Genomic DNA, 57,671 nt, shown 5'->3' with positions numbered 1-57,671 from the left:
ATGGCAACGTTGTTTTGTTCATTAGCACGACGCTGCTCTAATAAATCGTAGTAAACCTTACCTGAGCACATCACAACACGTTTCACATCAGCTGGTTTTAAATCATCAATTTCACCAATGACCGGTAAGAATTTACCATTGGCTAATTCATCTAACGCAGAAACCGCTAATGGATGACGTAACAGTGATTTTGGTGACATTACGATAAGTGGGCGACGCATGCCACGTAACGCTTGACGGCGTAACATATGATAAACCTGGGCCGGAGTTGACGGCACACAAACCTGCATATTTTGTTCTGCACACAGTTGCAGATAACGTTCTAAACGTGCAGAAGAGTGCTCTGGGCCTTGGCCTTCATAACCGTGTGGCAACAACATGACTAAACCACACATACGACCCCATTTTTGCTCACCTGAGCTAATGAATTGGTCGATAACCACTTGAGCAACGTTTGCGAAGTCACCAAATTGTGCTTCCCAAATCGTTAAACCACGAGGTTCTGTTGTGGCATAACCATATTCAAATGCAAGTACTGCTTCTTCTGTTAATACAGAGTCCCAGACATTAAATTGTCCTTGAGCATTATGAACATTAGCTAATGGTACATAAACAGAGCCATTTGTTTGGTTATGAATAACGGCATGGCGATGGAAGAATGTGCCGCGTCCCGCATCTTCACCAGAAAGTCGAATGGTGATACCTTGATCAACTAAAGTTGCATACGCTAATGTTTCTGCTGCCCCCCAGTCGAGTAGTTTCTCTCCTTCAGCCATAGCAGCACGGTCAGCATAAATTTTCTCAACCCGAGACTGCATCACGATTTCTGAAGGAACGGTACTCACACGACGCGCTAAATCTTGTAAACGCGTTTTCTCTACTTTATGTGGATACTCTTCATTCCATTCGTGATTTAAATACGGTTCCCATGTGTAAGAATGCAGCCCCATTGGGCGATATTCTTCAACAACACAATCACCCCGATCCAACGCATCGCGATAGAGATTAACCATCTCTGTCACATCATTGGCATCAAGCAATGATTGAGCAACCAGTTTATCCGCATAAATTTTACGTGGTGTTGGGTGTTTTTTGATTTTTTGATACATCAGAGGCTGAGTCGCATTTGGCTCATCCGCTTCGTTGTGACCATGACGACGGTAACAAACGAGATCAATCATAACATCACGTTTAAAGGTATTACGGAAATCTAATGCTAGGCGAGTGACAAAAGCAACCGCTTCAGGATCATCTGCATTAACGTGGAAAATTGGTGCCTGAACCATTTTCACAATATCAGTACAGTATTGTGTTGAACGGGCATCTTTTGGATTTGAAGTCGTAAAACCAACTTGGTTATTGATAACAATACGAACTGTACCGCCGACTTCATAGCCACGCGCTTGAGACATATTCAGGGTTTCTTGCACAACACCTTGACCTGTCACAGCCGCATCACCATGAATAGTGATAGGAAGAACCATATTGCTACGCGCTTCATCTAAGCGATCTCGACGAGCACGAACAGAACCAATGACAACTGGGCTAACAATCTCTAGGTGAGATGGGTTAAAAGCTAATGCGAGATGAACTTGAGCGCCTTCAGTCGCAAAATCAGATGAGAAACCTTGGTGATATTTAACGTCACCTGTTCCCAAATGTTCTTTATGAATACCCGCAAATTCATCAAATAAATCAGCCGGTTTTTTACCTAAGATATTAACCAGCACGTTTAAACGTCCGCGGTGCGCCATACCAAGAACCACTTCACGAGTGTCTTGTTTACCAGCATGGCGGATTAAATCTTTTAACATCGGAACTAATGCATCACCACCTTCTAAAGAGAAGCGTTTTGCACCTGGGAATTTCGCGCCTAAATAGCGCTCTAAACCTTCAGCTGCGGTTAGCTCTGTCAGGAAGCGTAACTTTTCTTCTTTCGTGAATTGGTCTGCTACATTCACTGATTCTAAACGTTGTTGTATCCAGCGTTTTTCTTCAGTATTAGTGATATGCATATATTCAGCACCGATTGAACCACAGTAAATGCGTTTCAGTGCTTCATATAAATCACCTAACTTCATCGTTTCTTTGCCGATAGCAAAAGAACCGACATTGAAGGTTTCTTCAAAGTCTTCTTTAGTTAGATTATGGAAAGCTGGATCTAAATCTGGCACAGATTCTTGTTTCCATAAACCAAGCGGATCGAGATTAGCGTTTTGGTGACCACGAAAACGGAAGGCATTAATGAGCTGCAAAACTTTCACTTGTTTTGAGTCCATTGCCGGATCGCTTACCGAGGTATGATATCGAGTGGATTCTTTTGCGAGGCGTCTGAAATAGTCGCGGGTTTGAGAATGCGACTGTTCTATGCCTTGACTTGCGGGCAGTTGTTGAAAAATCTCTCTCCAACTTTCGTCAACAGAGTTTGGGTCAGTTAGGTAGTCTTCATAGATATCTTCTATGTAAGACTGATTCTCTCCTGCTAGAAAGGTTGATTCTAGCCAGTCCTTCATTGCGCCGTTCTGCATTATGATCCCTTAAGCTATACAGCTTTAGTTCGCCGTGGATAACTAATACCGTGATTAAACGGTGTCGATTGCAAGGTTCTCTTATGACCCGCTATCTCGCAGGTTCTTTAAATATGGAGCTTTAGCTCTCAAGGAACCTTTAAGCACTGTCTAACAGTGTTTAAAGGTGCCTTACTATTTACCGCAAACGTCTAACTTAGTTTTTCCATTAACCGCCCTAACTATTTTAGGGCGGTTATTATTTTATGCACTACGTTTTAACAACATCGACTTAATATGGCCAATCGCTTTTGTTGGATTGAGTCCTTTAGGACATACGCTGACACAGTTCATGATGCCATGACAACGAAACACACTGAACGCATCGTTAAGATCATCAAGGCGAGATTCTGTTTCTGTATCGCGACTATCAATTAAGAAACGATATGCAGCTAACAATCCAGCAGGTCCGATAAACTTATCTGGATTCCACCAGAATGACGGACAAGAGGTTGAACAACAAGCACAAAGGATACAATCGTAAAGCCCATCAAGCTTTTCACGCTGTTCTGGTGACTGTAAGTTCTCACGAGCAGGAGGATTCTTGCCATTATTAATTAAATACGGACGAATTTTCTCGTACTGTGTATAGAACTGAGTCATATCCACTATTAAATCACGAATTACTGGTAAACCAGGTAACGGTCTGATCACAATTTTCTTACTTCCTTTCTGTAAAGATGAAATAGGTGTGATACAAGCCAAACCATTTTTACCATTCATGTTCACACCATCAGAGCCGCAAACACCTTCACGACAAGAACGACGGAACGATAAGGTAGGATCTTTTTCCTTTAATTGAATTAATGCATCCAACAGCATCATGTCACGCCCTTCAGGAACTTCTAGGGTGTAATCTTGCATATGCGGCGCATTATCAACGTCGGGATTGTAACGATAAATCGAAAATTCAAGTTTCATATTTAAAAGTCTCCGCAACTTCAATAACACCGCTAATTAATATGTACGCACTTTTGGTGGAAAAGCTTCACGCAGTTTCGGCTGCATATTGACTTCACGTCGTGTCATTGTTTCGGTTTGCGGTTGATATAATGTATGGCATAACCAATTAGCATCATCACGTTCTGGGAAATCGAAACGGCTATGAGCTCCACGGCTTTCTGTACGGAAGTTTGCAGATACCGCGGTGGCATAAGCTGTTTCCATCAAGTTATCTAATTCTAAGCATTCAATACGCTGTGTATTGAATTCACTTGAATTATCATCCAGTCGTGCATTTTGTAAGCGCTCACGAATCACTTTCAGTTCTTCTAAGCCTTTTGCCATTGCATCACCTTCACGGAATACCGAGAAGTTATGCTGCATACAAGATTGCAGTGCTTTACGGATTTCAACTGGATCTTCACCAGAACGGTTATTTTCCCAGCGATTTAAGCGAGTTAATGCAGCTTCAATATCAGAATCGCTCGCATCACGCATTGTGCCTTGTTCCATCAGTGATTCTTTTAAGTGCACCCCTGCTGAACGGCCAAATACAACGAGGTCTAACAACGAGTTACCACCTAAGCGGTTTGCACCATGAACAGATACACAAGCAATTTCACCAACTGCGAACAGTCCAGGAATAACCACGTCCTCGCCTTTCTCGTTCACACGAATAGCTTGACCCGTTACTTTTGTTGGAATACCCCCCATCATATAGTGACAAGTAGGTATAACAGGGATTGGCTCTTTAACTGGGTCAACGTGTGCGAAAGTACGAGAAAGATCAAGAATACCCGGTAAACGAGACTCAAGAACTTCTTTACCGAGGTGATCAAGTTTCAATTTCGCATGAGGTCCCCAAGGACCATCACAACCACGACCTTCACGAATTTCGATCATAATAGAACGAGCAACCACATCGCGGCCGGCAAGATCTTTGGCGTTTGGTGCATAACGTTCCATAAAGCGTTCACCGTCTTTATTTAACAGATATCCGCCTTCACCACGACAACCTTCGGTCACCAATACGCCCGCACCCGCAATACCGGTTGGGTGGAATTGCCACATTTCCATATCTTGCAGAGGAACACCTGCGCGAACCGCCATACCTACACCATCACCTGTGTTGATATGCGCATTTGTAGTTGACTGGTAAATACGACCCGCACCGCCAGTCGCTAAAATTGTGGCATTTGCTTTGAAATAAACAACTTCACCCGTTTCGATACAAATTGCAGTACATCCAACAATATCGCCATCTTGGTTTTTCACTAGATCCAGTGAATACCACTCTGAAAAGATGGTTGTGTGATTTTTTAAATTTTGCTGATAAAGGGTATGCAATAATGCGTGTCCAGTACGGTCAGCAGCCGCCGCTGTACGCGCAGCTTGTTCACCACCAAAGTTTTTTGACTGACCACCAAATGGACGCTGATAAATACGACCATCATCTAGTCGAGAAAATGGGAGCCCCATATGTTCCAACTCTAAAATTGCTTCAGGGCCGGTTTTACACATATATTCGATAGCATCTTGGTCACCAATATAATCGGAACCTTTTACCGTATCGTACATGTGCCATTCCCAGTTATCCTCATGAGTATTACCTAGCGCAACAGTAATACCACCTTGAGCGGAAACAGTATGAGAACGAGTGGGAAAAACTTTAGAAATCAGTGCACAAGACAGACCCATTTGAGAAATCTGTAAAGCGGCACGCATACCGGCACCACCCGCACCAATAACAACAGCATCAAACTCTCTTACTGGCAGATTCATTACACACCCCACACCACAATTGTTCCATAAATAAGATAAACCAACAGCGCAACAACAATAATCAGTTGTAAAGTCAGGCGTAATGCCAGCGGTTTAATATAGTCCGTTAACACTTGCCACATTCCTATCCACGCGTGAATAAGAATAGAAAGCAACGTCAAGATGGTGAACACTTTGGTTAAGGATGAGCTAAAAAACCCACGCCATACCTCATAGGTTATTTCTGTTGTAGCAATAAATCCCACAAGATAAAGAACATATAAAACGATAATAATGGCTGAAGCACGAAGGAATAACCAATCCTGTATGCCAGTACGGCCTAAAGTAGAAGAATTACTTACCATACTAATACCCCCGCCAATATTGATAAAATAACAGTAATAACCATTGATGCAGCCGCTGAGTTGCGACCGACAATCAAGGTTTCATCAATAAAGCCGAAGTCCATCAACATATGACGAATACCACCACAAATATGGTATGCCAATGCCGTTAGGATGCCCCACAAAATAAATTTTGCGAAGAAACCAGTCATTATTTCAGCCGCTTGCTGAAAACCTTCAGGAGAAGAGAGAGAGGTGCCAAGTAACCACAGTAAGATGCCAACTGCGACTAACATAATAACACCAGAGACACGATGCAAGATCGATGCGATAGCAGGGAGTGGAAACTGTATCGTCTGTAAATCCAGATTGACAGGTCTTTGTTTTTTCACAATTTATGCCCACACAGCTTTTATAATTTTTCCTTCCTCCGGACCTGGATGGAAATCAAACAGCGAATGGGGTACAAAGGCACATTTTAAGTAAAATGTTAAATCCGTCTATTTTACAAAAATTGTGGATTCGTTACGCTGGTTCTCCATACAACAACGGTTCCGGAGACCTGCGCGCAGTATAAGTGCTTCACAAACTTATTACAATTACCACACAACTTGTGTGCCCGACATTTGCCTCGAACAGTGAGAAGGATCACTATTTAATACATCCGATGCAAAAATGATTATCATTTTTGACACATGCACAACATTTTCATTACATTTACTGCATAATTTTAATGTTTATGTTTTTTTTGTGCGCAAACACGCTTCCAGAAACCTCAAACTTATGTAAAAGTGTTGTCAGTACTAATTCTAAGTGCATTGCATAAAAAAGCACCTAAAAAAACATAACATCAAAAGCTCCTTAACATAAGTGACACACTATAGACCTAGATATGACGGGCATTAAGTAAAACTCGGCTGGGTACCTTACATCAACTATAGTTTCACTATCGAAGTGCATCTTTATGAAGATACCCTCGACTTTGTTAGGAGACATATAAGCGCTAAGGAGATTATAAATGGCTGATAACAAAGCTAAGCTAACGATTGCTGAAACATCTGTAGACTTGGACGTTCTATCCCCTACACTCGGTTCCAAAGTTATTGATATTCGTACTCTCGGCTCCAAAGGTTATTACACCTATGATCCTGGCTTTACCTCAACCGCCTCTTGTGAGTCAAAAATCACTTTTATTGATGGTGATAACGGTATCTTACTTCACCGTGGTTTCCCTATCGGGCAATTAGCGACTGAATCAACATACTTGGAAGTCTGTTATATCCTGCTGTACGGTGAAGCACCGACACAGGAGCAATACGATAAATTTAAAACCACAGTGACGCGTCACACCATGATCCATGAACAAATTACCCGACTGTTCAATGGGTTCCGTCGTGATTCACACCCAATGGCCGTGCTGTGTGGTGTTACAGGTGCTTTAGCTGCGTTCTATCACGATGCATTGGATGTCAGTAATCCGGTTCACCGTGATATTACGGCTTACCGCCTGCTCTCTAAAATGCCAACAGTGGCAGCGATGTGTTACAAATATTCGATTGGTCAACCTTTCGTTTATCCAAGAAATGACCTCTCCTATGCAGGTAACTTCTTGCATATGATGTTTGCAACACCATGCGAAGAGTATATTGTTAACCCAGTACTTGAACGCGCAATGGATAGAATTTTCATCCTTCACGCAGATCACGAGCAAAATGCATCAACTTCGACTGTGCGTACAGCTGGTTCTTCTGGTGCAAACCCATTTGCATGTATCGCAGCAGGTATCGCGTCACTTTGGGGACCCGCTCACGGTGGTGCTAACGAAGCTTGTCTACGTATGCTGGAAGAGATCAAAACGGTTGAACACATTCCTGAATTTATTAAACGAGCAAAAGATAAAAATGACTCCTTCCGTTTAATGGGCTTTGGTCACCGTGTTTACAAAAACTACGATCCTCGTGCGACAGTAATGCGTGAGACCTGTCATGAAGTGTTAAAAGAATTAAACCTCAATGACAGCTTGCTTGAAGTGGCGATGGAATTAGAACGTATTGCTCTAAACGATCCGTATTTTATTGAGAAAAAACTGTATCCTAACGTTGATTTCTACTCTGGTATTATCCTGAAAGCGTTAGGTATTCCATCCAATATGTTTACGGTTATTTTTGCGATTGCACGTACAATTGGTTGGATTGCTCACTGGAATGAAATGCACGAAGATGGTCTGAAAATTGCGCGTCCTCGTCAGCTTTATACTGGTTATGATGAGCGCGATTTTAAAAGTGAAATTAAAAAGAAATAATTGATTTTTTTATTAATTATCCTTGTTAAGCCCCGATTAAATCGGGGCTTTATGTTTTAAAGTTATCGATAAAATCGATCAGCTTTTCAAATATTCTTGTGGTGTTTGACCAGTCATTTTCTTAAAAAAGGTAATAAAGGCACTGTCACTGGCAAATCCTAATATCTGGCTAATATCTATATAACGATGATGAGTAGCTAATAATTCAATGGCTTTCATTAATCGCCACTGTTGACGCCATTGCTGGTAACTTAAGCCTGTTTCTTTATAAAATAAGCGTGTGATCGTTTTCTCACTCGCTCCCACATACTTTGCCATTTCTTGTAACGGTGGCGGCAAATCATCAAATGATAAACGTTTTAATCGCCTATCTTTCGGCATAAATAAATGATTAGGTTGTCGTTGAGCCTGCGTGATTTCATCAAAGAAAACCGCCAATAAATTGGCGTAGCGTCCTTCTTCCCATTGTGTATCAAAATCAGCTACAGAAATACGCTCAAGAATTTCTCGTAAAAGAGGAGAAAGCGTAAATATCTCACTCTCACTTGGAAATTTATCATGATATTTATCGGAAATATAAACAGAGCGATATCCCACAGAGGCATACATTTCGACTCGATGTTCCAATTTTGCGGGGATCCACGCAATTCTCATAGGGGGTAAAACAGAAACCCGAGAGGCCAAAGTAATTCGCATACATCCTGACTGCGTAAATAATAATTGTCCTCTATCATGAGAATGAAATCCTGAATCGTGCTTTCCCATTTCTGCTGCAATACCCACAACTGATGCAAGATGCTCTTCTGGCACAAAGTGGTCGTATTGATTAAGCCAAGCCATCACTTGTCCTATTTGAAAAATAATATGTCTTTATGTTTATAAAAAGACATTCATTATCTCTGTATTCTGCTCATCAAGATTTAAGGATGTAGGATAAAAAGATGAACAAAAAACTCTCTTTATGGTTAGCAATTGCGTTAATGATGTTTCCACAAATTGCAGAAACCATTTATAGCCCAGCACTTACTGATATTGCAAACGGCTTTCATGTCAATGCAAACGAGGCTGGACAAACACTTTCGCTCTATTTCTTTGCATTTGCATTGGGGGTCATTATATGGGGTCGGTTATGTGATGTCATTGGTCGTCGTCCGACAATGTTAGCTGGGTTGTTTATTTATGCTATTGCTTGTCTTGGTGTTTTCATGACACAAGATTTTTCAGTCTTACTTGGATTGCGCATGCTTTCCGCTTTTGGTGCTGCGGTAGGCTCAGTAGGCACACAAACCATTATGCGTGATGTCTATAGTGGCGATGAGTTAGCAAAAGTATTCTCAGTTATGGGAGCCGCTATCGCATTAAGCCCGGCAATAGGTATGTTAAGTGGTTCATTATTAGTGAGTTATGCCGGCTACCAAGGCGTATTTAGTGGCCTAGCCCTTCTTGCCTTGATTTTACTGTTATGGAGTGCTTTTGCTTTACCTGAAAGTCGCCCTGAAGCAATAAAAACAGCCCCATTAGGAGAAACGGCAATAAAAATGCTTAAGGATAAGCAAATTGCTAAAACTGTATTATTAATTGCCTTTTTTAATATCAGCCTTTTTGCTTATTATCAGTTAGCACCTTTTATGTTTGATAAACAAGGTTATAGTGCAAGCACCTTTGGATATAGTGGCATTGTGTTAGCAATAGGTGTCGGTATTGGCTCTTATATTAATAAAGCATTATTAAATCATCATTGGTCATGTGGAAAATTAGTTTTACTTGCCAGCTTTATTGCATTAGTGAGTGCTGCGGGTGTTTATTTTTTACGTGATCACATTAGCTTTATTATCCCAATGATGACGAGTGTTATTGCTTATGGCATTGCTATTCCAAATATCTTAGCCACAGCATTAGCACAATATAAAGATCGTTTAGGCACTGCGGGGGCATTATTAGGCTTGTTCTACTATTTGTTAATTGGTGGCGGGCTCGCACTTGCAGGATGGGGACAAGATTTAGCCATCACCTTACTGATTTGTAGCCTCGGCTCCTTGTTGTTGTCTTTCTCTCGCCAAACAACTAAATAATAATTTATCCCGTATCCCTAAAAGGTACGGGATTTTCTCTTACAATTGATCTTATTTTCCGCTGTTATTTTTTTAATCAATTTAGCTAAGTGTTAACGCTTATTTTGTTAAACAGACAATTCTTAAATTTTTCAAATACCACAAAAAATGCCTTTATTATCACTTCTTCATTTTCAGCACTTTTTCCTGATATAACGTTTTATATATTGCAAAATTGAATATTAATAAAGCTAGGTTAGCTTTTTTAGCGTTTACATCTATAAATTTAACAAATGATATACCTTACTTTCGTTTCCAACAATGATAATCAAATTGTTCGTTTCGCTATTTCATGGTAAAAAAAACTGTTTATCCATACATAGCTTAAGGAACTGGCGTGATAAAAAAAATCTTAGACATTTTCCCTATTTTTGGGAAAAAAGACGTCGATATTACTGAGAAATATCTCCAAGAATCTCTTGTACTACTTGCTATATTTGATGAAGGATTACCTAAACGTGCATTAGATTATGTACTTACAGGCAAAAACCCTGAAATTCTTTTTGAGTTAAATAAACTGGATGCAGCAAAAGCAGCCGTTTATTTTCATCGTGCAGGAACATTAGAATGGTGGTATGCCAGTAATATTGATACAGGAAAATATAGTAAAGTTATCACCCAAGGCCTTAATGCCCGCCATAAGCTTTACTCTAAAGTTGGCGAAAGCTTTTCCTTAGAACAAGTCGCTCGTTATGCAAAAGTCATTGCAGCCGCATGTCAAGATATCAATATCAAAGTGACAACAACTGAAGTGCCAACTTGGGTTATTTACCTGTTAGTTGATGCGTTTTACACCACTTATGATAATGCACGTAATCTTAATTTAGAGCATCGTAAACATTGGAGTATGGAATTTATCGCTAATATGGTCGAAGCAGAAGCCAATATTGCAGGCGAAAATGCATTATTCGCACTATTTGATAGAAAAGATATCTCTGAATATTATGCTTCTAATCTTAAGCGTATTTATGAACTTCATGATTTAAAAGATTATCTACTTTCACATCAAGAATTTATTAGAACAGAATTAATTGAAAAACTATCAGCAAATGGTTTAGTTGAGCTCATTAACTATCTAAATAAAAATACGATATTACGCGATACTTTTGCAGATATTATTGTTTTACTTGCCACCAGTAACTTAAAAACCGTTAAGAAAACCGCAGAGCCAATTTTAAATACCTTACCGGCTGAAATTGTAAAAGAAAATTTAACCCATGTTTTAATGAATGGTACACCAAAACAACGTACACAAGCGGCTGATTTATTTGCTCGCCAAGGTGAAAACCGTGATGTACTTGAAGAAGCGTTAAAACATGAAACCTCAAAAGCAGTCATCAAAAGTATTGAAAGTGCCCTACAACGCTTTAGCGTTGCTGATAATGCAAACACTGTTGATGCCATCGAAGCCCCTGATTTTACGCCATTAGAAGATACACCATTACCCGATAGTGCCCGTGATATGATGGTCAATAACTTCAATGAAATGTTAGCTAAAGCGAAAGAAAATGCTGAACGCGAAATTGAAGAAAATAAAACATCGAAGCACTCTTATAATTGGGCACAACGTCATTATAAAGATTTATCTAAGATTGATGAAAAACAATGTCGTGCATTAGTTGATAAACTCAACAGTGGGCAAGGCACTATTCAGTCGAATGAGATCCAAATTATTAAACACAAAAATCGTATTCCTAATTTGCCAGAATACACATTCTTTCATGCTGTGCGTGTGATAACCAACAACCGCCAACATGCCGATCACTTCTCCTCTCACTACTTTAATGGTGATATTCCTGAGCGTTTATTTAGTGATATTGAATTACGACAAGTTGAAAATGTATTAGAAAGATGTGGCTTCAAACGTGCAGCCCGTGTCACAGCGGCACTATGCTTAGAATCCTATCAAGATGGTTTACGCCGTTTTCGTAAACCAGAACAAATTTGGCCTTTCTTCTCTCAACATACTGATTATATTGCAGAAGCCCTAAACTTAATGCCAAACCAAAGTGAACATCGTTATCGTCAATTTGAAACATCACAAGGTATAGAAGTATTAGGTCGTTTCCCAACCATTCCTGCACAATTTGTTCCGCGCATCATGGAATTGGCATTAGGCGAAAATAAAACACACCGCGTTTCTGCACAAAAATTATTAGAAACTCTGCCTAATATTCATTTAAGTGCACAAGAAGGATTAACCTCAAGTAAACAAGAGATCCGTGTTACAGCCATTGAATGGCTAGCTCGCTTAAATAATCCGGATTCCTTACCTGCGCTTAATGCCTTATTGAAAAAAGAGAAACGCGAAGTAGTGCGAGCTTCTTTACTCACTGCATTAGAGCAATTAGGTGAAGACATTTCGAGCTATTTATCACCAAAAACATTATTAGCAGAAGCTGAAAAAGGCCTTAAAGCCAAAGTACCAGCAAGCCTTGCTTGGTTTAATTTTGAGGCAATTCCTGCACTCACATGGGAAAATAAAAAAGCGGTTGATCCCGCGATTATTCGTTGGTGGATTATTCTGGCAGTAAAATTAAAAATGCCAGGAGGCAACGCGCTATTACAACGTTATATCGGCCTGCTTTCTACAGATAGCCAACATAAACTTTCTAGCTTTATTCTGCATACCTTCGTTGCTCAGGATATTAAAGGGCCATCACTGGAAGAAGCAATGGTAGAAGCGCAACGTGAAGCACCGGGACGTTTAAGCAATTATCAAAACTGGGCGAAGCGTTATCCTGAATATTACGCTAAATATGAAAACTACACTTTAGAGCAAGTAATTGAAGAGATTAAAAACGAGGTATTACGTCGTTATTTAGGCTCTGCAATCAGTGATAAAGGTATGTTAGCGCTTATCTGTGGGATTGAAGGTCATGTTGCGGTATCTGTACTACGCAACTATATGCGCGATCATTATCAGCGTCGTGCACAAATTGAAGCGATGATTGATGCGGTTGCTTCAAGCAATGATCCTATTATCATCCAACTTCTTCTTTCGTTATCTCGTCGCTATCGCACTGCATCTGTTCAGGAAAAAGCCCGTTATTTAGTTACGCAAATCGCAGAACGTAATGGCTGGAGTGCAGATGAATTAGCCGATAGAACTATTCCAACCGCAGGTTTTGATGATACCGGAACATTAGTGCTGGAATATGGTGAACGTATTTTCACTGCAAAAATGGATGCAAAACAAAAACTTGTTCTATTTAATCCAGAAGGAAAAGAAGTTAAAGCGTTACCTGCTGCGCGCAAAAATGATGATGCGGAGCTGATTAAGGAAGCGAAAAAACTTTTCACTTCAAGTAAAAAAGAACTTAAACAAGTTATTGAATTACAAAGTGTGCGTTTATATGAAGCCATGTGTGCTCAACGTCAATGGTTAAGTGCAGATTGGCAAGAATATATTTTAGCTCACCCAATTATGCATAAATTAATTGAACAATTAGTTTGGCAGGAAGTTAAAAATGGCGAAGTGATCAATACGTTCCGCCCTTCTGATGACGGCGCATTGCTTAACCTTGAAGATGACGAAGTCACTTTACAAAACGACTCATTTATTCAATTAGCCCACGCGGCATTAGTTAATGAAGATGAACGCAAAGCATGGATTGCTCATTTTAAAGATTACAAAGTGAAGTTCTTATTCTCACAAATGGAACATAAGATCCCAGAGTTAGATCTAACGCAAACAGAAGTTGAAGACCGAAAAGGCTGGATCACAGACACTTTCACTTTACGCGGTATTTTAACCAAAATGGGTTATCAGCGTGGCCCAGCAGAAGATGGGGGTTCGTTCTCCCACTATTACAAATTCTTCTCTAGTTTAAACTACTACGTCAACATCGGTTTCAGTGGTAGCTATGTGCCAGAGGAAAACATTCCTGCTGTCTTATTTGATTTGAGCTTTGAGAAAAATCAGCAAGATTACTGGGATCGCAATAATGTTGAGCTAAAAGAAGTTCCGCCAATTTTATTAGCTGAAAGCTATGCTGATTATCTAAAAATCGCTGAAGCTTGTGCAGGATTTGATCCTGAATGGGAAAAGAAAACACCTTGGTAATAATTAGGGATAACTAGGAAAGAATATGGCTAAAAAAGCACCCGCAGATCAACAAGTAATCAGGGAAAGTGCTGAGGTTCGATTTGCTCAAGAGTTAGAGTGTTTAACAAAAGCAGATGTTAATAATCCTAAACCACAAGGATGGCTTCGCTCTCCTCGTGCTGTACGCCAATTTATTTTAGGTGATGATGCATTAGGCATCACACCTAAATTTTTCGGTGACGATGCCTTGGTTGATCGCGCGATTGTCACATTATTAGGCAAGCAAGGTTTAATGCTAGTGGGTGAACCAGGTACAGCAAAATCAATGCTCTCAGAGCTTTTTGCTGCCGCCATCAGCGGTGATTCAGGATTAACTATTCAAGGCACTGCGGGCACTACAGAAGATCACATCAAGTACTCATGGAACTATGCGTTGTTATTAGCAGAAGGCCCAACAGAGCGCGCTTTAGTGGGATCACCGCTTTATCAAGGTATGTTGCAAGGTAAAATTGTTCGCTTTGAAGAGATAACCCGTTGTCCTCCTGAAATTCAGGACGTACTGGTTTCTTTGATGTCAGAAAAACAGTTAATGATCCCCGAAATGGGTGATGGTGCGCGTATTAGTGCAAAACCTGGGTTTAACCTTATCGGTACCGCAAACTTACGCGATCGTGGTGTTCATGAAATGTCAGCCGCATTAAAGCGCCGTTTTAACTTTGAAACCGTAAAACCTATTCGTGATCCGGCATTTGAAATTAGCTTGATCCAATCACAGCTTGAAAATGAATTAGGCTCTTTAGCTAATGAAGTGACGGTGCCTGCTGACGTAGTTGAATTGCTGGTAACCACATTCCAAGAATTACGTTCAGGTAATACACAAGATGGCGGCAATATCAAAACGCCTGATGCAGTTATGTCAACCGCAGAAGCCGTAAACATTGCTTATGCTTGCGCCTTAGAAGCGCATTATTTAGGTGATGGAGTGATGAATGCTGGTGCAATTGCACGCCAATTAATCGGTGTTGTATTAAAAGACAATGCTGATGATATCAAGCGTATTCGTTATTACATGGACAATGTAGCCAGAGAAAGAGCCAGAAACAGTAAAGAGTGGAAAGCGTTCTTTGATGCATCAAAAGAGTTTTGGCAATAACACGCTGAGATTAATTGCTACACAATAAATACATTATTTATCAATTAAAGGCAGAGTTAACTCACTCTGCCTTTTCACCCAGAAAAGGGATCGACACGGTGATGCTACCTTCAATACCTTTGCCAGAAAGAATTGACCAAGCACGACTGAAATGGACGTCGTTACAGCAACAACATCTCTATTTTGCCCCAGTACGCCATCACAGCCCCGCTTGTGCTTATGCGGTTTTATCACTAATTGATTCGGTAAAGCCTGACTATATATTAATTGAAGGCCCTGATACCTTTAATTCTCTTATTCCAAGCCTGACTGATAAAGACACCCTGCCTCCCGTGGCTATTATGGGGCAAGCAGAATATTTGCATAATGATGGTAACCAAGAAGGGCGTGAGAAATCACTGCACTCTGCCTATTTTCCATTTTGTGAATATTCTCCTGAATGGCAAGCATTGCGAGGTGGTTTACGCATCAATGCAAAAACACGCTTTATCGATTTGCCATGGGCAGCTCAGGTTAATAACGAAGAGTATAGTGATTCACAAAGTCGTAGCTTACAAAAAGAACGTTATTTAGCCCATAGCCAGTTTATTGCACAATTAGCCAAAAAATGTCATTGCCGTGATCATGATGATGTTTGGGAGCATCTTTTTGAGCTACGCAACATTGAAGCTTTAGCTGATTGGCAAACCCTCTTTAATGATACCTTTATTTGGTGTGCACTTGCGCGCCTTGATTATGAGCCAGAAGTACTTGAATCAGAAGGTTCTTCGCAACGTGAAGCTCATATGCTCACTCATATTCAAACCATCAAACAACAAGATCCTAATGCCAAGATTTTAATTGTGACAGGAGGATTTCATACCCTTGCATTAATTGAAGGTCTAGCCAATTCACAATCTCACTCTTTCGCCATTTCTAGCACAGAGCAAAAGCAATTCACTAAAATGCAAAGAATGGCCGAAAAAGAACAAGCTTGGCTTATTCGCTACAGTTTTGACCGATTAGATGCACTTAATGGCTATGCTTCTGGTATGCCATCTCCGGCTTTTTATCAACAAGTTTGGCAAAGTTTAATGCAACAACATCATGATAAATTAGAAAATAATGCTCTTGCTAAACAACCTACCCAAATTTATCGCAATAAAATGGGGATCGCATTTTTAAGCTCAGTGGCTCAATCTATTAGAGAAAAACAATTTGATAATCCACCTAGCTATTTAGCCGTAAAACTGGCTGCCGAGCAAAGTTTACGCCTTGCTTTACTGAGAGATCACGCTGGTATGGGTCGTTATGATTTGCTTGATGGTTTACAAAGTGCCTTTATTAAGGGCAGTTTAGATGATAGCCAAAGCGAGTTATGGACAGAAATTAAAACCTGTTTTTCAGGCTATCTTTTAGGCAAAATTCCATTAGGTACGGCAACGCCTCCTTTAGTCAATGAAACCTATGAGCGTGCTAGAGCGTTTCGCTTCAAACTGGATGATACATTAGCAAAAACCACTAAGTGTGATGTTTACCGCAACCCGCAACATCGCTTAAGAAGTCGTTTTTTACATTTACTGGCTTTCTTAGAAATTCACTTTGCACATCGAATCAATGGCCCTGACTTTCTTTCTGGTCATCAATTGGATTTATTATTTGAAGAGTGGCAGTACGCTTGGACACCTAATGTGGAAGGCGAGCTGATTTCATTATCAGAGAAAGGCTCACAACTTGAAGCTATCGCCTTAACTAAGTTGTTATCGATGGAAAAACAGCTTGAGGAGCAAGGGCAAAGCCGTTCAAGTCAAAGTGCCGTCACGTTATTAACACAAGCGGCATTAATTGGCCTCCACCAGCGCATTCCATCACTCTTTAAACTGTTAGATAGCTATATTCAGCAAGATTTTCGTCTTGAGTCATTAACTCAATGTGGACATAAATTGATCCATTTATGGCGAGGTCGCCAATACCTTGATATTACCGATGAGCTAGCACTGGAAAATCGTCTACATCAAGTTATTCCTCAAGCCTTTTTTTGCTTAGAACAACTCGCTCAAGGTGATGAACAACAACAAGAAAGCAATTTACAAGCTTTGCTCTCTTTACGTGAACTGATTGAATTTATGCCATCACTCAATAATCCACATGATTACAAAAGTGATTTCTATCAGCAACTCAATCGCCTTGATGGTCAACTAGATGCAGTTCCTTTATTAAAAGGTGCTGTTGATGCATTGCGCTATTTAGGCTCATATATTGATGAAACCACGCTGACAAACGCATTAAATGCCACGTTTAGTACAGGAAGTTCGCCTGAACAAGCTATTGGTTATTTTGTCGGGATGATGCGCACAGCACCAGAGCTTGTGATCCGCTTACCTTTATTGGTTGATCACTTAAATACCTTGTTACAACAATGGGATGAAGAACGTTTTATTCAGATCTTGCCTGATCTGCGTTTTGCATTTAGCCAACTTAATCCCAAGCAAAATGCAGAGCTTGCACAATATATTGCCAACGATATTGGTTTAGATACACAAGCGTTATCATTATGGCAGTCAGAATTTAGTGCTAAACAAATGATTGAAGCCACTAAACTCAATCAAAAACTGCAACAGCGTATAACGGAGCAAGGCATGATTTCTTGGTTTGATACTAAGAAAACAGAGAAAGGAGACAATGCCCATGAGTCAGCATAATGACGATATGCCTGAAGATAAAATACAACAAGCAAAACGCTGGCGCCTGATTTTAGGTCAATATGCAGATGATGCTCTTGGGCAAGCGACGTTTAATGCTGATGATTTAAAAGTTGAACGCACACTCGACTTTCTCTATCGCCGAGAATATCAGCGCCGAGGGCTTCGCCAAGAACGAGGACGTCATGGCTCACTCGATGCATCGCAACTTACTGCGGTAAACTGGTTAAATCAAGCACGTAAGCTATTCCCTAATAGCACCTTTGAACGTATGCAATCACAAGCTATTGAACGTTATCAAATCAGTAGCTTTCTTAAAGATCCCAATACGTTAAAAGCAATGGAGCCCACAAAAGTGTTAGCCAAAACACTATTAAGCTTACGTGGACGAATGAGCGAAGAAACACGAGATGCGGTTAAAACTATTATTCGCAAAGTGGTTGAAGATATTTTACGTCAAATTCGTAATAATTTTCGCCAATCGTTAACAGGTCGTCGTAACCGTTTTAGACGCTCTTTAGTCCCCAATAGTCGTAACTTTGATTGGCGTGCAACTATCGCGGCGAATTTAAAACATTACGATACTCAAAATCGCCGTTTAGTGATTGAAACACCTTATTTTAACTCACGGATGCAACAGCATTTTCCGTGGGATGTGATTCTTTGTGTTGACCAAAGTGCGTCAATGTCTAGTTCCATTATGTATGCGGCTGTTTGTGCCAGTATTTTAGCTTCATTGCCTGCCGTTAATGTCTCTTTAGTGGTTTTTGATACTCAAGTTGTCGATTTATCTCATCTAGCAGACGATCCTGTTGAGGTTTTAATGACCGTACAATTAGGAGGCGGTACTGATATTGCTGGTGCAATGCAATACTGTGAAAGTTTAGTCAAAAACCCTAAACGTACCGTTATTTCACTAATCAGTGACTTTGAAGAAGGTGGCTCATTAAACCGCTTATTAGATTGCACACAACGTCTTAATAGCCAACAAGTTAAATTATTAGGGCTTGCTGCACTTGATGATGAAGCTCAACCTGTTTATGACTCTGCGATTGCACAAAAACTCGCGGACAGAGGTATGCAAGTTGCCGCTTTAACACCAGAACATTTCGCGCAATGGCTAGCAGAGGTAATGCAATGAGTTGGCAAACCGTTTACTTTCATTACGATGAAGATGCGCTCACTGTATTTGCTAATGCAGGATTATTAAGACGCGCAAGAAAAGATGTTGATAACGAAAAAGTATCTCTCACTGATGCCAATACAGGGCAATTCAGTAGTGATGGACAAAATGTTGTTTTACACGAAGCGGGTATTCAACAAGCCAGTTGCGATTGTTCTGCATCTGGTTGCTGTAAACATATTTTAGCCGCCATTTTATGGCTCCAAGCTAATAATAGTGCTGATAATTCAAATAACGATAATAGTGGTGAAATATCATTAGAAGTCATTACTGAGCCTGTTGAAATCGCCCCTCTGTTACCCACATTATTTGCTCTTGATCCAGAAGCATTAATCAAAAAAGCGGGTAAACCAGCCTGTCGAGCAGCAATTAAATTAATTGAGCAATGGGAAAATATAACATTCAATCTAGAAGACACAGGAACTCAGTTAAAAATTCAACTTCCTGATGTGAATGAACCTGTTATTTTCTTACAAGCGAGTGGTTACGATGGCATATTATCGCCATTTTCTGACTCACAGAAAAAAGCCTTTCATCTCGCTATCGTGGCTAAATTATTTGAACAACATGCTCAACCATGGACATGGCCTGAAGATTTAATGACGGTGCAATCTTCTAAACGTCCTCTGAATGATGAAGAAATAGCTTTAATTAATACCATTGAACAATTTATTTATGATTTATTACGTCAAGGGCTATCACATATTAGCTTAAGCAGTGCCACACAGTTGCATTTATTAAATATGTCCGCTCGAGCGGAAGGTTTACCTCGTTTAGCGTCTTATTTAAGAACATTAAGCACTCAAGTCAAACTGTTGGCAGAAAGACACTTCACCATGGATGAAAGCAATGTCTTACGTTTATTAGCCCATATTTCTGCCTATTTATTCCAATTATCTAATGCGACACCAGAACAGTTAAAAGTGTTACGAGGGCAACTTCGTCGTCAATATGATGATAAAAAAAATAGCCTTTCTCTTATTCCTGTTGGGGCAAATTGGTGGACAGCACAAAGTGGCGCATTAGGAGCAACGTTTACCTTTTGGGATAGCGAAGAAAAACAGCTATTACAAGCGACACAAGCGCGCCCTAATCAGCTCGATACCTTGTTTAATCGTTATGGTGTTTGGAACAGTTTGTCATTATGGAAACAAACTACGGATAAATTAATGCGTCGTCCTTTTTTATTACAAGATCCTCGTATTTCTGATGAAGGAAAACTCGCCACTATTGGTGATAGCTTTGCTCAAAATCAAGCAGATTTTCTTGATATAACGGACTATAACAATTTACAAACTGAGCTAGGCATCAATAATTGGCAAGATTTACCTGATTACTTTGCCCATCAAACAGAAGGGTTTCTTTCCCCTCTTGTTTTGCATATCAAAAACTATAAACCTTTAATTTGGTATGAGGTTGAGCAATGCGTCATTTGGGAAGTATCAGATAATCATAAAAATTCAGCATTCTTGCGCCTCTATTGGGAAGGAACAACGCAAAATAATCTAGAAGAGTTGCGCTTTCTTACCAAAAAAGAGTTAGAAATTGTCGCCATCACGGTGCAACCCGTTCGGCGTGATCTCAATATAGACTTGTTACCAACGACTATTTGGATCAAAACAGAAAAAGGCATTGAACTGTTTTATCTCGATTTTGACCAATTTCCACGTAAGAAAAAACAATCAGGCTTTATTAGCCGTATTCAAGAATATATGGCTAAACGTAAGCAACAAACAGCAATGCATCACAGTGAACCGACATTAGCACAAAAGTTCTGTCGCCCTATTTTGTCTGTATTAGAAGCCCAAGCATGTACCGGACGGGAATTACTCTCAGAAATGCAAAAAGAGCAATTAGAAATAAGTAAACACACCGCAGACGATTTAGGGATGACATTAATAGCTGATCAATTAGCTTATTATTTGGCATTAACTTCCCGTGACTCACGGGCGTTATTACAGTTAATTTGGCTATGCGATAATCTGCAACAATTGCAGATCCCGTTACCTATTCAACTTAACGAGTAATTGATATTAGCGAAAAAAGCTATCTCTCTTTAATTTGGGAGATAGCTTTTAAGATAAGAATAAATGGGTTTATGCTGGATTATCAATATCAACAAATGTCACGTCGAAGTGATGTGTTTGAGCAAGCCATTCACCTAATGCTTTAATACCATAACGCTCTGTCGCATGGTGCCCAGCGGCAAAGAAATGAACGCCCATTTCTCTTGCAATATGAATAGTCTGTTCTGAAACTTCACCTGTTACAAAGGCATCCACACCTTGCTCTGCGGCATCTTGAATAAAGCCTTGTCCGCCCCCCGTACACCACGCAATACTGCGAATAGCGTCAGGTGCATTATCACCACAATGCAATACATTGCGTTGTAACGCTTTTTCTAAACGTGCTTTTAATTCAAGCGGTGTTAAAGGTAAATCAAACACGCCTTTAGGCACTAACGGTAATATTTCACCTTCAACTTTAACGCCCATTTTTAACGCTAATTGAGCATTGTTCCCTAAGATTGGGTGCGCATCTAACGGCAAGTGATAACCAAAAAGATTAATGTCATTGCAAAGTAATGTCTTTAAGCGATTACGCTTCATTGAACGAATAACAACAGGTTCGTTTTTCCAAAAGTAACCATGGTGTACTAAAATGGCATCAGCGTTTAATCGCACAGCCTCATCAAGTAATGCTTGGCTTGCCGTTACACCCGTTACTATTTTTTGAATATGAGGACGTCCTTCAACTTGAAGTCCATTAGGTGCATAATCTTGAAAGTTCTCAATGCTTAACTTTTCATTAATCACCAATTCCAGATCAGTATTCTTCATTTTATTTATTTCCCTGTTATCACGAATGCCATTATTTATATAACAATAAGATAAATAGCATTAGGTTAATAGCCTTCGTTTAAATGACTTATTACTGCTTATTGTAACGTAAAAATTAAAGATTATTTGAAGATAAGGAAAAACAAGAAGGTCACACTGGAAAGTACTTAAAGCGGGATGAAAATAACGCCCACATTTGCAGGCGTTATTTTTATATTCTGTTATTTGTGGCTGTTTAGCGCCATTTCTGATTTTGCCAACCAAACGGGTTTATCACTTGTTTTAGACCATACACGATGTATATAGCTATAAAATTGTGCACGTTTAGGATGAAAAATCATAACAGGAAATGCCACAACACCTAGCGCAACAGCACCAGAACGACGGGCTAAAACATGTTTTTTTGTATATTCGTTATAAGCTGGCATAGTGCCCTCCTGTATAGAGATTGATTTGATGGTGAAATTTTACCTCATTTGATGAAATTTTACTACTGATCAGACCACTTAATTCGTGCGAAAAATCACCTTTATTTTGCTTGATATGTAATTAAATTTCAGAATGGAAACAAAAAAGAAATATTTAATAAATTTTATTAACAATTGAATAACGATATTTTTACTTATCTTAAAGCGTGATAAGTAACACTAGTCATACGTTACCGAAAAGGTAAAATTTTAAATCAGCGAGGAAATGGGAGGAGATATGGAATATTAAAAAATACAAGTTTACTGCGAAACAAGACAAATTTAGCAGAAAAAGGAAAGGTTAAAGATATTATATACTAGCTAACTCTTTAAATAAATTAGGATTTTTATTAATAGCAATAAGCACTTTTGCTCTAATTTATCATTATAAAATGTACACACATAGCGTTTAAGATTAAATATGAATTCTTGTGCTACGGAGCGTTTTATTAAAAAAATCCCTCTATTTAAAGAGGGAGGTAATTTTGATTAAAATATTTTGCTTTATTTCTTAACCGTTTTACCTTTGCCACGTAGAGTTTCGGTTAAGCCTTTCAGAAAATACCTTACCAGCTGATCACCGCAATTACGGTAGTTTTTATGTCCTGGTTTACGAAATATCGCGCTAAGTTCTGGCTTAGAAACACGGAAGTCTGCAAGCTCATAAATCTTCAGAATATCCACATCTTTTAATTCAAAAGCGACACGCAGTTTTTTTAGGATAATATTATTTGTGATACGCTTTTCAACTTCAGGTGCAGGGAAGTTTTCATCTTTTCCACGACGATAAAAAATTAGGCCATTTAAAAAATGTCCCATCGCATTATCGTCACACTCGACAAATTCAGGTTCATCGTCTTTTTTCAGCCAACTATTGACTAACTCTTTTGTGACGGTGTAATCGGCTAGTTTCATGATTTCTACAACATGTGCATCACTTAGATCCAGCATGTAACGTACACTGCGTAAAACAAAATTATTTTGCATTATATTGATTATCCACTCTATTTTTAATTCTAAATCAACCTCAATGATGGATATCAATGCTGTGATCTAAAAATATTCAATAATTAAAAAATACACTCTACTTTTAGGTAGAGTGTATTCTATATAACTCGTTTATTGCACTAATTTATTTGTTAGCAAAAACATTATTTACTATTTCAATGGCTTCTTTTTCAATTAATTCACGGTGCTCGGGGCCACGGAAGCTTTCACAGTAAATCTTATAGGCTTCTTCAGTACCAGAAGGACGAGCCGCAAACCAACCGTAATCGGTCATCACTTTTAAGCCACCAATTGACGCGCCATTACCTGAAGCATGTGTTAAACGAGCTGTAATTGGGTCGCCAGCTAATGTGCTAGCAGTCACCATTTCAGGGGATAAACGTGACAACAGTGCTTTTTGTTCATGGGTTGCTGATGCTTGAATACGGTTATAGCTTGGTGAACCAAAACGTTGTGCTAATTCATTGTAATGTTCTTGCGGATCTTTACCTGTTACTGCTTTCATTTCGGCAGCCAGCAGGCATAAAATAATACCGTCTTTATCAGTTGACCATGGTTTACCATTAAAGCGTAAGAAAGATGCACCAGCACTCTCTTCACCACCAAAGCCAAACTCACCACTAAATAAGCCTTGAACAAACCATTTAAAACCAACAGGCACTTCAACTAGCTCACGACCTAAATCTGCCACAACACGGTCAATCATTGCACTTGAAACCAGTGTTTTACCCACTTTTACATCTTTAGCCCATTGTGGACGATGACGGAAAAGATAGTTAACCGCAGCCGCTAAATAGTGGTTAGGATTCATTAAACCAGATGGCGTCACAATACCATGACGATCGTAATCTGGATCGTTAGCAAAGGCTAAGTCAAATTTATCACGCAATTGTAATAAACCTTCCATTGCCCATGGTGATGAACAATCCATACGAATAACGCCATCATGATCGAGCGTCATAAAACGGAATGTCTGATCGACTTGATCGTTAACCAATTCAAGATCAAGACCATAATATTCACCAATGCGTTTCCAATACTCAATACCGGAACCACCTAATGGATCAACACCTAATTTTAAGCCGGCTTTCTTAATGGCTTCCATATCAACAACGTCACCTAACGCTTTGACATAAGGCATAATTAAGTCTTGAGCTTCAATATAACCACTCGCCAATGCTTCATCATACGAAAGACGCTTGATCCCTGCTAAATTATTTTCAAGCAGTTCATTAGCACGTTTTTCAATAACCGAAGTTAAGTCAGTATCAGCAGGCCCACCATTTGATGGGTTATATTTAATACCGCCATCTTCAGGTGGGTTATGTGATGGCGTGATAACAATGCCATCAGCAATATCTTGATGTGCATCGTTGTAAGTCAAAATAGAAAAAGAAACTGCCGGTGTGGGTGTATAGCCATTATTTTCTTGAATAACCACTTTCACTTTATTGGCAGCGAGTACTTCTAAAACAGAAATAAACGCAGGCTCTGACAGTCCATGAGTATCTTTACCCACGTAACATGGCCCTGTTACTCCATTTTTTGCACGTACTTCAGCAATAGCTTGTGCAATTGCCAAAATATGGGCTTCATTGAAGCTATGGCGATTTGCACTTCCACGATGACCAGATGTACCAAATTTCACACGATGAGCATTATTGCTAACTTGAGGTTTAAGTGAATAGTATTGAGACGTTAATTGCGCCACATTAATCAGATCACTTTGACGAGTATGCTGCCCTGCTCTTGGATGAATTGCCACGAACCTTCTCCTATTAGACATCACAATCACGCTTTAAACAAAAGCCTTTGCAATGCATCAATTAACAATAGTGGTTAGATAGTTCCACACACCTTATCAATCTCATTTGCAGGAAATTGCATATCCTGCATGATGCTTTGTACCATTGTTCTTTTACGCTCTGTGTTCGAGTTAGTAATAACCCAAAACGGCGTACCTGAAATATGGCGCGGTTTTGTATGACGCCCACTATCGAGTAATGTTTGTTCATCACCAGCAAAATAGATGCGTGTTCGTCCATGTACTGTTTCAGCAGATTGAGTAAAAGTAGCACTATCTAGGCTATATAACGTAGAAAGGATCTGTAAAAAACGATCAACTGATTTTGTTTTTTCTGCATAGCTGTCAGATAACAACAGTTCTCGCATTTCACGAACCGGATTTTTTGCTGGTGTAATCGATTTAGGTTCAGCTTCCTGTTTCATAACAGGTGCTTGTACTGACTCAGTGACGACGACTGGTTGTACGGGCTGTTTGGCATCGAGCTTCAGTAGACGCCTTAAAATATCTGAAGCGCTTTCACCGATATGCCTAGTTTCGCTAGCAATATAGCGGTAAAGTTCGTCATCAATTTCTATCTTTTTCATTGCTACCCAGTACTGTTTTCAAAAAAAGTAATTAGGATTATAAGATATAATCTTTAAAAACAAAATAGGTAAAATTTCAATAACTTAAAGAAGATCTATTCAAGATCCTACCGTTTGAAAGGCTAAGCTCGGTATTTATCCTATTGTTTATCTTGGTATCATCTTCTATTCTTTGAACTTATTCACACAAAATCAGTTTTAAATTCAAACATATCACACCACCGACCACCAAATAATATAAAATCCTGACTATTTATTTTTTAGCAATGTTAACATTTCAATTTCTTAAATAACTTTAGAGCATATATCTATAAAATATTATTTTATGGATTTTTATAAATTTATCTTATTAATTATTTCTGAGTTTCATTACTCTTTTATATTATTGCGATAAGTTGGCTTAGCATCTTGTGCATGTCATCATAGAAAAAATCGCAATCATTTTGGTCATTAATATGAAACTCAATACATTATTAAATTATCAATTACACCAACCTGAAACTACACCTGCGCCTGCATCTAATTTACCTATCGTCTTGATCCACGGCCTCTTTGGTGACCTCAATAATTTAGGCGTTTTAAGTCGCGCACTTCGTCAAGATAATACCGTGATACAAATTGATGTGCGTAACCATGGACACTCTCCTCATAGCGAAAGTATGAATTATCAAGATATGGCGCAAGATGTACTTGCATTGCTTGATAATTTAGCTATCCCAAAAGCCATTATTATTGGGCACTCAATGGGAGGCAAAATTGCGATGGCGATGACAGCATTAGCCCCCGAACGTATCGCAAATATTGTTGTGATTGATATGTCTCCTGTTGCTTACAACGTTCGCCGTCATGACAAAATTTTTGCTGCGCTTGAAGCCGTAACAGAAGCTCAAGCCACACGTCGTCAAGATGCTATGGAAATCATGCGCCCTTTTATTGAAGAGGAAGGTGTGATCCAGTTTTTACTCAAATCATTCAAAAATGGTCAGTGGCTATTTAATTTACCTGCAATAAAAAATGCTTATTCAGACATTATTGGCTGGCAAGAGGTGCCTGCTTGGCATCATCCTGTATTATTTATTCGTGGCGGTTTATCACCTTATATTTTAGATGAGTATCGTGAAAATATAGCTCGCCAATTTCCTCTCGCAACCGCCTTTGTTGTCGCAAACACAGGGCATTGGGTGCATTCAGAAAAACCCGATACCGTTATTAAGGCCATTCGTCGTTTTTTAGAAAAAGCTTAATTAATAAACGTTATAGCTTAAAATAACGCCACTGAAAAATGAGAATGTCATAGAGTGTATAATTATTGTGCTTAAAAATAGTGTCTGTTGATAAAAAGACCAAATCACAATAGGTTAAATTAAGGAAGCAGTGGCGAGACATCACTATGTGGGGTATTATTGGGCGTTTCGCAATTTAGTCATTGGTATACGCCCTTTCACAGCAAAATTTATGGCAAAAGAACAAACTGATCGCACCACTCTGGATTTGTTCGCAGATGAACGCAGACCTGGGCGACCTAAAACAAACCCGCTTTCTCGGGATGAACAGCTTAGAATTAATAAACGCAATCAATTAAGACGTGATAGAGTCAATGGGTTACGTCGAGTTGAGTTAAAATTAAATGAAGATGCTGTGAATGCTCTCAATGAGTTAGCGACAGAAAGAAACGTCAGTCGTAGTGAACTTATTGAAGAAATATTACTAGAGCAATTGGCGCAAAATCACGCCTTAAAAATGCATCAAAACAAAAATAGCTAGCAGATAAACCACACAAATTCGACAGAATTAGCCTGCTATTTTCGTCAAAATACATTTTTAGTTTTCTATTATGAAAACACAATGCTTATCTTTCACTAGTAATTGTTCAAACACAGACAAATATACTCTAAATATTTTAAAGTGTAGCTAGGTGACAAGTGAATGAGTCACTAGGAACATACAAAAAGTATGTAACTTGTGAGAATAGACGTAGTCAATAACGCTACAATTTGAAATATAACGAATTTAGAATAAAAGAGGTTATCTCACTTTATGGCAATCATAGGAATATTCTTCGGCAGTGATACTGGCAACACAGAAAATATTGCCAAAATGCTTCAAGAAAGACTGGGCGCTGATAATGCCGAAGTTCATGATATTGCAAAATCTAGTCAAGAAGACATCGAAGCGTTCGATATTCTGTTACTAGGTATTCCTACTTGGTATTATGGTGAAGCACAATGTGATTGGGATGATTTTTTCCCAACACTAGAAGATATTGATTTTAATGGTAAGCTTGTTGCACTATTTGGTTGTGGTGACCAAGAGGACTACGCAGAATATTTCTGTGATGCAATGGGTACCATTCGCGATATTATTGAGCCTCGTGGTGCAGTTATCGTCGGACATTGGCCAACTGAAGGCTATCATTTCGAAGCCTCTAAAGGACTTGCTGATGATAATCATTTTATCGGTCTTGCAATTGATGAAGATCGTCAACCAGAATTAACCGAAGAGCGTGTTGACGCTTGGGTTGCTCAAATCAAAGAAGAAATGAGCTTAGACGAAATTCTGGGATAAAATAAATTCTCAATATTGAGAATGATAATTATTCAATGGTGTGCTAAGATAGTGTGATAGGTGGGGTGTTTATTTTTAAATATCATGCCTATAATCAATAAGGTTATTTATTCACCCGAGTATTAATGAATAAAACCTATTTGTGAGCACAAAAATTAAATTCACCATTAGCAACAGGATTAAATCCGCATGACCGACAATAATAAAGCGTTAAAAAATGCTGGGTTAAAAGTTACACTTCCTCGCTTAAAGATCTTGGAAGTGCTCCAGGATCCTGAGTGCCATCATGTCAGTGCTGAAGATCTCTATAAAAAACTCATCGATATCGGTGAAGAGATTGGTCTGGCAACCGTGTATCGCGTCTTAAACCAATTTGACGATGCTGGTATTGTTACCCGTCATAATTTTGAAGGTGGTAAATCAGTATTTGAATTAACTCAACAACACCATCACGATCATTTAATTTGTCTTGATTGTGGTAAAGTTATCGAGTTTACAGATGATGCGATTGAAGTGCGCCAAAGAAACATCGCTGAACGTCATGGTATCAAACTTTCCAATCATAGCCTTTATCTATATGGCCACTGCGCTGAAGGTAATTGTAAAGAAGATAGCCACGCACATGATGAGAAATAATTCATTCTGGATAATCTCTCAGTAAAAAAAAGGAACTGCCAACAGTTCCTTTTTTATTGCCTAAAATCCGAGGATAACTCTACTTAGCTACACTGATGCTGTGTTTAATATGCTTTAAATGAACCACGATAGTAAATGTAACAATGACTAACAATGACCAAGAGCCCCATTTTCCTGCATGTACTGCAGACCAAGCACCCATTTGATTAGGATATTGCCATACACCAAAAAATGTACCGAAATTCTCAGCAAGCCAAATAAAGAAACCTATTAAAACAAAAGCCAATAATAGTGGCATTTTTCGCTCTGTATCATAAGGCGTAAAGTAAACCACACTACGAGCATAAAGACCTAAAATAAAGGCAGTTAAATACCAGCGATAATCGCCGATAAAGTGATGAGAAAAGAAATTAATATAGATAGCGAGCGCAACCAAAGTTGCCATCCAATAAGGTGGATAATGTTCAATTCGTACTTTTAAAAAACGCCATGCTTGAATTAAATAACTTCCTACTGCGGAGTACATAAATCCTGTAAACAAAGGAACTTCCCATAATTTAGTGTAAGCAAAATCAGGGTATTTCCACGATCCAATTGCCGCTGATGTTTTAAATAATTCCATCACAAAACCAACAATGTGGAAAAAACAGATCGCTTTTAATTCATCCCATGTTTCGAGTTTGCCCCATACCATCCATAATTGGAAAGCAATAGCGAGAATAAGTAAAACGTCATAACGAGGTATTCCTAATATTCCTTTACTTGGTGTTGCAAATAAAATAAAAAAGAAAAACCCCGCAAATAAACAAGAACGCGCTTCTTTCACACCAAAAAAAAGAAATTCAACAATAAATCGTTTTATACCTCTAAAGGGCTTCAATGGTGGTTCTAATAAAAAATCATCCAGTCGCTTTAACATGCTTCTTCCTGAAAACGTGCATTATTAAATAGCATTCAATGCAAAATAATAAATTAAGGAGAGATAAAATGAATGAGAAGAAATTTGCCATAGAATGAAAAAACGTACAAGGATGAAAAGAACGAAGAAAAAGAAAGGATTTAAAAATAAAGGTATTTACCCCCCACTACGATACCCACTCTGACTGCCTATTAGGGTAAATACCTTACGCAAATTTTGCGAAATAACTGAAGCACAAGAGATAAACATAACCCACTCACATTTATCTCAGACGGCATGACATGACGACTTTACTTCTTACTACTGCTGACAACTTCACTTTATTAACGAGGCTAATTTTTGAGAATAATATTTATTCTTTTTAATTTATCCCTACTCTTTCTATTACTTATTTTTACTCATCGTAATCGTATTTAACTTTTTATTTTATTCAGGATAAAGTGCAATTAATGCACTTTATCCTCACTCTGATATTAGAAAATAGTAAATGGCATAATTACGTTAAACTTAACGTCTTTTTCATCTTGGAAGATATTACCAAAACCACCTTCATAACTTGGGATATCGGAATGGTTATCATAACGGGTATAATGAAGCTTAAAGAGTGTCCCTTTAGCGCGACCTTCTTGAACCGTATACATAATATCCGCATTCCATGCACTTTCTCTGATGCGCTGACCTTGATCATAAATGGCTTTACCACTTGGCTTAGCATCCCATGCATAAACATAAGAAGTGCCTACCGCCCAGCCAGATAGATCCCAATTTTTCAGATCGTACATTACACCCGCATAAAGTGCTTTTTCACCATTGGCGTTAAAGTCAGAACGACCATCCCACCAAATATCAAGACGACCATTTGATGTCGCCCAACCCGGCGTCATACGTTGTAAGAAATAACCTTGATTGCCTTCGGCTTTAACCCATGTTCCTTCTACTTTGAAGTCAAATACATTGTAGGTATAACCAAAAGTCAGTGCTTGTAACCATGCCAGCCCATCATAAACGTCATTAACACCACCACCGGTCACTTTATCTTTAGCACCGTAGAATTGGTAAGATGTTCTTAATGCATTATCAGCAATTGGGAAATCATAAGAAACTTTACCAAAATACTGATCGATATAACCATCGGCCTGACCAAATGCAGCTTCTAACACTAGGCTGTTTTTAAAATCATATTTGGCGCCAAAAGAGTGAAGATAGCTGATATTGGTTTCTAGATCAGCTTTACGGAAGTTATACATATTCCGATACCATGGTGCTTTATATTCATCTGTCCACATATAGGAGAAAGATAATTCACCGCTTTTATCGAAGTCGAAAACAGCACCCGCTTCAGCACCGCGGTAAGTTCCCGGTAAGAAGCTCCAATGTGGACGCAATAACGTTTGACCTTTAGGTTGAATATATCCCCCTTGAGCCCAGAAATTGCCTAATTTGAATTTTGCAGCTGCTTTATAAACGCTTAAGCCACTGCGATCGCCAGTCCATTTTTCATCCCAGCGACTTTTTGCGTCACTAAAACCGATTTCGTTAGGTGCTGCGGGGCCACTATTATTCAATTCAGCCGCACCAAAGGCAGCTAAATCAATACCAATAAAATCACCAAGGTAACCTGATGAGAAGTCTAGATTAGCGTTGAAAGTAGAATGGTGTAGGTTAGCTTTGTATTTGCCGTAATCAGGACTATTTGGTGTTAACTCTTTTCTATCACGATCACGTTGCCAATAAAAAAGGCCGCCTGTTAGGGTTGAGTCCTCAATAAATCCTTCAGCATGAGACATTTTTGCAGGTAGTGCAGTTACAAGCAATGCGCCCATAACGACAAGTGCCACCCTGCCTGGTTTAGCATGTTGCATAACCATAGCATTGTTTCCTCTTTGACTTTGACTAAAAAAGAAATAAGCACAATGCCTATTTCCAAATATAAAACCCCAAGTGGGGAAAAAACCTAAATTAGGTTAGAAACAGCATATTTTTCGCGACGCGAATTATCAACCAAAAAAAGAGAATTTTTATCAAAATATGACCAAGGGCACATAACTAAATGATCGTTTCATTTTCTTGCTTTTATAATCCCTCATTAAAAATAAATATAACAAATTGATTTTATTTAATTTTTACACCAATCTTTAAACGATATTAGATTTCGTTTTTATTAAAAGGAATAATAAGTAGTGCTTATAAATAAGCTTTTTTAACGATGTAAAATATGTGCATTCAATCACACTTTTCTTACTACAGTCTTATTTAATGAAATGGTATGAAAAAACGGAAGAATAAAGTGATAACAAGTTAATTATTTCAAATGAAACAAATAAAAAGTTATCGTTTGAAATGAAAAAATTGAGATTAATTGATCCCAGAAGAATAAATATTAAACATAAACAGATGAAAAATCGTACAATCTTAAAAAGAAAACAGATGAAAAAATGCTCGATAACTTAATTACCGAGCATCCTATTAATTTTGGTACTAACGATACTTAATACAACTCAAAATAAGGTTTAAATTAACCTTGTTGAGAAATCTTCGCCCAAGTGTCGCGTAAGCCCACGGTACGGTTAAACACAAGTTTATCCGCCGTTGAAAGCTTATCAACACAGAAGTAGCCTTCACGCTCAAATTGATACGCTTTTTCGATAGCTGCATCTTTTAAGCTACGTTCAACAAAACCTTCACGAATAACTAAAGATTCAGGGTTAATTGTTGATAAGAAATCATCTTCTGCCGCTGGATTTGGCACACTAAATAGACGGTCATAAAGACGGATTTCAGCAGGAATAGCGTGTGGAATGCTCACCCAGTGAATAACGCCTTTTACTTTACGTCCATCAGCAGGATCTTTATTTAAAGTCTCAGCATCATAAGTACAGTAAATGGTTGTGATTTCACCTTGCTCGTCTTTTTCAACACGCTCAGCTTTAATAACATAAGCATTACGTAAACGTACTTCTTTACCTAGCACCAGACGTTTATATTGACGGTTTGCTTCTTCTTTGAAGTCTGCGCGATCAATATAAATTTCACGGCTAAATGGCACTTCACGCGTCCCCATTTCCGGCTTATTTGGGTGATTCGGCGCAGTTAAAATCTCTTCGCCTTCTGGCATATTTTCAATCACTAAACGAACCGGATCGATAACCGCCATTGCACGTGGTGCATTTTCGTTTAAATCATCACGAATACAAGATTCTAATGCAGCCATTTCAACATTGTTTTCTTGTTTCGTCACACCAATACGTTGGCAGAACTCACGAATAGATTCTGCTGTATAACCACGACGACGTAAGCCTGAGATCGTTGGCATACGAGGGTCATCCCAACCATTCACAATGTTTTCTGTCACAAGCTGATTCAGCTTACGTTTTGACATCACTGTGTATTCAAGGTTAAGACGTGAGAATTCATATTGACGAGGATGACAAGGGATAGTGATATTATCCAGCACCCAATCATATAAACGACGGTTATCTTGGAATTCTAAAGTACATAAAGAATGTGTGATATTTTCCAGTGCATCAGAAATACAGTGGGTAAAATCATACATTGGATAAATGCACCATTTATTTCCAGTTTGGTGGTGTTCAGCAAATTTAATACGATAAAGCACCGGATCACGCATAACAATAAACGGTGATGCCATATCAATTTTCGCACGTAAACACGCTTTACCTTCTTCAAAGCCACCAGCACGCATTTTTTCAAATAGTGCTAAGTTCTCTTCTACGCTACGTGAGCGATAAGGGCTGTTTTTACCAGGCTCTTTTAATGTACCGCGGTATTCACGAATTTCTTCAGCGCTCAACTCATCGACATAAGCTAAGCCTTTATTAATCAACTCAATCGCATATTGATAAAGCTGATCAAAATAATCTGAGGAGTAATGAATGCTACCTTCCCATTGGAAACCTAACCACTGAACATCTTTTTGAATTGAGTTGATATACTCAATATCTTCTTTTACTGGATTGGTATCATCAAAACGTAGATTACATTTTCCCTGATAATCTTTAGCAATACCAAAATTCAGGCAAATTGATTTCGCATGGCCGATATGAAGATAGCCATTAGGTTCAGGTGGGAAACGCGTATGAACGCTATCATGTTTCCCAGTAGCCAGATCTTCGTCAATAATTTGACGAATAAAGTTCGTTGGGCGGGCATCTGCCTCATTCATGGTCATTTTTTCCTCAAAGCAAAACGCATAATTAACCCACTATAATCCAATAAGCAGGTTTCATAAATACCTTAGCTAAATACACCCCTGAGATATTTATCAAAATAGAGATAAAAAAACGGGAAGTTCGAAAGACTCCCCGTTTTATCGTCTTATTTAACCATCTCTTTATAGAGGATTAAATATCTGTATAGAATTTATTTTAATACTTTGTAGATAACGGTTTTATTTCCAACCACTTCACCTGTAACTTGTTCAGCAATTTTATCAAAATCATCGATATTGCTAACAATCACAGGGCTTATCATCGATTTAGCATTAGCATTCAGATATTCAAGATCTAATTCTAAGATAGGTTGACCAACTTTAACCTCTGCACCTTCTTCAACTAAACGCTTGAAGCCTTTGCCACCTAACGCAACGGTATCAATTCCCATATGCACGATGATTTCAACCCCATTGTCAGTCTCAATACAAAATGCGTGGTTTGTATCAAAAATCTTAACAACAGTACCTGTCGCAGGCGCCATTACGATATTAGAAGTTGGTTTAATTGCTACACCATCACCAACAATACCACTAGAGAACGCTTCATCAGGCACATCTTTCAATGCCACGATTTCACCATCAAAAGGCGCAATCATTTCAAGTAATACTTTTGAATTTGTGTTGGCTTGTTTTACAGCTGTTTTTTCCGTAGATACTGTCGAGGTAGCAGGCGCTTCATAAGCGGCAACAGGGCCTTGTGTTAATACATCACGCATCGCGTTAGCGACTAATTCAGCACGCGTACCCACAATCACTTGAACACTTTGTTTGTTTAAACGAATAACACCTGATGCACCTAAACGTTTTGCATAGGCATCATTAACAACTGTGGCATCTTTTACATTTAAGCGTAAACGGGTAATACAAGCATCAATACCGGTTAAATTATCAGAACCACCGATAGCCGCGATATATTGACGCGCTTCTTGCTGGATACCTTCTTTACTATTTGCTGGCGCTGTTTTGATATCTTCATCATAACCATCCGCTGTTTCATCACCAATCACTTCATCTTCACGACCCGGCGTTTTCAGGTTGAATTTAGTAATAGTGAAACGGAAAATACCGTAATAAATAAAGAAGAAAACAATACCTTGAACAATCAGCATGTACCAATGAACAGCTAGTGGGTTGCGTGAAGATAAGAACATGTCCACTAAACCTGCACTAAAGCCGAATCCTGAAATCCACTCCATGCTTGCCGCGATATAAACAGAAATCGCCATTAAGAATGCGTGAATAACATAAAGCACTGGTGCCACGAACATAAAGGAGAATTCAAGCGGTTCAGTAATACCGGTGAAGAAAGCAGCAAATGCACCAGCAAGCATGATACCTGCAACTTTTGCTTTGTTCTCTTTACGTGCACAGTGATAAATCGCTAGTGCTGCACCCGGTAAGCCAAACATCATTACTGGGAAGAAACCTGCTTGATAACGACCTGTTACCCCCACAGTTGCTAAGCCAGAATCAATAGCTTGCTGACCTGCTAGAAAATTAGGAATATCGTTAATACCAGCGACATCAAACCAGAATACAGAGTTCAACGCATGGTGTAAGCCAACTGGAATTAATAAACGGTTAAAGAATGCATAGATACCCGCACCCAATGCCCCCATATCTTTAATACTTTCACCGAAGCTGACTAATCCACCATAAATCACAGGCCAGATATACATCAGAATAAAAGCGACGATGATCATTAAAAATGAGGTTAGGATAGGAACTAAACGGCGACCACTAAAGAACGACAGTGCGCGAGGCAGTTCAACGCTACTAAAGCGGTTATAAAGCTCGGCAGAAAGTACACCAACCAAGATCCCAACAAACTGGTTATTTATTTTACCAAAAGCAACGGGAACCTCTTCTAAAGGTAGACCTTTGATCATTGACACCGCTGCTGGAGAACAGAGTGTTGTCACGACTAAGAACCCAACAAATCCTGTTAAAGCGGCAGCGCCGTCTTTGTCTTTCGACATACCATAAGCAACACCAATGGCAAACAAAACTGACATATTGTCGATGATAGCAGCACCAGATTTGATAAGTAAGGCAGCAAGCGCGTTATCGCTACCCCAGCCTACTGGATCAATCCAGTAGCCAATCCCCATCAGAATTGCTGCTGCAGGTAATGTAGCAACAGGCACCATCAGCGCCCGCCCTATCTTCTGCAGATAACTTAAAATATTCACAAACTCCCCCTTGGATAGCCCCTATGCGGGATCTTATTCATACTCATTCATATTTTATAATAAAATTGATGAGCTAATTATTTAATTCCATTTTTAGTCTAAAAAAATTATTTTGTATCGCAAATTAATTAGTCATAATTTGTGATTGAAGTCACCAATACCGTATAATTTTTAGCTGAAATGCTGGCTAAGTCAGAAAGCTTATTTTATGATTAAAAATATCTTTTGGCGGGACATTTCGATCATCAGCTAAAAATGAAAAGAAATTCGTGTTATACACTCTAAATCATTCGAGTTGCAGGTAGGCTGCAAGCAAAGATATCCCGATGAGTATACTCATGTATGTGATTCGGGTAGCTGAGCGTAGCCACCCCCCCTGCAACTTGAAGGATGACGAGTATAGATGAGCCACTGATAATCACACGATAAAATAACACGTTACTGAGTTATCAGATTTGTCTTTTTTCTATGAGGTTACTATGAGGTTAATCCCCCTATCCACGGCAAAGCAAGTTGGTAAGTGGTCTGCAAATTACATCGTTGAAAAGATCAACGCATTTAATCCAACGGCAGAACACCCTTTCGTACTTGGTTTACCGACTGGTGGCACGCCATTGGCGACATATAAAGAGTTAATTGAATTACATCGTGCAGGAAAAGTTAGCTTCCAACACGTTGTGACGTTCAATATGGATGAATATGTTGGTATTCCATCAGATCATTCACAAAGTTATCGTACTTTTATGTATGAAAACTTCTTTAATCATATTGATATTAAAGATGAAAATATCAATTTATTAAACGGCAATGCAGAAGATCCGCAAGCAGAATGCGAGCGTTATGAGGCTAAAATTAAGTCTTATGGCAAAATCAATTTATTTATGGGCGGTGTAGGTAACGACGGTCACATTGCATTTAATGAACCTGCGTCATCACTCTCTTCACGCACTCGTATGAAAACGCTAACTGAAGATACACGCTTAGCAAATTCACGTTTCTTCGACAATAATGTTAATCATGTTCCTAAATATGCACTGACCGTTGGTGTAGGCACATTATTAGATGCTGAAGAACTAATGATTTTGGCGACAGGTTTTAATAAAGCGCAAGCAGTACATGCAGCAACGGAAGGCGCTGTTAACCATTTATGGACGATTTCTTGTGTTCAACTTCACCCTAAAGCTATTTTAGTGTGTGATGATCCTGCAACAATGGAATTACGAGTAAAAACATTGCGTTATTTCCAACAGATTGAAGCGCAAGAGTGTCAGAAATACCAAGACTAAGTTTAGTAAAATAAGTACCTACTGATTAAGTAGCGGAAAAGGCTAAACTTTCTTACTTATCAGCCAGAATTTGCTGGCTGATATCGGCTTTTTTAGATTGACTTCCCTTATCAGGAGACAAAGGTATGTTTGCCTTAACAAATGCTGTTATTTATACAGGTTACGACCGTTTAGAAAACCACGCCATTATTATTAACGGCTCCCGTATTGAGCAGGTTTGCCCACAGGATCAGCTGCCAAAAGATATCACTGTTCGTGATATGAAAGGTGCAATTGTCTCTCCCGGCTTTATTGATTTACAGGTTAATGGTTGTGGTGGTGTACAATTTAATGACACACCAGAAAATGTCACTGTTGAAACATTAGAAATTATGCAAAAGGCGAATGAACGTTTAGGTTGCACTAGCTATTTGCCAACGCTAATTACCTGTTCTGATGAATTGATGAAAATAGGCATCGAAGCAACTCGTGCTTATATGAAGAAACATGAAAATAAAGTATTGGGATTACATTTAGAAGGTCCTTATATCAATGTGATTAAAAAAGGGACGCATAATCCACAATACATTCGTCAACCAAGTGCTCAGATGATTAACTATTTGTGCGATAATGCTGATGTCATCGCCAAAATCACCCTTGCGCCAGAAATGGTTGATGAAAAGTATGTTCGTCAATTAATCAAAGCAGGTATCATTGTTTCTGCGGGGCATTCCAATTCAACTTATGAAGAAGCACGTAAAGGATTCCGTAATGGTATCTCATTATCGACTCACCTTTACAATGCTATGCCTTATATTACAGGCAGAGGCCCGGGGCTTGTAGGCGCCATTTATGATACACCAGAGGTTTATGCTGGTATCATCGCCGATGGTTTACATGTTTCATGGGCAAATATTCGTAACAGTAAGCGTTTAAAGGGTGAAAAATTACTTTTAGTCACAGACGCAACTGCGCCAGCGGGGCTTGATCCTAATAAAAATGAGATGGATAGCTTCGATTTTGCCGGTAAAACCATATATTATCGTAATGGTCTTTGTGTCGATGCAGATGGCACATTAAGTGGATCATCACTGACCATGATTGGTGCGATTAAAAATAGCGTGATCCATGTAGGTATTCCATTAGATGAAACCTTGCGGATGGCTACACTTTATCCTGCTCGTGCGATTGGGATAGAAAAAGAACTCGGGACAATTGAAGCAGGAAAAATTGCTAATCTCGCTTCTTTTGACAAGGACTTCAACCTTTGCACAACATTTGTCAATGGTATTGAAATAACTGATAACTAATGGATGTATATGCTGATGAGTCATAACAACACTGAAACGCAAATTGGCAATATCGATCTTGTTAAACAACTTAACAGTGCGATTGTGTATCGACTGATTGATCAACACGGGCCGATTTCCCGTATCCAAATAGCCGAACAAAGCCAACTAGCACCGGCCAGTGTGACTAAAATTACTCGTCAGTTGCTTGAACGCGGGCTGATTAAAGAAGTTGACCAACAAGCATCAACAGGTGGACGCCGTGCGATTTCCATCATTGTTGAACACCGTAATTTTAATACAGTCAGTGTACGATTGGGTCGTAATGATGCCACCGTCGCTCTTTATGATCTAAGCGGTAAAGTCATCATTGAGCAGCACTATCCTTTAGAGCAGAGTACTCAAAATGAAGTTGAAGCCCTGCTCATCAATGCAATTGATGATTTTATTAAGCAAAACCAACGCCGCATTCGTGAGCTTATTTCAATTTCCGTGATCTTACCCGGCCTTGTTGATCCAAATAAAGGCATTGTTCGTTATATGCCTCATATGAAAGTAGATAATTGGGCTCTGGTCAATAGCTTAGAGAAACACTTTAATTTGCCTTGTTATGCTGGACATGATATTCGAAGCCTTGCACTAGCCGAGAATTATTTTGGTGCGACACGAGATTGTGAAGACTCGTTGTTAGTCCGGATCCATCGTGGTGCAGGTGCTGGTGTTATTATTAATAATAAAATTCTACTCAATCAGCGTGGTAACTTAGGGGAGATTGGTCATATTCAAATCGATCCTCTAGGTGAACGTTGCCATTGTGGTAATTTTGGTTGTTTAGAAACGATAGCGTCCAATACTGCTATCGAAGCAAAAGTGCGCTATCAGTTAGAGCAAGGGTATCCAAGCCAGTATTTATCGCTAACACAGTGCCAAATCCAAGACATTTGTCGAGCGGCTATTAAAAATGACCCTCTAGCAGTCGAAACCATCAAACAAGTGGGTTTACATTTAGGTAAAGCTATTGCGATCGCTATTAACCTGTTTAACCCACAAAAAGTAGTTTTGGCGGGTGAATTAACTGAAGCGGCTGAAGTTTTACTTCCCTCAATTCAAAGTTGTATTAATACGCAAGTATTAAAAGAATTCAGAGAAGATCTTCCTATTGTTATATCTGAGCTTGATCATCGTTCTGCCATAGGGGCTTTTGCCTTGGCTAAACGCGCAATGCTTAACGGAGAATTACTTCAACAGTTATTAGAAAAGTAGTTTATTGTCGATAAATTATGCTTTTTGAGTTGAATTTATACTTTTCTGATTTTCATTGTGAAATAAGCATAAAATTCAATCAGTAATATTCAAAGAAAAAGAAATGTTACGTGAGTTTCTCGTCACATTTCTTTTTTTATGCCCATTGTTCTTCATCTTTTTCCTCTTTAGTTTAATATCATTTCTCTTACTGCTTTGTTTTTTCTTTTTATTCACACACTATTGCACCTTATACTTTGAGATATTTTTCATCAACAAGGTTGTTTTTTGGATCTTTTTTCGACAAAATGATTAACCATCGAGCAAACGGACACGTTTCTCGAAAATTAATGCAAAAAGCAGTTGACGGATTTGTCTGTAATACGCATAATGCGCCCCGCAACGCCGACGAAGGTTATGCAAAAAAAGATGGCTATGTAGCTCAGCTGGTTAGAGCACAACACTCATAATGTTGGGGTCACAGGTTCGAATCCCGTCATAGCCACCATCTTTTTGCGGGAGTGGCGAAATTGGTAGACGCACCAGATTTAGGTTCTGGCGCCGCAAGGTGTGCGAGTTCAAGTCTCGCCTCCCGCACCATTTTAACCTCGTCAAGAATTTATCAGTTGGGATATCGCCAAGCGGTAAGGCACCAGGTTTTGATCCTGGCATTCCCAGGTTCGAATCCTGGTATCCCAGCCATATTTCTGATAAATTAGCGTGTTGACAATTGAATTAGCGGATGGGGTATCGCCAAGCGGTAAGGCACCAGGTTTTGATCCTGGCATTCCCAGGTTCGAATCCTGGTACCCCAGCCATCTTTCCGTTAGATTCAATCTGGCTATGTAGCTCAGCTGGTTAGAGCACAACACTCATAATGTTGGGGTCACAGGTTCGAATCCCGTCATAGCCACCATTTTTGGGATATCGCCAAGCGGTAAGGCACCAGGTTTTGATCCTGGCATTCCCAGGTTCGAATCCTGGTATCCCAGCCATATTTTGAAAGAGAGACTCGCAGAGCGAGTCTTTTTTTCTCCAAGTTGTTGCGGGAGTGGCGAAATTGGTAGACGCACCAGATTTAGGTTCTGGCGCCGCAAGGTGTGCGAGTTCAAGTCTCGCCTCCCGCACCATTGATTACTAACGTGTTTATCACGAAATCAACAGATAAGACTCGCAATAGCGGGTCTTTTTTGTTTTTGTCTCTTAATTCTTTCCTATCTGTTCTCTAAACATCATTTCTCCCTCTTTTTTCTTATTCCTCTACTCTCAAAGTACAACAAACTCCACATCATCATTTTTATTTTTTCTCATCACTCCACACTTTATTGCTCTTTCTGTACATAACTCACCCAATATACTATACTCCCCCATAGTATATTTAAGGATTATGTATGCCACACTCACCAGCAGAAAAAAAAGCCGCGTTAACTCGCGTAAGAAAAATTAAAGGGCAACTTCTTGCATTAGAAACTGCACTTGAAAATGAAAACGAATGCAGTCAGGTATTACAACAAATTGCCGCCATTCGAGGTGCTATTAATGGCCTGATGGCAGGTGTACTCGAAAGTCATTTACGAGAAGGTCTTATGGATGCCGTCGCTTCTCCTGAAGATCAAAAAAATTCCGTTGATGATGCCATTTCATTAATCCGCACTTACCTGCGTTAATAACAAAAAGGATACACTATGAAATCTCGTGCAGCAGTCGCATTTGGCCCCGGAGAACCTTTAAAAATTGTTGAAGTTGATGTGATGCCACCAAAAGCCGGTGAAGTGCTCATTAAAATTAGTCACACAGGTGTTTGCCATACCGATGCATTTACGCTGTCGGGTGATGATCCTGAAGGTGTATTCCCTGCTATTCTTGGCCATGAGGGTGCCGGCGTGGTTGTAGAGATTGGTGAAGGTGTCACGAGTGTTAAACCAGGTGATCACGTTATTCCTCTGTACACAGCTGAATGTGGCGAATGTCTATTTTGTAAATCAGGCAAAACAAACTTATGTGTTGCCGTCAGAGCAACGCAAGGTAAAGGCTTAATGCCCGATGGGACAACACGCTTTTCCTATAATGGACAGCCTATTTATCACTACATGGGATGCTCTACTTTTAGCGAATACACTGTGGTGGCTGAAGTTTCTCTGGCAAAAATCAATCCAGAAGCTAATCACGAAGAAGTTTGCTTATTAGGTTGTGGTGTAACAACAGGTATTGGCGCGGTTCACAATACTGCAAAAGTGCAAGAAGGTGACTCTGTTGCTGTGTTTGGTTTAGGTGGCATTGGTCTTGCCGTTCTTCAAGGCGCAAGACAAGCCAAAGCAAGTCGTATTTTTGCTATTGATACAAATCCTGAAAAATTTGCATTGGCTCGCCAATTTGGTGCAACAGATTGCCTAAATCCTAATGATTACGATAAACCTATCCAGCAAGTTCTTGTCGAAATGACACAGTGGGGTGTTGACCATACTTTTGAATGTATTGGTAATGTTAATGTCATGAGAGCAGCATTAGAAAGTGCACATCGCGGCTGGGGTCAATCCATTATTATTGGTGTCGCAGGTGCAGGACAAGAGATCTCAACTCGTCCATTCCAATTAGTGACGGGTCGTTCGTGGAAAGGTACAGCTTTTGGTGGTGTTAAAGGCCGTAGTCAATTACCCGCAATGGTTGAGGATGCAATGAAAGGCAATATCGAACTTAAGCCTTTTGTAACTCATAAACTCCCGTTAGAAAAAATTAATGAAGCTTTTGATTTAATGCACGAAGGTAAATCAATCCGAACCGTTATTCATTTCGATTAACCATCATCAAACTTATGTTTCATAGGTTTGTCTTTGCTTTTAAAGGAGTCAAAATGGAAAGGATTGAACGTCATGCCTGTTTTGGTGGTTGGCAAGAAGTCTATCAACATACATCAACGACGTTAAATTGTGAGATGAAATTTGCTATCTACCTTCCTCCTATGGAAGAAGAGCAAAAATACCCTGTTTTATATTGGTTATCAGGCTTAACCTGCAACGAGCAAAATTTTATTACTAAAGCTGGTGCTCAACAATTTGCAGCGCAACATGACATTATTTTAGTTATACCCGATACCAGTCCTCGCGGTGAAAATGTCGCTGATGATAGTGCTTATGATTTAGGGCAAGGCGCAAGTTTTTATCTTAATGCCACCCAATCGCCTTGGAATGAGCATTACAAGATGTATGACTATATTGTTGATGAACTTCCTACACTGATAGAAACGCATTTTCCTGTGACTCATCAACGTGCCATTAGTGGGCATTCAATGGGAGGACATGGTGCCTTAACAATTGCACTGCGAAATTCAGCACGCTACTGCAGTGTGTCAGCGTTTTCTCCGATCGTGGCACCGTCAGTTGTTCCTTGGGGTAAAAAAGCGTTTAGCGCTTATTTAGGCGATGATATGACGCAGTGGCAACAATATGATGCAGTGGCATTGATTAACCAAGCAGAAAGTGTGTTACCTATGCGTGTTGATGTCGGTCTTGATGATCCCTTCTATCAGGAACAATTAAAACCCGAGCTATTTGCTAAAGCCTGTAATGAAAAACAGTTCACTTATCAATTGAATTTACATCAAGGGTACGATCACAGTTACTATTTTGTGGCGAGTTTTATTGGTGAGCATATTGCTTTTCATGCCAAACATTTAAAAGCGTAACAACAATGCGATGATCTTATTGCTGATATCCAACTCCGATCATCGCATTTCTAATTACTTAATACCTAATGCATAACGTAGCGCCGCTTCTTTAGCCTTACCAGCATGTTGCGCAGCTAAAAGGCCGATATTTCTAACGACTTTTAACCCCGGTAATTGGTGACTAAAAGCGTGATAAAAAACATCCATTCCCGCTTGCATGACTAAATTGTCAGGCATACGACGACGCTGATATTTCTTCAATAACGCCATTGAATCCCAAGGTTCAAAATGTTTTTTGGCATCAGCCACTAAGTCTAAGAAACAATCCACATCACGGTAACCTAAATTGACACCCTGCCCCGCTAAAGGATTGATAGTATGAGCCGCATCGCCCAACAAAATAATCCCTTTATCAACGTAACGGCTTGCATGTTGACGCGTTAATGGGAATGAACCAGCTGCAATAGGTGTCACTTTACCTAATCGATCAGGAAAAGCATGTTGAATTTCTTTTTCTAACTGCGTCATCGACATATTTTGCAGTTTTCTAATTCTGTCAGGCGAATCATACCAAACCAAACAGGCCCAATTATCAAAAAGTGGTAAATAAGCGCGAGGCCCTGAGGGGTAAAAACGTTGCCATGTTCCCTTTTCAGGAGGTAACTCTGTTTTCACAGTGATCAGCATACAAGATTGACGATATTGCCAACCATTGCTACCAATACCCGCAAATTGGCGCACTTGAGAATTCGCACCATCTGCACCTACCACTAAATTTGTGGTCACTTCACTGCCATCAGAAAGTGTTACTTTCCATTTATCATCTAAATAGACCATTTTACTTAGACTGTTTGGGCATAATAAAGTGATATTGCTATAACGTTCAGCTTCTTGCCAAAGGGCTAATTGCAAAATACGGTTTTCAACCATATAGCCTAATTCAGGCAACCCTAAGCTTTTTGCATCAAAAACAACATGAGCATTTTCTTCTTCCCATGTTTCTAAGGTAAGATAAGGCGCAGAACGCATAGCCAAAACATGTTGCCATGCACCTAATTGTTTTAATAGACTAACGGACGCGCAACTAATCGCAGAAATACGGATATCAGGATGAGATGACGCATCAAAAGGTGCTGGAGACTGTCGTTCAATCATTGCAACACACAATCCTTCTTGCGCCAGCCCAATTGCAACAGCTGCGCCAATCATACCGCCACCCGCGATGATTGCATCAAAATCGTTTTTTACATTACTCATCATTGTTATGCCATAACTCATTACTTTAAATAATAGGTAAGCGCTGTTTCAGTTTATTTCTATTAAACTAAACGCCATAGATAATTAGCGCCGACTTGCTCTAGTCACTGACCACACAAATGACTACAATAACCACCTTATTGGCTTATTACACGCAACGTTTTCCAATGATTAGCTATTGTCTCACTGAAAATACCGGATTTACACAATGTCGACGATAAAAAAACTGTACATTAAAACTTGGGGCTGTCAGATGAATGAGTACGATTCATCCAAAATGGCAGACCTACTCGAAAGCACCCACGGTTATCAGTTAACCGATGTCGCCGAAGATGCGGACATTCTACTGCTAAATACCTGTTCTATCCGTGAGAAAGCACAAGAAAAAGTCTTTCATCAGTTAGGACGTTGGAAATATTTCAAAGATAATAAACCTGATATTATCATTGGCGTCGGTGGTTGTGTTGCCTCTCAAGAAGGCGAATACATCCGTCAACGTGCGCAGTGTGTCGATATTATCTTCGGGCCACAAACTTTACACCGTTTACCTGAAATGATTAATCAGGTTAAAGGGACTAAAAGCCCAGTTGTCGATATCAGCTTCCCTGAAATCGAAAAATTTGACCGTTTACCAGAACCGCGTGCTGAAGGCCCTTCTGCCTTCGTTTCCATCATGGAAGGCTGTAACAAATACTGCTCTTTCTGCGTAGTTCCTTACACTCGTGGTGAAGAAGTTAGCCGTCCTTGCGATGATGTCCTATTTGAAATTGCTCAATTAGCTGCCCAAGGTGTACGCGAAGTAAACTTGTTAGGTCAAAACGTTAACGCCTATCGTGGCGCGACTTTTGATGGTCAAATTTGTAGTTTTGCTGAATTAATTCGTTTAGTGGCAGCAATTGACGGTATTGACCGCATTCGCTTTACTACCAGCCACCCTATCGAATTTACTGACGATATCGTTGCGGTTTATGAAGATACACCAGAATTAGTCAGCTATTTACACTTACCTGTGCAAAGTGGTTCTGACCGCATTCTAACATTAATGAAGCGTAACCATACTGCACTTGAATACAAGAGCATCATTCGCAAATTACGTAAAGCGCGTCCTGATATTCTGATCAGTTCAGACTTTATCATCGGTTTCCCGGGTGAAACTCAAGACGACTTTGAAAAAACGATGCAATTAATTGCGGATGTTAATTTCGATATGAGCTTTAGTTTCATCTATTCAGCACGTCCTGGTACTCCAGCCGCTGACTTACCTGATGACGTTAGCGAAGATGAAAAGAAACAACGTTTATATCTGCTACAACAACGTATCAATCAACAAGCCATGAACTTTAGCCGAGCTATGCTAAACAGTGTGCAACGTATTCTTGTTGAAGGCCCTTCACGTAAAAATGTGATGGAGCTTTCTGGTCGTACTGAAAATAACCGAGTGGTTAACTTTGAAGGTACACCGGATATGATTGGTAAGTTCGTTGATGTTGAGATTGTAGACGTTTATGCCAACTCCCTACGTGGTAAAGTGGTTAGAACGGAAGATCAAATGGATTTACGGATCCATGAATCACCAGAATCCGTCATTGCACGTACTCGTAAAGAAGATGAATTAGGGGTAGGTGTTTACCAACCTTAATTAATCAGATTTAACAAAAGGATAATCAGTGACAGTAATAGCACATGCACAAGTAGCGACCCAAGAAATTTTCTTAGAGCCAGCTGACAATGCCCGTTTAATGAGCCTATGTGGCCCATTTGACGATAATATTAAGCAACTTGAGCGCCGTTTAGGTATCGAGATTAATCATCGTGATAACCGTTTTAAACTCACGGGTAAATCATTATGTGTCAATGCAGCAGCAGGAATTTTACGTCGCCTGTATGTGGAAACCTCGCCAATTAAAGGCGTGATCCCCGATATCGACCCTGAACAAATTCATCTTGCTATCAAAGAAAGCCGTGTGCTTGAGCAAAGTGATGAGCATGTTCCTGAATTTGGAAAATCAACCAATATTCGGACTAAACGAGGTGTAATAAAACCTCGTACACCAAATCAGGCACAATATATTGCCAATATTCAAACCCATGATATTACATTTGGCATTGGGCCTGCTGGTACAGGGAAAACATATCTGGCTGTTGCTGCCGCTGTTGATGCCCTTGAACGTCAAGAAGTGCGTCGTATTTTGTTAACGCGCCCTGCGGTTGAAGCTGGTGAGAAACTGGGTTTTTTACCTGGCGACCTTAGTCAAAAAGTCGATCCTTATTTACGACCGCTTTATGATGCGTTATTTGAGATGTTGGGTTTTGAAAAAGTTGAGAAACTAATAGAGCGTAATGTTATTGAAGTCGCTCCACTCGCTTATATGCGTGGGCGTACACTCAATGATGCCTTTATTATTCTTGATGAAAGCCAAAACACCACCATTGAACAAATGAAAATGTTCTTAACGCGTATTGGTTTTAACTCTAAAGCCGTTGTCACTGGGGATATTACTCAGATTGACCTGCCAAGAGGCAATAAATCAGGCTTACGTCATGCTATCGAAGTTTTATCCGATGTGAACGACTTAAGTTTTAACTTTTTCCACAGTGAAGACGTTGTTCGCCACCCTGTGGTTGCCAAAATTGTTATCGCTTATGAAACTTGGGAAACTGAAGACCAAAAACGTCGCCAAGCTATCAAAGCAGAAAAAGAGAAGCTTCAGAGAGAAAATCATGAGTGAAGTTATCCTTGATTTACAAGTAGCAAGTGAAAATACACAAGGGCTTCCTACTGAAGCCCAATTTATGACATGGTTAGAAGCGGTATTACCGCAATTTCAGCCTGTAAGTGAAGTGACTATTCGTATTGTTGATGAAGCAGAAAGTCACGAACTAAATCTCACGTATCGTGGAAAAGACAAACCGACTAATGTGCTTTCTTTTCCCTTTGAGGCCCCACCTGAAGTTGAATTGCCTCTCTTGGGGGATTTGATTATTTGCCGTCAAGTGGTAGAAAAAGAAGCGACTGAACAGAGTAAGACTGTTGAAGAACATTGGGCACACATGGTTATTCATGGATGTCTGCATCTTTTAGGTTATGATCATATTGAAGATGATGAAGCCGAAGAAATGGAAGGTTTAGAGACGGAAATCTTACAAAATTTAGGTTATGCAGATCCCTATTTAATTGAAAAATAGTAACAGTTCTCTTATTTTTATGATAAATACTATATCTAATTAACCATTCAATGAGGAAAAATAGTTAAAACGCCATGAGCGACGACCAATCTTCGAGTAACGATAACCCTGGTCCTAAGAAAGGGTTTCTCACACTGCTTAATCAGTGGTTCCACGGTGAACCTAAAAACCGTGATGATCTGATGGAGCTTATCCGCGATTCTGAACAGAAAGAATTAATTGATCCTGATACCCGCGACATGCTTGAAGGGGTAATGGATATTGCTGAACAGCGTGTTCGGGATATTATGATCCCACGCTCCCAAATCGTTACACTAAAACGTAATCAAACTCTTGATGAATGTTTAGATGTAATTATTGATTCAGCACATTCCCGCTTCCCAGTTATCAGCGAAGACAAAGATCATATTGAAGGCTTATTGATGGCAAAAGATTTACTGCCATTTATGCGTACAGACGCAGAGCCATTTAGCATGGATAAAGTCTTACGTTCAGCGGTTGTTGTACCTGAAAGTAAACGGGTCGATCGCCTATTAAAAGAATTCCGCTCACAACGCTATCATATGGCAATTGTGATTGATGAATTCGGAGGTGTATCAGGACTTGTCACAATTGAAGATATTCTAGAACTTATCGTAGGCGAAATTGAAGATGAGTATGACGATGAGGATGATATTGATATTCGTCCACTGAGTCGCCACGCTTACTCAGTTCGAGCTTTAACCCAGATAGAAGATTTCAATGAAGCGTTCGGTACACATTTCAGCGATGAAGAAGTTGATACAATTGGCGGTTTAGTTATGCAAGCCTTTGGTCACCTTCCTGCTCGTGGTGAAACTATTACCATTGATAATTACCAATTTAAAATTGTTATGGCAGATAGCCGTAAGATCATTCAGGTGTATGTGCATATTCCAGATGATGCGCCCATTCCTGAACTAGGTAATGATGTATAGGATCTCAATGAATAAGACCTCTTTCTTAAACCGCCAGTGGGTTCGCGCCCTTCTGGCGGTTTTTTTCGGTGCTATCGGCACTTTCGCGTTTTCGCCTTTTGACTTTTGGCCTGCTGCTTTAATTTCACTGCTGGGCCTATTACTGATAATCTCGCAACGTACAACCCGACAAGGTGCATTTCTTGGCTTTGCTTGGGGCTTTGGATTATTTGGCGCGGGTGTAAATTGGGTTTATGTCAGCATTGCTGATTTTGGCGGTATGCCATTTGCGATAAATATCTTTTTAGTGATTTTATTAGCACTTTATTTATCACTTTATCCCCTACTTTTTGCCGGCTTATTAAATAAGTTTTTCCCAAATCCGACTCTATGGCGATTTGTTTTTGCTGCACCCGCACTATGGCAAATCACTGAATTTTTAAGGGGTTGGGTATTATCAGGCTTTCCGTGGTTACAGTTTGGTTATAGCCAAATTGATGGCCCTTTAAAAGGCATTGCACCTATTTTTGGTGTCACTATGATAACGTTGCTCTTAACCGTTATTAGTGGATTAATTGCATTTACAATCTATCGTAAATCAATTTACAGCCTCGTGGTTGCACTACTTTTATTAATATTACCTATCAGCTTTAAATCCTATCAGTGGTATCAACCTTTGCCGGATGAAACGCAAGAAATTGCATTAATCCAAGGTAATATTGCACAATCATTAAAATGGGAACCGGGTACATTAGAGAGTACATTAAAAACCTATCTCACCTTAAGTCGCCCTTTTATTGGTAATGCCAATCTTATTATTTGGCCTGAATCGGCGATCCCTGACGTTGAAATTCAACAACAAAGCTTTTTAGCAGAATTAGATAAACAATTAAGAGAGCAAGATACTCATTTAATGACGGGAATTATTGATGCTCGACCGACATTAGAAGGTTATCGTTTCTATAATAGTGTCATCACATTAGGTGAACACTATGCTTATCAATACCCAGCCACTGATCGCTATAACAAACATCATCTTGTTCCTTTCGGCGAATATGTGCCATTAGAATCACTATTACGCCCACTGGCACCTTTCTTTAATTTACCGATGTCATCATTAAGCCAAGGCGAATATGTACAGCCTCAACTGACTGTCAATGATGCCAAAATTACCGCAGCTATTTGCTACGAAATTATTTTAGGTGAACAAGTCCGTGCTAATTTTAAACCCGATACACGGTTCTTATTAACGATTTCTAATGATGCGTGGTTTGGTAATTCAATCGGCCCTTGGCAGCATTTCCAAATGGCGAGAATGCGCTCTCTTGAGTTAGGAAGACCATTATTACGTTCGACAAATAACGGTATTACAGCCTTTATTGCAGCCAACGGTGAGGTAATTTCTCAACTTCCTCAGTTTGAAGAAGGTGCTTTAGCGGAAAAAATCACACCAACAACGGGGTTAACCCCTTATTATAAATGGGGGAATACACCATTGTGGATACTGGTTGGATTATTTTTTATTATCGCCTTAATTAAACGTCGAGTTGAATAAAGCAAAATAAAATAACGGAATTCAATATGACAATGAATTCCGTTATTTTTAATCTACTAAAGCTTAAAATAATCGTTGGTATACCGTTCAAAAACCAGCCCACCATAAACGTAGTTTTAATCCCCACGAAGATGACCAGCCACTTGTAAAGCCTACCATTTCCCCTTTATAAATAATAACAAATGAAGGTGTTGCACTAATTCCCCACTGCTGAGAAATATCCCCTCGACTATCATTTATCACAGGAAATACCAGTCCTTTAGACTGGATACCGCGCTCTAACTTTGCGTTATCACCAGAACGGATCGCAACAGATGTCACGTTATAACCATCTTGCGCTAACGAATTTACTGCAGGCGTTGTTAGTTTACACACCCCACACCAAGTTGCCCAAAAATAGATTAATAATGGCTTTTCAGCGCTCAATTCTGTTAATGAAACAACTTTATTATCAACAGTATAAAGTTCAGGTAAATTTGTTAAAGAGGGTGGCGTAGGTTGTCGCCACCAATCCATCGCGAAAGAAGCTACAACGAAAATGACAACCAGAACAATCAGTTCTTTACTCCATTTTCGTAAGCGACTACGCATTATTTTTTCACTTTAGCCAGTTGCTCTTTCACAATCACTTCTAGCTGAGCGTAATCAACGGCACCAGGGATAACCATATCGCCAACAACTGTTGCAGGTGTACCTTGGATACCTAATTTACGAGAAAGATCTAAGTTATTTTGTAACGTTTTTAAGCTGTCATCTGTTAATTTTACTTTGCTTGTGTTGGTTGTCTTCATTGCATCGTCAATACTTGCATTATCTAGCATTGTTTTTTTCTGCATTAAACGTTGGTGTAATGCTAAGAATGCTTTTGGATCTTCTTTCCAAACTGAAAGCACCGCTTGAGAGGCTTTAGCCGAGCTTTCGCCTTTAAATGGCAGCGGTTTAATTACCACAGCTACTTCTGGATAATCTTTTGTAATTTGTTCTAATAATGGATCGAAACGTTTGCAGTAAGGGCAGTTATAATCAGTAAAGGAAACTAACACTAACTTAGCGTCTTTTGCACCAATACGAGGGCTTGCTGCATCGTTATATAATGCGTCGTGTTCTGCCTTTAATGCGGTACGAAATTGTGCTTGTTGTTCATCGGCTTTTTGTGCTTGTAATGCAGTGATTGCTTCTTCCAAAATTTCTGGATTTTTGATTAACGTATCACGCACCAGTGCACGAACTTCTTTTTCCTGATCAGCGCTTAATGCCGCTGCTTGCACATTTGCACCAAAAAGTAACGAAGAAATAACCAGTGCAGAAAGTGTTTTTTTCATTATTGGGCTCCTTTAGCCTCTGAAAGAACTGTCAATGTTGAATCTTTATTTAAAATAGAAGGTAAAACCACGCCATTTTTATGGCCTGGTCCATAAACTTGGTTAAAAGGTACGGCAACTTGACCACGTTGTTTTAAAAACTGAGTGATCTTGTCAGAGGGTTTAGTCCAATCCCCTCTTAATGCGACAACATCTGGCGCTGAAAGTGCCTCTTGGATCTCGTCTCGCAATAATACATTGTATTTGTTTGCTTTGCAGGTTACACACCAATCTGCTGTAACATCAACAAACACGCGTTTATTCTCTGCTAATGCTTGATGTATTGCCTCTTCTGATAAAGGTTGCCAATTTATCGTATCTTGACCTGCGAGTGTTTGGCTTGCTGGTTGAGCAACAAACAAATAAGTACTTCCCGCCAAAAATAGGGCAATTACAGTAGAAATAAGAGCCGTTTTTTTGCCATAGTGCCGTGCAATTGCGAGTAATAAAAGCAAAGTAATAACAATAAAAATGCCAGCAACAATTGTCATGCCCAAATGAGGAATTAAAAGTGTAATAAGCCAAATGCTAGACAACAGCATCATAAAACCTAAAACCACTCTTAGGCGATTCATCCATTTACCGGGTTTTGGTAGCACTTTTGCAACAGATGGGAATATAGCCACTAAGATCCACGGCAAACTCATTCCTATCCCTAATGCAGTAAAAATAAGCCATAACTCACTTAACGGAGCAACCAAAGCATAAGCGACGGCGGTGCCTAAAAAGGGTGCAGAACAAGGGGTGGCTAGTAAAGTAGCAAAAGCACCTTCCCAAAAATGGCGACCATATCCCTGCCCACCAGCCGTTGCCATTTTAGTATTCATATTGCTACTTAAACGCAGTTCAAATAATCCAAATAGATTTGCAGTAAAAATAGCGGTAACTAACACCATAAAACCAATAAACCAAGGGCTTTGAAACTGTATTCCCCAACCTAAGGCCTCTTGGCTATAACGTAACCCCGTCATAAATAGAGCTAGTGCCCAAAAAGAAACTAAAATACCTAAAACAGACACCGAAAATTGCTTACGAATAACCCCTTTATCACGATTTTCAAGATGTAAAATCGAACCCAATTTCATCGCCAACACAGGTAATACACAAGGCATCAAATTCAGAATTAAACCACCCAATAGTGCGAAAGCAAGAATGCTCCAAAGCCCAATACCTGAACTAGATAGTGGAACAATGTCTTCTTTTCCATGCCCTATTGTGTCATTAACTTGACGAGAAAAATCTTGATCAGTAATAACAAAGGAAAGTGCCTTACCTGAGATATCACCAGCTGCATCGCCCCAATCATCTGTCACATCAATGGTGACAAATAAGTTTTTATCTTGATGATTTAATTTTGGAATGCCGTAAAGCATACCTTCAGGGGGATCGAGATAAATATTAGGCTCAACCCAAGCACCTTGCTCTCTTTGCAAAGAAATAGTCAGTTGGCTATTGTTATAATTCGAAGAAACTGATGATATTAATCCTGTATCAACTGGGATTTTTGCCATCGCCTGATTATATTGCCATTCAAAATCAGCAGGTGCTGGCTCTGTAAGATCTAGATCTAAAGTGTAGTCCGTTAAAATACAGACATTACTGCATGTTGATAACGTTAAAACGCCTGTTAAACGGTCAGCATCAACAGAGGTTAATTCAATCGGAAAAACAACTTGTTTGTCATAGCCTTGAGTGTGAATACCTGCGACATCAAAAGCAGAAGGTGACGGCCAATGCCATACCATTGCACTCACATCTTGTGACCAATTAATTTCAGGTGCAACACCACCTTCTCCTGGTGAGCGCCAGTAAGTTTTCCATCCAGACTCAAGTTGCACTTCAAGTAACATTTTCACATCACCCGTTGGTGACTTTTGTGCTGTCGCCCTAACTTGTGCGTGAGAATTATCAGGCGTGGTTAACCAACCTGTCTCTGCTGCTTGAGATGTAGATAACGTAAATAGCGTTAATACCAACGCCATAACAAAAGAACGAAACATAACAACTCCCTAAAAATTCCTACAACGCTACACAAAGCTACGCCCAAAGATAGACGTACAATTTTTTAGCTAAAAGGAAATTTCTAATCCCTCAGAATACAATAATGAAGGTGAAGTCTGATTGGAGGCGGTGGATGATGGTGTTTTTTCTGATTACGCTGACGCGATACATAGATGCCAGCCATACTTAACAATAGCAATACAGCCCACGAATGGAAAAATGGCTCTATTGTTAATGGAGGAACAGATATTAATGATTTAGCGCTTAATTCACAGGTAGAGAGTGAATAAGTATGATCTGTTGCGCTATTCTCATCAGTAATTGGTGTTGATAGTGGGTATTGTGTTTGAGCAACAGCCATCGCTAAGCGCTCACTAATGACGTGGGCACCTAATGAACGCTGAACAATGCAACTCAAGATCAGCAAAACTGTTATCACCACTAGCCAGCGACCTGACCGCCAATTACTCATAGATGTTCCTCATCAATATGACACGCTATCTTAATAGTAATCTACAGACAAACAACTCCTTAAGACAAACTTTACAAATCCATACTTATTTTATTTTTCGCATTATCTCAAATATTCATCTTTAACCTTTATTTCTATAAGGTTTCTACTACAATAATTTTAAATATTGAAAACAACTTCCAAAAAAATAATCAACCACATTTGATTTCATTCTTTTATTGAGAGATACCTCTCGTATTTCATAAATTGCACTTCCCAACGGTATGTTATTTGTTCTATCTATTAACATTATCAAAACAAATTAAAACAAAAAAGCAACACAAAGCAAAATACAAATATCATTTATCACCACGACAGGAGTTATTATGCGCATGCGTAAACTAGCGTTATCATTAATGATTTTAGGGGCTGCAGGAGCTGTGCAGGCAGAAGAACTCACTGGAACCTTAAAAAAAATCAACGACAACGATATTATTATCGTTGGACATCGGGAATCCTCTGTTCCTTTTTCTTACTATGATAACCAACAAAAAGTGGTTGGTTATTCTCAAGACTATTCCAATCTGATTGTACAAGCAGTAAAAGACAAAATAGGCAAACCTAACCTGCAAGTTCGCCTGATCCCTATTACCTCTCAGAATCGCATTCCATTATTACAAAATGGTACATTTGATTTTGAGTGTGGCTCAACAACCAACAATGAAGCTCGTCAACAACAAGCTAGCTTCTCTAATACTATTTTTATCGTAGGTACACGTTTACTGGCGAAAAAAGACAGTGGAATTAAAGATTTTGCTGACTTGTCAGGTAAAAACGTAGTCGTAACATCAGGAACAACGTCTGAAATGTTACTTAACAAATTAAATGATGAGAAAAAGATGAATATGCGCATTATCAGCGCAAAAGATCATGGAGACTCGTTCCGTACACTTGAATCAGGTCGTGCTGTTGCCTTTATGATGGACGACGCATTACTAGCTGGTGAACGTGCTAAAGCGAAAAAACCGGGTGAGTGGGAAATTGTAGGAACCCCACAATCTGAAGAAGCTTATGGTTGTATGTTGCGTAAAGACGATGCTCAATTCAAAGCATTAATCGATGAAACTATCGCTAACGCACAAAAATCAGGCGAAGCAGAAAAATCCTTCAATCGCTGGTTCAATGCACCGATCCCACCTAAAAATCTTAACTTAGAATTCACTATCTCTGATGAAATGAAGGCCTTATTTGCATCACCAAATGATAAGGCACTGAACTAAAAATACATAAGAAGTTGATGCAAACAAATAATTATAAAGTATCTGTTGGACAGACAGATCAGTGAAGTTTGGGGCAGTCGTTCCCTGCCCCTCTTTTTTTCACCGGAGGTGAAATCATGTCGATTGATTGGGATTGGGGGATATTCTTCCAAGAAGCCCCTTTCGGAAACACCACATACTTAGGATGGCTGATTTCTGGCTTCCAAGTCACTATTGCCTTATCTCTATGCGCTTGGGTTATTGCCTTTCTTGTTGGTTCTTTATTCGGAATTTTACGCACTGTCCCTAATCGTTGGCTTTCAAGCTTAGGTACTGTTTATGTTGAGTTATTCCGTAACGTACCACTTATTGTTCAATTCTTTACGTGGTATCTCGTCATTCCTGAACTATTACCTCAATCTATTGGCGACTGGTTTAAAATGGACTTAGCGCCAAATGTGCAATTTTTTGTCTCTTCAGCACTCTGCTTAGGTTTATTTACCGCAGCGCGTATGTGTGAACAAGTCAGAGCTGCAATAAACTCATTGCCCCGTGGTCAAAAAGCCGCAGGCTTAGCATTGGGCTTAACCTTACCTCAAACTTATCGTTATGTTTTATTACCCAATGCATATCGAGTCATTATTCCACCAATGACCTCCGAAATGCTTAATCTCGTGAAAAACTCAGCGATTGCCTCTACTATCGGACTTATTGATATGGCAGCACAAGCGAATAAACTCCTCGATTATTCAGCGAAAGCGTATGAGTCATTCACAGCAATTACCCTCGCCTATGTTTTTATCAACGTCATCATTATGTTACTCATGAGTTGGCTTGAAAAACGTGTGCGTTTACCTGGCACAACAGGAGGTCAATAATGTACGAATTTGACTGGAGTTCTGTTGTTCCAAGCCTACCATTTCTAGTCGATGGTATGGCAATCACTTTAAAAATCACTATCACCGCTATAGTAGTTGGTATTTTATGGGGAACGGTGCTTGCTGTTATGCGCCTTTCTACGTTTAAACCTATTAGTTGGTTTGCGGCCGCTTACGTTAATACCTTTCGTTCAATCCCATTAGTCATGGTATTACTGTGGTTTTATTTAATTGTGCCTAACATATTACAAAATGTTCTAGGACTTTCACCAAAAAGTGATATCCGTTTAATTTCGGCAATGATAGCGTTCTCATTATTTGAAGCTGCGTACTACTCTGAAATTATAAGGGCAGGTATTCAAAGTGTTAGTAAAGGACAATTTTCTGCCTCACTTGCATTAGGTATGACCAAATCACAAACAATGCGTTTAGTGATCTTACCTCAAGCCTTTCGAGCCATGATCCCGCTTTTACTGACTCAAGGAATTGTCTTGTTCCAAGATACGTCCTTAGTTTACGTATTAAGTCTCACTGACTTTTTCAGAACGGCGGCAAATATTGGTGAACGCGATGGTACACAAGTTGAAATGATCCTCTTTGCTGGTTTTGTTTATTTTGTCATTAGCTTCGCTGCTTCAATGTTAGTGAACTTTCTTAAAAAAAGGACTACCTAGATGATTTCCCTAAAAGATGTATCCAAATGGTATGGTCAGTTTCAAGTACTGACTGAATGTTCCACTGAAGTTAAAAAGGGGGAAGTTGTTGTTGTCTGTGGACCTTCTGGCTCAGGTAAATCAACACTGATTAAAACAGTGAATGGTCTAGAACCAATACAGCAAGGTGAGATACTTGTTAATGAAATCAAAGTAAATGACAAGCATACCGATCTTGCTAAATTACGAGCAAAAGTAGGTATGGTATTCCAACATTTTGAACTCTTTCCCCATCTCTCTATTATTGAAAATCTTACACTCGCACAAGTTAAAG

General features: G+C 39.4%; 46 protein-coding genes and 7 tRNA genes (2 of these 53 running past the window's edge). 33 read left to right on the top strand and 20 right to left on the bottom strand.

The window, feature by feature from the left end; genetic code table 11:
- From sucA to sdhC, 5 genes are all read right to left on the bottom strand, one after another.
- On the bottom strand, positions 1-2,528 hold the 5' portion of the coding sequence (gene sucA, locus H1225_RS02990) for a 2-oxoglutarate dehydrogenase E1 component (RefSeq protein ID WP_072062918.1). Its footprint begins 277 nt before the window's first position; 2,528 of the gene's 2,805 nt are visible here — the first part of the coding sequence; its start codon is at positions 2,526-2,528; its stop codon lies off the left edge, out of view.
- A 243-nt stretch (positions 2,529-2,771) separates the two neighbouring features.
- Positions 2,772-3,488 carry a succinate dehydrogenase iron-sulfur subunit gene (locus tag H1225_RS02985; RefSeq protein WP_006537662.1) on the bottom strand — a complete coding sequence of 239 codons (717 nt, stop codon included), beginning with the start codon at positions 3,486-3,488 and terminating at the stop codon, positions 2,772-2,774.
- Positions 3,489-3,524: 36 nt separating this feature from the next.
- Positions 3,525-5,291, bottom strand: coding sequence for a succinate dehydrogenase flavoprotein subunit (sdhA, locus tag H1225_RS02980; protein WP_006537663.1), 1,767 nt, complete (start codon positions 5,289-5,291; stop codon positions 3,525-3,527).
- Positions 5,291-5,635, bottom strand: coding sequence for a succinate dehydrogenase membrane anchor subunit (gene sdhD / locus H1225_RS02975; RefSeq protein WP_006537664.1), 345 nt, complete (start codon positions 5,633-5,635; stop codon positions 5,291-5,293). Before sdhD ends, sdhA begins: the two co-directional genes overlap by 1 nt.
- Entirely contained in the window at positions 5,629-6,009 is a 381-nt protein-coding gene (sdhC, locus tag H1225_RS02970) for a succinate dehydrogenase cytochrome b556 subunit (protein ID WP_129586864.1), read from the bottom strand. Before sdhC ends, sdhD begins: the two co-directional genes overlap by 7 nt.
- A 623-nt stretch (positions 6,010-6,632) precedes the next feature.
- Here sdhC and H1225_RS02965 point away from each other — a divergent pair.
- On the top strand, positions 6,633-7,916 hold the full coding sequence (locus H1225_RS02965; RefSeq protein WP_072062920.1) for a citrate synthase: 1,284 nt from the start codon (positions 6,633-6,635) through the stop codon (positions 7,914-7,916).
- Positions 7,917-7,994: 78 nt separating this feature from the next.
- Here the strand turns inward: H1225_RS02965 and H1225_RS02960 are convergent, their stop codons facing one another.
- Positions 7,995-8,756 carry an AraC family transcriptional regulator gene (locus H1225_RS02960; RefSeq protein ID WP_006537667.1) on the bottom strand — a complete coding sequence of 254 codons (762 nt, stop codon included), beginning with the start codon at positions 8,754-8,756 and terminating at the stop codon, positions 7,995-7,997.
- A gap of 101 nt (positions 8,757-8,857) precedes the next feature.
- Here H1225_RS02960 and H1225_RS02955 point away from each other — a divergent pair, with 101 nt between their 5' ends.
- The 6 genes from H1225_RS02955 (at position 8,858) to H1225_RS02930 (ending at position 21,119) form a co-directional block, all read left to right on the top strand.
- Entirely contained in the window at positions 8,858-9,988 is a 1,131-nt protein-coding gene (locus H1225_RS02955; protein ID WP_161706637.1) for a multidrug effflux MFS transporter, read from the top strand.
- 376 nt (positions 9,989-10,364) lie between these two features.
- Positions 10,365-14,093: a DUF4132 domain-containing protein gene (locus tag H1225_RS02950; protein WP_161770140.1), complete on the top strand. Its 3,729-nt coding sequence runs from the start codon at positions 10,365-10,367 to the stop codon at positions 14,091-14,093.
- Between the two features lie 25 nt (positions 14,094-14,118).
- Positions 14,119-15,228: an ATP-binding protein gene (locus H1225_RS02945; RefSeq protein WP_006537674.1), complete on the top strand. Its 1,110-nt coding sequence runs from the start codon at positions 14,119-14,121 to the stop codon at positions 15,226-15,228.
- Between the two features lie 98 nt (positions 15,229-15,326).
- Entirely contained in the window at positions 15,327-17,909 is a 2,583-nt protein-coding gene (locus H1225_RS02940) for a DUF5682 family protein (RefSeq protein WP_161707293.1), read from the top strand.
- Complete coding sequence (locus H1225_RS02935) at positions 17,896-19,050, top strand: VWA domain-containing protein (RefSeq protein ID WP_006537676.1); 1,155 nt, start codon at positions 17,896-17,898, stop codon at positions 19,048-19,050. The genes H1225_RS02940 and H1225_RS02935 overlap by 14 nt, the downstream gene beginning before the upstream one ends.
- Complete coding sequence (locus H1225_RS02930; RefSeq protein ID WP_161730016.1) at positions 19,047-21,119, top strand: SWIM zinc finger family protein; 2,073 nt, start codon at positions 19,047-19,049, stop codon at positions 21,117-21,119. Before H1225_RS02935 ends, H1225_RS02930 begins: the two co-directional genes overlap by 4 nt.
- Positions 21,120-21,188: 69 nt before the next feature.
- Here H1225_RS02930 and H1225_RS02925 read toward each other — a convergent pair whose 3' ends face one another.
- From H1225_RS02925 to seqA, 5 genes are all read right to left on the bottom strand, one after another.
- Positions 21,189-21,932 (bottom strand): type 2 GTP cyclohydrolase I, encoded by a 744-nt coding sequence (locus tag H1225_RS02925; RefSeq protein WP_072062926.1) that lies wholly within the window; start codon positions 21,930-21,932, stop codon positions 21,189-21,191.
- Positions 21,933-22,153: 221 nt separating this feature from the next.
- Positions 22,154-22,360 carry a YbfA family protein gene (locus H1225_RS02920; RefSeq protein ID WP_006537681.1) on the bottom strand — a complete coding sequence of 69 codons (207 nt, stop codon included), beginning with the start codon at positions 22,358-22,360 and terminating at the stop codon, positions 22,154-22,156.
- 543 nt (positions 22,361-22,903) lie between these two features.
- Positions 22,904-23,386: a YehS family protein gene (locus tag H1225_RS02915; RefSeq protein ID WP_109847456.1), complete on the bottom strand. Its 483-nt coding sequence runs from the start codon at positions 23,384-23,386 to the stop codon at positions 22,904-22,906.
- 145 nt (positions 23,387-23,531) lie between these two features.
- Positions 23,532-25,172: a phosphoglucomutase (alpha-D-glucose-1,6-bisphosphate-dependent) gene (gene pgm / locus H1225_RS02910; protein ID WP_115065173.1), complete on the bottom strand. Its 1,641-nt coding sequence runs from the start codon at positions 25,170-25,172 to the stop codon at positions 23,532-23,534.
- 74 nt (positions 25,173-25,246) lie between these two features.
- On the bottom strand, positions 25,247-25,798 hold the full coding sequence (seqA, locus tag H1225_RS02905) for a replication initiation negative regulator SeqA (RefSeq protein WP_109400674.1): 552 nt from the start codon (positions 25,796-25,798) through the stop codon (positions 25,247-25,249).
- 455 nt (positions 25,799-26,253) lie between these two features.
- On the opposite strand from seqA, the gene ybfF reads away from it, so the two are divergent.
- From ybfF to fur, 4 genes are all read left to right on the top strand, one after another.
- Positions 26,254-27,042 (top strand): esterase, encoded by a 789-nt coding sequence (gene ybfF, locus H1225_RS02900; RefSeq protein ID WP_109847453.1) that lies wholly within the window; start codon positions 26,254-26,256, stop codon positions 27,040-27,042.
- Positions 27,043-27,253: 211 nt separating this feature from the next.
- Positions 27,254-27,562 carry a LexA regulated protein gene (gene ybfE / locus H1225_RS02895; RefSeq protein ID WP_036912278.1) on the top strand — a complete coding sequence of 103 codons (309 nt, stop codon included), beginning with the start codon at positions 27,254-27,256 and terminating at the stop codon, positions 27,560-27,562.
- Between the two features lie 273 nt (positions 27,563-27,835).
- A complete protein-coding gene (gene fldA / locus H1225_RS02890; protein ID WP_004244384.1) occupies positions 27,836-28,363 on the top strand; it encodes a flavodoxin FldA in 528 nt (175 codons plus the stop codon).
- A gap of 189 nt (positions 28,364-28,552) precedes the next feature.
- Positions 28,553-28,999, top strand: a complete 447-nt coding sequence (gene fur, locus H1225_RS02885) for a ferric iron uptake transcriptional regulator (protein WP_006537692.1) — start codon at positions 28,553-28,555, stop codon at positions 28,997-28,999.
- 79 nt (positions 29,000-29,078) lie between these two features.
- Here the strand turns inward: fur and H1225_RS02880 are convergent, their stop codons facing one another.
- From H1225_RS02880 to nagE, 4 genes are all read right to left on the bottom strand, one after another.
- Positions 29,079-29,918 carry a DUF817 domain-containing protein gene (locus H1225_RS02880; protein WP_072062931.1) on the bottom strand — a complete coding sequence of 280 codons (840 nt, stop codon included), beginning with the start codon at positions 29,916-29,918 and terminating at the stop codon, positions 29,079-29,081.
- Between the two features lie 473 nt (positions 29,919-30,391).
- Complete coding sequence (gene chiP / locus H1225_RS02875; protein WP_161707285.1) at positions 30,392-31,786, bottom strand: chitoporin ChiP; 1,395 nt, start codon at positions 31,784-31,786, stop codon at positions 30,392-30,394.
- 647 nt (positions 31,787-32,433) lie between these two features.
- On the bottom strand, positions 32,434-34,101 hold the full coding sequence (gene glnS / locus H1225_RS02870; protein WP_072062933.1) for a glutamine--tRNA ligase: 1,668 nt from the start codon (positions 34,099-34,101) through the stop codon (positions 32,434-32,436).
- 197 nt (positions 34,102-34,298) lie between these two features.
- A complete protein-coding gene (gene nagE, locus H1225_RS02865) occupies positions 34,299-36,341 on the bottom strand; it encodes an N-acetylglucosamine-specific PTS transporter subunit IIBC (RefSeq protein ID WP_109400671.1) in 2,043 nt (680 codons plus the stop codon).
- A gap of 479 nt (positions 36,342-36,820) precedes the next feature.
- On the opposite strand from nagE, the gene nagB reads away from it, so the two are divergent.
- From nagB to fghA, 13 genes are all read left to right on the top strand, one after another.
- Positions 36,821-37,627 carry a glucosamine-6-phosphate deaminase gene (gene nagB / locus H1225_RS02860; protein WP_069370072.1) on the top strand — a complete coding sequence of 269 codons (807 nt, stop codon included), beginning with the start codon at positions 36,821-36,823 and terminating at the stop codon, positions 37,625-37,627.
- Positions 37,628-37,752: 125 nt separating this feature from the next.
- Positions 37,753-38,916 carry an N-acetylglucosamine-6-phosphate deacetylase gene (gene nagA / locus H1225_RS02855; protein ID WP_006537702.1) on the top strand — a complete coding sequence of 388 codons (1,164 nt, stop codon included), beginning with the start codon at positions 37,753-37,755 and terminating at the stop codon, positions 38,914-38,916.
- Between the two features lie 9 nt (positions 38,917-38,925).
- Positions 38,926-40,158, top strand: a complete 1,233-nt coding sequence (gene nagC / locus H1225_RS02850; RefSeq protein ID WP_082147312.1) for a DNA-binding transcriptional regulator NagC — start codon at positions 38,926-38,928, stop codon at positions 40,156-40,158.
- A gap of 410 nt (positions 40,159-40,568) precedes the next feature.
- Positions 40,569-40,645: transfer RNA gene (locus H1225_RS02845), tRNA-Met, on the top strand.
- A 7-nt stretch (positions 40,646-40,652) separates the two neighbouring features.
- Positions 40,653-40,737 (top strand) — tRNA-Leu (locus tag H1225_RS02840).
- Positions 40,738-40,764: 27 nt separating this feature from the next.
- Positions 40,765-40,839 (top strand) — tRNA-Gln (locus H1225_RS02835).
- A gap of 41 nt (positions 40,840-40,880) precedes the next feature.
- Positions 40,881-40,955: transfer RNA gene (locus tag H1225_RS02830), tRNA-Gln, on the top strand.
- Positions 40,956-40,976: 21 nt separating this feature from the next.
- Positions 40,977-41,053: transfer RNA gene (locus tag H1225_RS02825), tRNA-Met, on the top strand.
- A gap of 4 nt (positions 41,054-41,057) precedes the next feature.
- Positions 41,058-41,132, top strand: a tRNA-Gln gene (locus H1225_RS02820).
- 50 nt (positions 41,133-41,182) lie between these two features.
- Positions 41,183-41,267, top strand: a tRNA-Leu gene (locus H1225_RS02815).
- A gap of 261 nt (positions 41,268-41,528) precedes the next feature.
- A complete protein-coding gene (locus tag H1225_RS02810) occupies positions 41,529-41,804 on the top strand; it encodes a metal/formaldehyde-sensitive transcriptional repressor (protein WP_006537705.1) in 276 nt (91 codons plus the stop codon).
- An 18-nt stretch (positions 41,805-41,822) separates the two neighbouring features.
- Positions 41,823-42,935, top strand: coding sequence for an S-(hydroxymethyl)glutathione dehydrogenase/class III alcohol dehydrogenase (locus tag H1225_RS02805; RefSeq protein WP_115065169.1), 1,113 nt, complete (start codon positions 41,823-41,825; stop codon positions 42,933-42,935).
- Between the two features lie 53 nt (positions 42,936-42,988).
- The gene (fghA, locus tag H1225_RS02800) at positions 42,989-43,819 is read left to right on the top strand and encodes an S-formylglutathione hydrolase (protein ID WP_109847451.1); all 831 of its coding nucleotides are present in this window, start codon (positions 42,989-42,991) and stop codon (positions 43,817-43,819) included.
- A gap of 54 nt (positions 43,820-43,873) precedes the next feature.
- On the opposite strand, the gene ubiF is transcribed toward fghA, so the two are convergent.
- Positions 43,874-45,061: a 3-demethoxyubiquinol 3-hydroxylase gene (ubiF, locus tag H1225_RS02795; protein WP_082147313.1), complete on the bottom strand. Its 1,188-nt coding sequence runs from the start codon at positions 45,059-45,061 to the stop codon at positions 43,874-43,876.
- Between the two features lie 205 nt (positions 45,062-45,266).
- On the opposite strand from ubiF, the gene miaB reads away from it, so the two are divergent.
- From miaB to lnt, 5 genes are all read left to right on the top strand, one after another.
- Positions 45,267-46,697: a tRNA (N6-isopentenyl adenosine(37)-C2)-methylthiotransferase MiaB gene (gene miaB, locus H1225_RS02790; RefSeq protein WP_006537711.1), complete on the top strand. Its 1,431-nt coding sequence runs from the start codon at positions 45,267-45,269 to the stop codon at positions 46,695-46,697.
- Between the two features lie 28 nt (positions 46,698-46,725).
- Positions 46,726-47,787, top strand: a complete 1,062-nt coding sequence (locus H1225_RS02785; protein ID WP_072062938.1) for a PhoH family protein — start codon at positions 46,726-46,728, stop codon at positions 47,785-47,787.
- Positions 47,780-48,244: an rRNA maturation RNase YbeY gene (gene ybeY / locus H1225_RS02780; RefSeq protein WP_239739440.1), complete on the top strand. Its 465-nt coding sequence runs from the start codon at positions 47,780-47,782 to the stop codon at positions 48,242-48,244. Before H1225_RS02785 ends, ybeY begins: the two co-directional genes overlap by 8 nt.
- 74 nt (positions 48,245-48,318) lie before the next feature.
- Positions 48,319-49,200: a CNNM family magnesium/cobalt transport protein CorC gene (gene corC, locus H1225_RS02775; protein ID WP_239739438.1), complete on the top strand. Its 882-nt coding sequence runs from the start codon at positions 48,319-48,321 to the stop codon at positions 49,198-49,200.
- A 7-nt stretch (positions 49,201-49,207) separates the two neighbouring features.
- Positions 49,208-50,734 (top strand): apolipoprotein N-acyltransferase, encoded by a 1,527-nt coding sequence (gene lnt / locus H1225_RS02770; protein WP_161671357.1) that lies wholly within the window; start codon positions 49,208-49,210, stop codon positions 50,732-50,734.
- Between the two features lie 87 nt (positions 50,735-50,821).
- Here lnt and H1225_RS02765 read toward each other — a convergent pair whose 3' ends face one another.
- The 4 genes from H1225_RS02765 to H1225_RS02750 form a co-directional block, all read right to left on the bottom strand.
- A complete protein-coding gene (locus H1225_RS02765) occupies positions 50,822-51,325 on the bottom strand; it encodes a protein disulfide oxidoreductase (RefSeq protein WP_109847449.1) in 504 nt (167 codons plus the stop codon).
- Positions 51,325-52,056: a DsbA family protein gene (locus H1225_RS02760; RefSeq protein WP_006537718.1), complete on the bottom strand. Its 732-nt coding sequence runs from the start codon at positions 52,054-52,056 to the stop codon at positions 51,325-51,327. The genes H1225_RS02765 and H1225_RS02760 overlap by 1 nt, the downstream gene beginning before the upstream one ends.
- The gene (locus H1225_RS02755) at positions 52,056-54,095 is read right to left on the bottom strand and encodes a protein-disulfide reductase DsbD family protein (RefSeq protein WP_109847448.1); all 2,040 of its coding nucleotides are present in this window, start codon (positions 54,093-54,095) and stop codon (positions 52,056-52,058) included. The genes H1225_RS02760 and H1225_RS02755 overlap by 1 nt, the downstream gene beginning before the upstream one ends.
- 83 nt (positions 54,096-54,178) lie before the next feature.
- A complete protein-coding gene (locus H1225_RS02750) occupies positions 54,179-54,568 on the bottom strand; it encodes a hypothetical protein (protein WP_006537720.1) in 390 nt (129 codons plus the stop codon).
- Between the two features lie 365 nt (positions 54,569-54,933).
- Here H1225_RS02750 and H1225_RS02745 point away from each other — a divergent pair, with 365 nt between their 5' ends.
- From H1225_RS02745 to H1225_RS02730, 4 genes are all read left to right on the top strand, one after another.
- Positions 54,934-55,827, top strand: a complete 894-nt coding sequence (locus H1225_RS02745; protein ID WP_109847446.1) for an amino acid ABC transporter substrate-binding protein — start codon at positions 54,934-54,936, stop codon at positions 55,825-55,827.
- Positions 55,828-55,943: 116 nt separating this feature from the next.
- Positions 55,944-56,684, top strand: coding sequence for an amino acid ABC transporter permease (locus H1225_RS02740; protein ID WP_072062945.1), 741 nt, complete (start codon positions 55,944-55,946; stop codon positions 56,682-56,684).
- A complete protein-coding gene (gltK, locus tag H1225_RS02735; RefSeq protein ID WP_006537724.1) occupies positions 56,684-57,358 on the top strand; it encodes a glutamate/aspartate ABC transporter permease GltK in 675 nt (224 codons plus the stop codon). Before H1225_RS02740 ends, gltK begins: the two co-directional genes overlap by 1 nt.
- Positions 57,359-57,671: the 5' portion of an amino acid ABC transporter ATP-binding protein gene (locus tag H1225_RS02730; protein WP_006537725.1), read on the top strand. 413 nt of this gene lie beyond the right edge of the window; the window shows 313 of its 726 coding nt (coding positions 1-313); its start codon is at positions 57,359-57,361; its stop codon lies beyond the right edge, outside the window.

The sequence above is a fragment of the Proteus penneri genome, assembly GCF_022369495.1.
Taxonomy (GTDB): Bacteria; Pseudomonadota; Gammaproteobacteria; order Enterobacterales; family Enterobacteriaceae; genus Proteus; species Proteus penneri.
This window is presented reverse-complemented; position numbering and strand designations above follow the sequence as displayed.

What these genes read in the sequence shown, in the direction of transcription:
- H1225_RS02810 (WP_006537705.1), top strand. Translation starts at nt 41,529, where the DNA reads ATGCCACACTCACCAGCAGAAAAAAAAGCCGCGTTAACTCGCGTAAGA.
- ybfE (WP_036912278.1), top strand. Translation starts at nt 27,254, where the DNA reads ATGGCAAAAGAACAAACTGATCGCACCACTCTGGATTTGTTCGCAGAT.
- sdhA (WP_006537663.1), bottom strand. Translation starts at nt 5,291, where the DNA reads ATGAATCTGCCAGTAAGAGAGTTTGATGCTGTTGTTATTGGTGCGGGT.
- H1225_RS02985 (WP_006537662.1), bottom strand. Translation starts at nt 3,488, where the DNA reads ATGAAACTTGAATTTTCGATTTATCGTTACAATCCCGACGTTGATAAT.
- H1225_RS02745 (WP_109847446.1), top strand. Translation starts at nt 54,934, where the DNA reads ATGCGCATGCGTAAACTAGCGTTATCATTAATGATTTTAGGGGCTGCA.
- fghA (WP_109847451.1), top strand. Translation starts at nt 42,989, where the DNA reads ATGGAAAGGATTGAACGTCATGCCTGTTTTGGTGGTTGGCAAGAAGTC.
- H1225_RS02930 (WP_161730016.1), top strand. Translation starts at nt 19,047, where the DNA reads ATGAGTTGGCAAACCGTTTACTTTCATTACGATGAAGATGCGCTCACT.
- H1225_RS02915 (WP_109847456.1), bottom strand. Translation starts at nt 23,386, where the DNA reads ATGCAAAATAATTTTGTTTTACGCAGTGTACGTTACATGCTGGATCTA.
- H1225_RS02755 (WP_109847448.1), bottom strand. Translation starts at nt 54,095, where the DNA reads ATGTTTCGTTCTTTTGTTATGGCGTTGGTATTAACGCTATTTACGTTA.
- H1225_RS02965 (WP_072062920.1), top strand. Translation starts at nt 6,633, where the DNA reads ATGGCTGATAACAAAGCTAAGCTAACGATTGCTGAAACATCTGTAGAC.
- H1225_RS02880 (WP_072062931.1), bottom strand. Translation starts at nt 29,918, where the DNA reads ATGTTAAAGCGACTGGATGATTTTTTATTAGAACCACCATTGAAGCCC.
- chiP (WP_161707285.1), bottom strand. Translation starts at nt 31,786, where the DNA reads ATGGTTATGCAACATGCTAAACCAGGCAGGGTGGCACTTGTCGTTATG.
- seqA (WP_109400674.1), bottom strand. Translation starts at nt 25,798, where the DNA reads ATGAAAAAGATAGAAATTGATGACGAACTTTACCGCTATATTGCTAGC.
- fur (WP_006537692.1), top strand. Translation starts at nt 28,553, where the DNA reads ATGACCGACAATAATAAAGCGTTAAAAAATGCTGGGTTAAAAGTTACA.
- ybfF (WP_109847453.1), top strand. Translation starts at nt 26,254, where the DNA reads ATGAAACTCAATACATTATTAAATTATCAATTACACCAACCTGAAACT.
- H1225_RS02935 (WP_006537676.1), top strand. Translation starts at nt 17,896, where the DNA reads ATGAGTCAGCATAATGACGATATGCCTGAAGATAAAATACAACAAGCA.
- H1225_RS02960 (WP_006537667.1), bottom strand. Translation starts at nt 8,756, where the DNA reads ATGGCTTGGCTTAATCAATACGACCACTTTGTGCCAGAAGAGCATCTT.
- H1225_RS02805 (WP_115065169.1), top strand. Translation starts at nt 41,823, where the DNA reads ATGAAATCTCGTGCAGCAGTCGCATTTGGCCCCGGAGAACCTTTAAAA.
- H1225_RS02760 (WP_006537718.1), bottom strand. Translation starts at nt 52,056, where the DNA reads ATGAAAAAAACACTTTCTGCACTGGTTATTTCTTCGTTACTTTTTGGT.
- fldA (WP_004244384.1), top strand. Translation starts at nt 27,836, where the DNA reads ATGGCAATCATAGGAATATTCTTCGGCAGTGATACTGGCAACACAGAA.
- miaB (WP_006537711.1), top strand. Translation starts at nt 45,267, where the DNA reads ATGTCGACGATAAAAAAACTGTACATTAAAACTTGGGGCTGTCAGATG.
- gltK (WP_006537724.1), top strand. Translation starts at nt 56,684, where the DNA reads ATGTACGAATTTGACTGGAGTTCTGTTGTTCCAAGCCTACCATTTCTA.
- H1225_RS02955 (WP_161706637.1), top strand. Translation starts at nt 8,858, where the DNA reads ATGAACAAAAAACTCTCTTTATGGTTAGCAATTGCGTTAATGATGTTT.
- ubiF (WP_082147313.1), bottom strand. Translation starts at nt 45,061, where the DNA reads ATGATGAGTAATGTAAAAAACGATTTTGATGCAATCATCGCGGGTGGC.
- lnt (WP_161671357.1), top strand. Translation starts at nt 49,208, where the DNA reads ATGAATAAGACCTCTTTCTTAAACCGCCAGTGGGTTCGCGCCCTTCTG.
- sdhD (WP_006537664.1), bottom strand. Translation starts at nt 5,635, where the DNA reads ATGGTAAGTAATTCTTCTACTTTAGGCCGTACTGGCATACAGGATTGG.
- nagC (WP_082147312.1), top strand. Translation starts at nt 38,926, where the DNA reads ATGCTGATGAGTCATAACAACACTGAAACGCAAATTGGCAATATCGAT.
- ybeY (WP_239739440.1), top strand. Translation starts at nt 47,780, where the DNA reads ATGAGTGAAGTTATCCTTGATTTACAAGTAGCAAGTGAAAATACACAA.
- H1225_RS02765 (WP_109847449.1), bottom strand. Translation starts at nt 51,325, where the DNA reads ATGCGTAGTCGCTTACGAAAATGGAGTAAAGAACTGATTGTTCTGGTT.
- nagA (WP_006537702.1), top strand. Translation starts at nt 37,753, where the DNA reads ATGTTTGCCTTAACAAATGCTGTTATTTATACAGGTTACGACCGTTTA.
- nagB (WP_069370072.1), top strand. Translation starts at nt 36,821, where the DNA reads ATGAGGTTAATCCCCCTATCCACGGCAAAGCAAGTTGGTAAGTGGTCT.
- corC (WP_239739438.1), top strand. Translation starts at nt 48,319, where the DNA reads ATGAGCGACGACCAATCTTCGAGTAACGATAACCCTGGTCCTAAGAAA.
- H1225_RS02945 (WP_006537674.1), top strand. Translation starts at nt 14,119, where the DNA reads ATGGCTAAAAAAGCACCCGCAGATCAACAAGTAATCAGGGAAAGTGCT.
- glnS (WP_072062933.1), bottom strand. Translation starts at nt 34,101, where the DNA reads ATGAATGAGGCAGATGCCCGCCCAACGAACTTTATTCGTCAAATTATT.
- H1225_RS02740 (WP_072062945.1), top strand. Translation starts at nt 55,944, where the DNA reads ATGTCGATTGATTGGGATTGGGGGATATTCTTCCAAGAAGCCCCTTTC.
- H1225_RS02925 (WP_072062926.1), bottom strand. Translation starts at nt 21,932, where the DNA reads ATGAAGAATACTGATCTGGAATTGGTGATTAATGAAAAGTTAAGCATT.
- H1225_RS02920 (WP_006537681.1), bottom strand. Translation starts at nt 22,360, where the DNA reads ATGCCAGCTTATAACGAATATACAAAAAAACATGTTTTAGCCCGTCGT.
- H1225_RS02750 (WP_006537720.1), bottom strand. Translation starts at nt 54,568, where the DNA reads ATGAGTAATTGGCGGTCAGGTCGCTGGCTAGTGGTGATAACAGTTTTG.